Annotated in this window: 55 protein-coding genes, 1 tRNA gene and 2 pseudogenes (2 of these 58 running past the window's edge); 37 read left to right on the plus strand and 21 right to left on the minus strand. The window is 68.6% G+C overall.

The annotated features are described in order from the left end of the window. The 5 genes in view from AC37TH_RS09285 to AC37TH_RS09305 are tightly spaced (at most 48 nt apart) and all read left to right on the plus strand, a layout consistent with a single transcriptional unit that may run on beyond the window. A protein-coding gene (locus AC37TH_RS09285; RefSeq protein ID WP_490764074.1) for an aldose 1-epimerase family protein crosses the window boundary here: on the plus strand, window positions 1-825 show its 3' portion. It extends 90 nt beyond the left edge of the window; the window shows 825 of its 915 coding nt (coding positions 91-915); its start codon lies off the left edge, out of view; it ends in the stop codon at window positions 823-825. A gap of 48 nt (window positions 826-873) precedes the next feature. Continuing rightward, entirely contained in the window at window positions 874-3,867 is a 2,994-nt protein-coding gene (locus AC37TH_RS09290) for an FtsX-like permease family protein (protein ID WP_490764075.1), read from the plus strand. Next, the gene (locus AC37TH_RS09295) at window positions 3,864-6,662 is read left to right on the plus strand and encodes an ABC transporter permease (RefSeq protein ID WP_490764076.1); all 2,799 of its coding nucleotides are present in this window, start codon (window positions 3,864-3,866) and stop codon (window positions 6,660-6,662) included. The genes AC37TH_RS09290 and AC37TH_RS09295 overlap by 4 nt, the downstream gene beginning before the upstream one ends. Then, window positions 6,659-7,600 (plus strand): ABC transporter ATP-binding protein, encoded by a 942-nt coding sequence (locus tag AC37TH_RS09300; RefSeq protein ID WP_490764077.1) that lies wholly within the window; start codon window positions 6,659-6,661, stop codon window positions 7,598-7,600. The genes AC37TH_RS09295 and AC37TH_RS09300 overlap by 4 nt, the downstream gene beginning before the upstream one ends. Continuing rightward, the gene (locus tag AC37TH_RS09305) at window positions 7,587-8,390 is read left to right on the plus strand and encodes an ABC transporter ATP-binding protein (RefSeq protein ID WP_490764078.1); all 804 of its coding nucleotides are present in this window, start codon (window positions 7,587-7,589) and stop codon (window positions 8,388-8,390) included. The genes AC37TH_RS09300 and AC37TH_RS09305 overlap by 14 nt, the downstream gene beginning before the upstream one ends. 1 nt (window position 8,391) lies before the next feature. Here the strand turns inward: AC37TH_RS09305 and AC37TH_RS09310 are convergent, their stop codons facing one another. From AC37TH_RS09310 to AC37TH_RS09320, 3 genes are all read right to left on the minus strand, one after another. Next, on the minus strand, window positions 8,392-8,598 hold the full coding sequence (locus AC37TH_RS09310; protein ID WP_490764079.1) for a hypothetical protein: 207 nt from the start codon (window positions 8,596-8,598) through the stop codon (window positions 8,392-8,394). A gap of 95 nt (window positions 8,599-8,693) precedes the next feature. Beyond that, the gene (locus tag AC37TH_RS09315; protein WP_490764080.1) at window positions 8,694-9,788 is read right to left on the minus strand and encodes a calcium:cation antiporter; all 1,095 of its coding nucleotides are present in this window, start codon (window positions 9,786-9,788) and stop codon (window positions 8,694-8,696) included. A 101-nt stretch (window positions 9,789-9,889) separates the two neighbouring features. Beyond that, window positions 9,890-10,552, minus strand: coding sequence for a fasciclin domain-containing protein (locus AC37TH_RS09320; protein ID WP_490764081.1), 663 nt, complete (start codon window positions 10,550-10,552; stop codon window positions 9,890-9,892). 137 nt (window positions 10,553-10,689) lie between these two features. On the opposite strand from AC37TH_RS09320, the gene AC37TH_RS09325 reads away from it, so the two are divergent. From AC37TH_RS09325 to AC37TH_RS09380, 12 genes are all read left to right on the plus strand, one after another. Next, window positions 10,690-12,468, plus strand: a complete 1,779-nt coding sequence (locus AC37TH_RS09325; RefSeq protein ID WP_490764082.1) for a cytochrome c biogenesis protein DipZ — start codon at window positions 10,690-10,692, stop codon at window positions 12,466-12,468. 15 nt (window positions 12,469-12,483) lie between these two features. Further along, a complete protein-coding gene (locus tag AC37TH_RS09330; RefSeq protein WP_490764083.1) occupies window positions 12,484-13,086 on the plus strand; it encodes a DUF4232 domain-containing protein in 603 nt (200 codons plus the stop codon). 72 nt (window positions 13,087-13,158) lie between these two features. Beyond that, the gene (locus AC37TH_RS09335) at window positions 13,159-13,344 is read left to right on the plus strand and encodes a hypothetical protein (protein ID WP_490764084.1); all 186 of its coding nucleotides are present in this window, start codon (window positions 13,159-13,161) and stop codon (window positions 13,342-13,344) included. 93 nt (window positions 13,345-13,437) lie between these two features. Continuing rightward, on the plus strand, window positions 13,438-14,016 hold the full coding sequence (locus AC37TH_RS09340) for a Dps family protein (protein ID WP_490764085.1): 579 nt from the start codon (window positions 13,438-13,440) through the stop codon (window positions 14,014-14,016). Further along, window positions 14,013-15,017, plus strand: coding sequence for a hypothetical protein (locus AC37TH_RS09345; protein WP_490764086.1), 1,005 nt, complete (start codon window positions 14,013-14,015; stop codon window positions 15,015-15,017). The genes AC37TH_RS09340 and AC37TH_RS09345 overlap by 4 nt, the downstream gene beginning before the upstream one ends. Beyond that, on the plus strand, window positions 15,011-16,294 hold the full coding sequence (locus AC37TH_RS09350) for a PIG-L family deacetylase (protein ID WP_490764087.1): 1,284 nt from the start codon (window positions 15,011-15,013) through the stop codon (window positions 16,292-16,294). Before AC37TH_RS09345 ends, AC37TH_RS09350 begins: the two co-directional genes overlap by 7 nt. Beyond that, window positions 16,291-16,995, plus strand: coding sequence for a glycosyltransferase family 2 protein (locus AC37TH_RS09355; RefSeq protein ID WP_490764088.1), 705 nt, complete (start codon window positions 16,291-16,293; stop codon window positions 16,993-16,995). The genes AC37TH_RS09350 and AC37TH_RS09355 overlap by 4 nt, the downstream gene beginning before the upstream one ends. A gap of 17 nt (window positions 16,996-17,012) precedes the next feature. Next, window positions 17,013-18,278 (plus strand): chloride channel protein, encoded by a 1,266-nt coding sequence (locus AC37TH_RS09360; RefSeq protein ID WP_490764089.1) that lies wholly within the window; start codon window positions 17,013-17,015, stop codon window positions 18,276-18,278. A 51-nt stretch (window positions 18,279-18,329) separates the two neighbouring features. Further along, window positions 18,330-18,941, plus strand: coding sequence for an RNA polymerase sigma factor (locus AC37TH_RS09365; protein ID WP_490764090.1), 612 nt, complete (start codon window positions 18,330-18,332; stop codon window positions 18,939-18,941). After that, window positions 18,938-20,587 carry a hypothetical protein gene (locus AC37TH_RS09370; RefSeq protein WP_490764091.1) on the plus strand — a complete coding sequence of 550 codons (1,650 nt, stop codon included), beginning with the start codon at window positions 18,938-18,940 and terminating at the stop codon, window positions 20,585-20,587. The genes AC37TH_RS09365 and AC37TH_RS09370 overlap by 4 nt, the downstream gene beginning before the upstream one ends. Window positions 20,588-20,632: 45 nt before the next feature. Then, window positions 20,633-21,655 (plus strand): SDR family oxidoreductase, encoded by a 1,023-nt coding sequence (locus AC37TH_RS09375; protein WP_490764092.1) that lies wholly within the window; start codon window positions 20,633-20,635, stop codon window positions 21,653-21,655. A gap of 1 nt (window position 21,656) precedes the next feature. Next, complete coding sequence (locus AC37TH_RS09380) at window positions 21,657-22,013, plus strand: antibiotic biosynthesis monooxygenase family protein (protein WP_490764093.1); 357 nt, start codon at window positions 21,657-21,659, stop codon at window positions 22,011-22,013. Window positions 22,014-22,037: 24 nt separating this feature from the next. On the opposite strand, the gene AC37TH_RS09385 is transcribed toward AC37TH_RS09380, so the two are convergent. Then, window positions 22,038-22,223 (minus strand): hypothetical protein, encoded by a 186-nt coding sequence (locus tag AC37TH_RS09385; protein WP_490764094.1) that lies wholly within the window; start codon window positions 22,221-22,223, stop codon window positions 22,038-22,040. Between the two features lie 99 nt (window positions 22,224-22,322). Here AC37TH_RS09385 and AC37TH_RS09390 point away from each other — a divergent pair, with 99 nt between their 5' ends. Together AC37TH_RS09390 and AC37TH_RS09395 are read left to right on the plus strand one after the other, a co-directional pair. Beyond that, window positions 22,323-23,414, plus strand: a complete 1,092-nt coding sequence (locus AC37TH_RS09390) for a DUF5937 family protein (RefSeq protein ID WP_490764095.1) — start codon at window positions 22,323-22,325, stop codon at window positions 23,412-23,414. A 236-nt stretch (window positions 23,415-23,650) separates the two neighbouring features. Continuing rightward, a complete protein-coding gene (locus tag AC37TH_RS09395) occupies window positions 23,651-24,055 on the plus strand; it encodes a hypothetical protein (protein WP_490764096.1) in 405 nt (134 codons plus the stop codon). 28 nt (window positions 24,056-24,083) lie between these two features. On the opposite strand, the gene AC37TH_RS09400 is transcribed toward AC37TH_RS09395, so the two are convergent. Together AC37TH_RS09400 and AC37TH_RS09405 are read right to left on the minus strand one after the other, a co-directional pair. Beyond that, window positions 24,084-24,350 (minus strand): Txe/YoeB family addiction module toxin, encoded by a 267-nt coding sequence (locus tag AC37TH_RS09400; protein WP_490764097.1) that lies wholly within the window; start codon window positions 24,348-24,350, stop codon window positions 24,084-24,086. Continuing rightward, window positions 24,343-24,591 carry a type II toxin-antitoxin system Phd/YefM family antitoxin gene (locus AC37TH_RS09405; RefSeq protein ID WP_382459092.1) on the minus strand — a complete coding sequence of 83 codons (249 nt, stop codon included), beginning with the start codon at window positions 24,589-24,591 and terminating at the stop codon, window positions 24,343-24,345. The genes AC37TH_RS09400 and AC37TH_RS09405 overlap by 8 nt, the downstream gene beginning before the upstream one ends. Before the next feature lie 112 nt (window positions 24,592-24,703). On the opposite strand from AC37TH_RS09405, the gene AC37TH_RS09410 reads away from it, so the two are divergent. From AC37TH_RS09410 to AC37TH_RS09425, 4 genes and pseudogenes are all read left to right on the plus strand, one after another. Then, window positions 24,704-25,021, plus strand: coding sequence for a hypothetical protein (locus AC37TH_RS09410; RefSeq protein ID WP_490764098.1), 318 nt, complete (start codon window positions 24,704-24,706; stop codon window positions 25,019-25,021). Between the two features lie 870 nt (window positions 25,022-25,891). After that, window positions 25,892-26,164, plus strand: coding sequence for a hypothetical protein (locus AC37TH_RS09415; protein WP_490764099.1), 273 nt, complete (start codon window positions 25,892-25,894; stop codon window positions 26,162-26,164). 534 nt (window positions 26,165-26,698) lie between these two features. Then, a pseudogene (locus AC37TH_RS09420) lies at window positions 26,699-27,034 on the plus strand (tyrosine-type recombinase/integrase); the annotation flags it as partial. 204 nt (window positions 27,035-27,238) lie between these two features. Then, window positions 27,239-27,502, plus strand: a pseudogene (locus AC37TH_RS09425) (tyrosine-type recombinase/integrase); the annotation flags it as partial. A 9-nt stretch (window positions 27,503-27,511) separates the two neighbouring features. Here the strand turns inward: AC37TH_RS09425 and AC37TH_RS09430 are convergent. Continuing rightward, a tRNA-Lys gene (locus tag AC37TH_RS09430) sits at window positions 27,512-27,584 on the minus strand. Window positions 27,585-27,642: 58 nt separating this feature from the next. On the opposite strand from AC37TH_RS09430, the gene AC37TH_RS09435 reads away from it, so the two are divergent. The 3 genes from AC37TH_RS09435 to AC37TH_RS09445 all read left to right on the plus strand — a co-directional run bounded on the left by AC37TH_RS09435 (window position 27,643) and on the right by AC37TH_RS09445 (window position 29,864). Then, window positions 27,643-28,272, plus strand: a complete 630-nt coding sequence (locus AC37TH_RS09435) for a DNA-directed RNA polymerase subunit beta (protein WP_490764100.1) — start codon at window positions 27,643-27,645, stop codon at window positions 28,270-28,272. A 228-nt stretch (window positions 28,273-28,500) separates the two neighbouring features. Beyond that, the gene (gene sigK, locus AC37TH_RS09440) at window positions 28,501-29,091 is read left to right on the plus strand and encodes an ECF RNA polymerase sigma factor SigK (protein ID WP_490764101.1); all 591 of its coding nucleotides are present in this window, start codon (window positions 28,501-28,503) and stop codon (window positions 29,089-29,091) included. Beyond that, window positions 29,091-29,864 (plus strand): anti-sigma factor, encoded by a 774-nt coding sequence (locus AC37TH_RS09445; protein WP_490764102.1) that lies wholly within the window; start codon window positions 29,091-29,093, stop codon window positions 29,862-29,864. The genes sigK and AC37TH_RS09445 overlap by 1 nt, the downstream gene beginning before the upstream one ends. A 107-nt stretch (window positions 29,865-29,971) precedes the next feature. Here the strand turns inward: AC37TH_RS09445 and pstB are convergent, their stop codons facing one another. From pstB to AC37TH_RS09475, 6 genes are all read right to left on the minus strand, one after another. After that, the gene (gene pstB / locus AC37TH_RS09450; protein WP_490764103.1) at window positions 29,972-30,751 is read right to left on the minus strand and encodes a phosphate ABC transporter ATP-binding protein PstB; all 780 of its coding nucleotides are present in this window, start codon (window positions 30,749-30,751) and stop codon (window positions 29,972-29,974) included. 29 nt (window positions 30,752-30,780) lie between these two features. After that, window positions 30,781-31,875 (minus strand): phosphate ABC transporter permease PstA, encoded by a 1,095-nt coding sequence (gene pstA / locus AC37TH_RS09455; RefSeq protein WP_490764104.1) that lies wholly within the window; start codon window positions 31,873-31,875, stop codon window positions 30,781-30,783. Then, complete coding sequence (pstC, locus tag AC37TH_RS09460) at window positions 31,875-32,822, minus strand: phosphate ABC transporter permease subunit PstC (protein WP_490764105.1); 948 nt, start codon at window positions 32,820-32,822, stop codon at window positions 31,875-31,877. The genes pstA and pstC overlap by 1 nt, the downstream gene beginning before the upstream one ends. 109 nt (window positions 32,823-32,931) lie before the next feature. After that, window positions 32,932-34,026, minus strand: a complete 1,095-nt coding sequence (gene pstS, locus AC37TH_RS09465; RefSeq protein ID WP_490764106.1) for a phosphate ABC transporter substrate-binding protein PstS — start codon at window positions 34,024-34,026, stop codon at window positions 32,932-32,934. Window positions 34,027-34,198: 172 nt separating this feature from the next. Further along, window positions 34,199-35,065 carry a L,D-transpeptidase gene (locus AC37TH_RS09470; protein WP_490764107.1) on the minus strand — a complete coding sequence of 289 codons (867 nt, stop codon included), beginning with the start codon at window positions 35,063-35,065 and terminating at the stop codon, window positions 34,199-34,201. Between the two features lie 146 nt (window positions 35,066-35,211). Then, window positions 35,212-35,994, minus strand: a complete 783-nt coding sequence (locus tag AC37TH_RS09475; protein WP_490764108.1) for a hypothetical protein — start codon at window positions 35,992-35,994, stop codon at window positions 35,212-35,214. A 220-nt stretch (window positions 35,995-36,214) separates the two neighbouring features. Here AC37TH_RS09475 and AC37TH_RS09480 point away from each other — a divergent pair, with 220 nt between their 5' ends. Continuing rightward, window positions 36,215-37,300: a polysaccharide pyruvyl transferase family protein gene (locus tag AC37TH_RS09480; protein ID WP_490764109.1), complete on the plus strand. Its 1,086-nt coding sequence runs from the start codon at window positions 36,215-36,217 to the stop codon at window positions 37,298-37,300. On the opposite strand, the gene galE is transcribed toward AC37TH_RS09480, so the two are convergent. Genes galE through AC37TH_RS09495 form a run of 3 tightly spaced genes read right to left on the minus strand, consistent with a single transcriptional unit; the run spans window position 37,278 to window position 41,032 of the window. Continuing rightward, window positions 37,278-38,273: a UDP-glucose 4-epimerase GalE gene (gene galE, locus AC37TH_RS09485; RefSeq protein ID WP_490764110.1), complete on the minus strand. Its 996-nt coding sequence runs from the start codon at window positions 38,271-38,273 to the stop codon at window positions 37,278-37,280. The two genes, AC37TH_RS09480 and galE, sit on opposite strands and share 23 nt — an antisense overlap. Then, complete coding sequence (locus tag AC37TH_RS09490; protein ID WP_490765093.1) at window positions 38,270-39,724, minus strand: tyrosine-protein kinase domain-containing protein; 1,455 nt, start codon at window positions 39,722-39,724, stop codon at window positions 38,270-38,272. Before AC37TH_RS09490 ends, galE begins: the two co-directional genes overlap by 4 nt. 54 nt (window positions 39,725-39,778) lie before the next feature. After that, window positions 39,779-41,032: an MATE family efflux transporter gene (locus AC37TH_RS09495; protein ID WP_490764111.1), complete on the minus strand. Its 1,254-nt coding sequence runs from the start codon at window positions 41,030-41,032 to the stop codon at window positions 39,779-39,781. A gap of 99 nt (window positions 41,033-41,131) precedes the next feature. On the opposite strand from AC37TH_RS09495, the gene AC37TH_RS09500 reads away from it, so the two are divergent. The 6 genes from AC37TH_RS09500 (at window position 41,132) to AC37TH_RS09525 (ending at window position 47,374) form a co-directional block, all read left to right on the plus strand. After that, window positions 41,132-41,905, plus strand: a complete 774-nt coding sequence (locus AC37TH_RS09500; RefSeq protein ID WP_490764112.1) for a WecB/TagA/CpsF family glycosyltransferase — start codon at window positions 41,132-41,134, stop codon at window positions 41,903-41,905. Continuing rightward, on the plus strand, window positions 41,898-43,049 hold the full coding sequence (locus AC37TH_RS09505) for a glycosyltransferase family 4 protein (protein ID WP_490764113.1): 1,152 nt from the start codon (window positions 41,898-41,900) through the stop codon (window positions 43,047-43,049). Before AC37TH_RS09500 ends, AC37TH_RS09505 begins: the two co-directional genes overlap by 8 nt. Before the next feature lie 89 nt (window positions 43,050-43,138). Further along, on the plus strand, window positions 43,139-44,302 hold the full coding sequence (locus tag AC37TH_RS09510) for an O-antigen ligase family protein (protein WP_490764114.1): 1,164 nt from the start codon (window positions 43,139-43,141) through the stop codon (window positions 44,300-44,302). Window positions 44,303-44,373: 71 nt separating this feature from the next. Then, window positions 44,374-45,462 (plus strand): NAD-dependent epimerase/dehydratase family protein, encoded by a 1,089-nt coding sequence (locus AC37TH_RS09515; protein ID WP_490764115.1) that lies wholly within the window; start codon window positions 44,374-44,376, stop codon window positions 45,460-45,462. Further along, on the plus strand, window positions 45,459-46,328 hold the full coding sequence (locus tag AC37TH_RS09520; RefSeq protein WP_490764116.1) for a glycosyltransferase: 870 nt from the start codon (window positions 45,459-45,461) through the stop codon (window positions 46,326-46,328). Before AC37TH_RS09515 ends, AC37TH_RS09520 begins: the two co-directional genes overlap by 4 nt. A gap of 32 nt (window positions 46,329-46,360) precedes the next feature. After that, entirely contained in the window at window positions 46,361-47,374 is a 1,014-nt protein-coding gene (locus AC37TH_RS09525; RefSeq protein WP_490764117.1) for an LCP family protein, read from the plus strand. Between the two features lie 12 nt (window positions 47,375-47,386). Here AC37TH_RS09525 and AC37TH_RS09530 read toward each other — a convergent pair whose 3' ends face one another. The 4 genes from AC37TH_RS09530 to AC37TH_RS09545 all read right to left on the minus strand — a co-directional run bounded on the left by AC37TH_RS09530 (window position 47,387) and on the right by AC37TH_RS09545 (window position 52,163). Beyond that, window positions 47,387-48,322 carry an NUDIX hydrolase gene (locus AC37TH_RS09530; RefSeq protein ID WP_490764118.1) on the minus strand — a complete coding sequence of 312 codons (936 nt, stop codon included), beginning with the start codon at window positions 48,320-48,322 and terminating at the stop codon, window positions 47,387-47,389. Continuing rightward, window positions 48,319-50,517, minus strand: a complete 2,199-nt coding sequence (locus AC37TH_RS09535; RefSeq protein WP_490764119.1) for an RNA degradosome polyphosphate kinase — start codon at window positions 50,515-50,517, stop codon at window positions 48,319-48,321. Before AC37TH_RS09535 ends, AC37TH_RS09530 begins: the two co-directional genes overlap by 4 nt. Before the next feature lie 76 nt (window positions 50,518-50,593). After that, window positions 50,594-51,502 (minus strand): mycothiol synthase, encoded by a 909-nt coding sequence (gene mshD, locus AC37TH_RS09540; RefSeq protein ID WP_490764120.1) that lies wholly within the window; start codon window positions 51,500-51,502, stop codon window positions 50,594-50,596. Then, window positions 51,471-52,163: a response regulator transcription factor gene (locus AC37TH_RS09545; RefSeq protein WP_490764121.1), complete on the minus strand. Its 693-nt coding sequence runs from the start codon at window positions 52,161-52,163 to the stop codon at window positions 51,471-51,473. Before AC37TH_RS09545 ends, mshD begins: the two co-directional genes overlap by 32 nt. Before the next feature lie 84 nt (window positions 52,164-52,247). On the opposite strand from AC37TH_RS09545, the gene AC37TH_RS09550 reads away from it, so the two are divergent. From AC37TH_RS09550 to ygfZ, 3 genes are all read left to right on the plus strand, one after another. After that, a complete protein-coding gene (locus AC37TH_RS09550) occupies window positions 52,248-52,571 on the plus strand; it encodes a hypothetical protein (RefSeq protein WP_490764122.1) in 324 nt (107 codons plus the stop codon). 174 nt (window positions 52,572-52,745) lie between these two features. After that, window positions 52,746-53,342 carry a nitrobindin family protein gene (locus tag AC37TH_RS09555; RefSeq protein ID WP_490764123.1) on the plus strand — a complete coding sequence of 199 codons (597 nt, stop codon included), beginning with the start codon at window positions 52,746-52,748 and terminating at the stop codon, window positions 53,340-53,342. After that, entirely contained in the window at window positions 53,342-54,454 is a 1,113-nt protein-coding gene (ygfZ, locus tag AC37TH_RS09560; protein WP_490764124.1) for a CAF17-like 4Fe-4S cluster assembly/insertion protein YgfZ, read from the plus strand. The genes AC37TH_RS09555 and ygfZ overlap by 1 nt, the downstream gene beginning before the upstream one ends. Before the next feature lie 80 nt (window positions 54,455-54,534). Here the strand turns inward: ygfZ and AC37TH_RS09565 are convergent, their stop codons facing one another. Next, a complete protein-coding gene (locus tag AC37TH_RS09565; RefSeq protein ID WP_490764125.1) occupies window positions 54,535-55,365 on the minus strand; it encodes a class I SAM-dependent methyltransferase in 831 nt (276 codons plus the stop codon). A gap of 40 nt (window positions 55,366-55,405) precedes the next feature. On the opposite strand from AC37TH_RS09565, the gene AC37TH_RS09570 reads away from it, so the two are divergent. Next, window positions 55,406-55,656, plus strand: partial view of a phosphoglyceromutase gene (locus AC37TH_RS09570; RefSeq protein WP_490764126.1) — the 5' end (the start) only. It continues 499 nt past the right edge of the window; the window shows 251 of its 750 coding nt (coding positions 1-251); its start codon is at window positions 55,406-55,408; the stop codon falls past the right edge of the window.

The raw sequence follows: 55,656 nt of genomic DNA on the forward strand, positions 1-55,656 counted from the left end.
ACCGTCAGCGGGGCCGATCTGACGGAGCCGTACCCGGTGGACGCGACACCGCCCTCGGGGTGTGGCATCGTGCTGGTCCCGTGGCCCAACAGGGTCAAGGACGCCGCGTGGGAGCTCGACGGCGTCACCCAGCTGCTCGCGGTGACGGAGCCTGCGCGCGGCAACGCCATCCACGGCCTGCTGCGTTACCGGCCGTATGAGTTGGTCGAGCGCACGGCGTCGTCGGTCACCCAGTCCGCCGCGATCGTCCCGGAACTCGGCTACCCGTTCCAGCTGGCCACCACCGTGCGTCACGAGGTCGGCGAGGGCGGTCTCACGGTCACGCACACCATCGAGAACACGGGCAGCCGCCCGGCGCCGGTGGCGATCGGCGCGCATCCGTACCTGCGCATCGGCGACCTGCCGACCGCCGGGCTGACGCTCACGGTGGGGGCACGCACGCACCTCGATGTCGACGACAGGCTCAACGTGGTGGGCGAGTCCGCCGTCGCGGGAACCGGTTTCGACCTCGGCGGAGGCCGCCTGGTCGGCGAGCTCGAGCTCGACGACGGATTCGCCGACCTGCCTGAGACAGACGGGGAGGTCGCCCACACGCTCAGCGCGCCGGACGGCCGGAGCGTCGTGCTGTGGGCGGACGCGGCGTTCGGTTACGTGCAGCTCTACACCTCGCGCACGCTCGCGACGAAAGCGCACGGCGACGTCGCGTTGGCAGTCGAGCCGATGACGGCTCCGGCGAACGCGCTGAACACCGGGCGCGGGCTGCGCTGGCTGGAGCCGGGTGCATCCTGGACGCCTGTCTGGGGAATCCGACACGAGGGGTTCTGAGGTCGCAGCACGCTGAAAATGTGCGTGCGGGCGCGGTAGCTTTGTCGAGTGCGTGCATCCGGGGGGAATGAGGGACGCATTCGTGCGTTCTGGCCGCAACGGTCGCGCGCCCAGGCCGGAGTGCTGGCTGCCACCGCGCTGACCGTGCTGGTGGTCACGCTGCTGGCGAGCGCGATGGTCGGTCTCGCGGTCCGCTCCCCGACGGTCGCCGTGCGCCAGAGCATCGACGCCGGTCCTGCGACGTCGATCGCGCAGGCCGAGCAGGGAGCGCTCGGCTCCGACGCGACCGCCCAGGATGCGACGGTGCGGGCGATCATCGCCAAACACTTCTCCGGAACGACAGTGACGGTGGACCGGACGGCGTCCGTGCCGTCCTTGCCGCTCACCGGCGGCCGGTCGATGCTCGCGGTCGCCGCCGACGACGCGCTCCTCGGGCGCGCGCGGCTGGACGCGGGCGCCTGGCCGACGAGTGCGATGCAGGTCGCCGTCGACGTCGAGCTGGCGAAGACGCTCGGCGTCCACGCCGGTTCGACGCTCAGCACCACCAGCGGCGACGACAAGCCGCTCCGCTTCACGGTGACCGGGGTCTGGCGACCTGTCACCCCCGCAGCGCCGGCGTGGCTCGGCCTCACGCCCGGCGTGGGAGGCACGGACGGACGGGCAGTGCTCACCGCCGACGGGATCGACGCGCTGAAGGCGTCGGAGTCCGTGCAGTGGGTGGTGGCACCGGATGCGCGGAGCACGACCGCCGCCGACCTTCCGCGCCTGGAGTCCGGCTTCCGCACGGTCACCGACGCGCTCACCGAGAGCTCGACAGCGTCGTCGTCGCCGTTCTCCACGGAGGGCGGCGCGCTGGCCACGGTGACGGCGATGCGGCAGTCGGTGGGGGCGCTGGCCGCCGTGGTGCCCGTGCCACTGTCGGTGCTCGCCGTGTGCTCCGTCGTGGCCCTCGTGCTCTTGGCGCAGCTCCTCGCCCGGTCTCGCCTGACCGAGTCGCGCGTGCTGCGGGCGCGCGGGGCGACGGTGGGTGAGCTCGTGGGGGTCGGGGCGGTCGAGTCGACGATCGTCGGGCTTCTCGGCGCCGCGGTCGGGTTCGTGGCCGCCCAGGCCGTGCTGCTCTGGCTGGTCGGTCCTCCGGGCGGCGGAATCGTGGGCGTTCTCGACCTGGTGGTGCCTCCGCTGCTGGTGGTCGCCGTCGCCGTCGCGTGCTCGGCCGTAGTGACCGCCGCATCCGCGCGGTCGGCGAGTGGGGCGCCGGGAGCGGTGGAGGCGGGGAGGGCGCGCGCCACCGCATCCATCGGGGTCGGCGTCGTCGCGTTCGCCGCGGCCGGGCTGACCCTGTGGCGGTTCGTCGCCTTCGGGTCTCCCGTGTCCGCGGACGGCCACGTGGACCCGATCGGCGTCATCGCACCGGCCGCCGTGCTGTGCGCCATCGCCGTGCTCGGGCTGTTGCTGTTCGGCCCGTCGGCCGCCGCAGTGGAGGGCGTCGCGGCGCGCGGGCGCGGCCTGGCCGGGGTGCTTCCTGCGCGGCAGGTCGGCCGGGGGCTCGCACTGTTCGCCGCGCCGGTCGCCCTCATCGTGCTGACGGTCGGCGCCGCCACCTTCTCCGCCGGATACGTCGGCACCTGGTCGAGCTTCCTGCGCGACTCGTCGCGGATCGTCACCGGGGCCGACGTGCGCGTGGAGTCCGGCCTCGCCGGGGTGGTCCGCGGCCCGCAGGACCGGCCGGACGCGCAGGCGCTGGCCGGAATCCCGTCCGTCACCGCTGCGTCGCCCGGGCTGATCACAACCGCAGGGCTCGGCCAGCGGACCGTCACGCTGGTCGCGCTCGACGCGGGCAGTCTGCCACGCCTCACCAGGGTCGGAGACTACATGCTCGACACGGCATACGTGGCGAAGCAGCTGACCGCCGCGTCGCGTCTCGGCGGCCCGGCGCTGCCCGCAGGAGCGACGACGCTCACCGCGCAGACCGCGACGACGGCGGCCGTCACCTTCTGGGTGGCGGACGCGCAGGGCGCGCTCGCGCCGCTCGTCGCCAAGCCCGTCTCCGGCTCGACCGGACGGTTCGCCGCCGCCCTTCCGACCGGAGACGGCTGGACGCTCGCAGCAGTGGATGCGCGCCCGGCGACCGCGAAGGCGACCCCGCGCATCCAGTCGGTCGCGGCAGCAGGCTCCTCCGGCACGACCGTATCCGCGGTCGACATCGCCTCGTGGTCGGGCATCTCCGGGGTGACGGACGCCGACGGCCTGGTCAGGCTGATGCCGGCCGGGACAGGGAAGCTCCCGGTCGCCGTCACCCTCAGCGCCGCCCAGCAGGACTCCCTCGCGGTCGGTGACGCCGTCGACCTCGACGCCGACTGGGTGACCGTGCGCGGCACGATCGCCGCGCTCGTCGCCGCCGTGCCTGGGACGAGCGATTCCACGGCCGTGCTCGTCGATCAGCGCGCGCTCAGCGACGCCGCCCTGCGCGCCCAGCCTGCCCCGCCGAGGCTCGGCGCCGTGTGGCTTGCGACCGACCAGCCCGATACGGTGGCGCGCGCCGCGCAGACGATCGCCGGGTCCGATGCCGTGGTGACCGATGCCTCCGGAGACTTCGTCTCCCGCTTCATGTCGAGCGCCGTCCTGAGCCTCTGGCTCGGAACCGCGGGGTGCGCGCTCCTGGCCTTGGTGGCGCTCGGCGCGACCGTCGCCGCGCTGCTCCGCGGACGCCGCTCGGAGGTCGTCGTGTTGCGTGCCGTCGGCATGGGATCCCGGCAGCAGGCACGCAGCAGACGGACGGAACTCGCGGGCATCGTCATCGCCGCGGCGGTGTTCGGGATCGTAGGCGGTGTCGTTGTTTTCCTGTTGGCCGGGAACGCGCTCGCCAGGCTCTCGGTCGTGACCGCGCCTCCGACGCTCTCCGTGCGCGGCGCCGTCGACCTCCCATCGCTGCTCGCTGCGCTGGCGATCCTCGGACTCGCCGTGGCCGGCCTGCTGTGGCTGTACGGTCGCGCGGTTCGCAGACAGGTGCTGGACACGACGCACAGGGAGGAGACGCGATGACGGCTCGCGCGCGATCCTCCGCGCTCGGCGATGTCGGCCTCGCCGCCCGCGCCGCGTCCGCCTTCCGCGGCGGGCTCATCATGCTGGGCGTCGTCGTGCTCGTCGCGACGACGGCGCTCGCCGCGTGGCCGCGATTCGCCAACACATTGCTCACCAGCGATCTCCGGTACGGCCTCGTCCAGGCGCAACCGGTCAACCGCGACCTCGTCACGGTCCTGAAGTCCGGCACCGGCCAGCCGGGCAGCGTCATCGTCGACGACCCCGGCGCTCCGTGGAAGGCGATGCCCGGCGCGCTCGCGAAGGTGCGCGCGTCGATGACCGCGCCGCTGCGCAGCGTGGTGGGGACAGGCGGATACTCCTCGGCGTCCGAGGAGCTGCCGACCACCCCTCCGGCCGGCGCGACGCCGGACGGACACTACTACGCGACCGTCGAGGCGTTCCGAAAACTGCGCAGCATCACCACCCTGGATGCGGGTACCTGGCCTACAGGAGCAACGGCCGAGCCGGTCCTCGCTGCGCCACCCGGCAGCCAGGACGGCGGTGCAGCGGGCCCACCGCTAGGCACTGCCTTCTCTCCGCTCCCTCCCGTCTCCGCCCAGGTGGTCATGACGACGGAGGCGGCGAAAGTCATCGGCTGGAAGATCGGCGAGACGCGCACTGCGGGCGACGGCATCCGCCTCACCCTGGTCGGCACCGTGCATCCGCGCGACACCGGCGACGACTTCTGGAGCCTCGACACGGTCAGGGCCACGGGCAGTTTCGCCGACCTCGGAGACGCAGGCAAGCGGTACAGCGGGGTCGTCTGGGTCGACCCGAACGCGTGGGAGACCGTCGCGGCCTCGCTTCCCGGCACGGTCACCGACGGCTGGTTCCCCGTCGCCCCGTCCGCGTTCTCCGTCGACACCCTGGATGCGGTCAGCGGCTCCCTCGGCCGCTTCCTCGCCGCGTCGCCCAGCGCAGCGATCGGCGCCCAGGAGGTCCCGCTCCGGTTCAGCACACAGCTCGACCGCTCGATCTCGGAGTTCGTCGCCAGGGCGCAACCGGCCGCCACCCTGTTCGCCATCCTCGCCGCCGGTCCCATCGGCGTCGCGCTCGCCGTGCTCGTGCTCGGCGTGCGGCTCGTGCTCGGCCGGCGCAGGGACGCACTCGCGCTGATGGCGGCGAGGGGCGCATCCCCTGGTCGGTTGCGCTGGGGGCTGGCGCTGGAGGGCGCCCTCGTCTCCGTTCCCGCTGCCCTGCTCGGGCTGGCGGCCGCGCTGCTGCTGACGCCGCGCGGCGGACCTGCCGGTCTCTCCGTCGTCGTCGCCGTCGGTTGCGCCGTCGTGCCGCCGCTGATCCTCGCGGCCTCAGCCGGGGCGCTCGGGCCGCGCGACGACCTCCGCGGCGAGAGCAGGGCGCGACGACGGTGGGGCTGGGTGCTCGAAGTGCTCGCCATCGGCCTCGCCGTCGCCGGGGTGGTGACGCTGTTCCAGCGGGGGACTGCTCCGCCGACCCCGGATGCGGGGCTCGGCATCGACCCGCTGCTCGCAGTGACGCCCATCCTGGTGGCGCTCGCCGCCTGCGTGCTCGTGCTGCGGCTGTACCCGCTTCCGCTCGGCTGGCTGGCGTCCGCGCTGCGCCGTCGTCGTGGCGCCGTCGCAGCCATCGGAGCGACGACCGCCGTCCGCTCGCGAGCCGGGGGCCTCTGGCCGGTGTTCGCGCTCGTGACCGGGGTGAGCATCACCGTGTTCTCCGCCGCGATCCTCAGCACGGAACGCGCGGGCATCGACGGCGGAGCGCACGCGGCGGTCGGCGCCGACCTCAGCGTCTCGACCCCCGTGCGGTTCAGCGCCGACCAGCTGAAGCAGCTGCGCTCGGTGCCCGGCGTCGCCCACTCGGCCATCGTCTACTCGGCGGCCGGCCTGATGGTGCGGGCGGCTTCGCAGGGAGGCGACCTGAGCGGCTACCTCGTCGACCCGGACGAGCTCGCGAAGGTCGAGGGCAACGTGCCAGAGAACGCACGCGTGTCCGTCGCGCTGCGGTCGAGCATCCCGGGACGGACGGCGGCGGTGGTCGGTGGCTGGAACTCGGAGATCCCGGTCACCAGCGCCGTCCTCTACGCGGACACGACGGTGCACCTGGGCGTCACCGAGTTCTCCTTCGCTCCCGGCGTGTACATCCGTGACGCCGAATGGACGATCATCGACAAGACCGCTCTGCCGCCCGGTCTGACTCTGACGCAACGGCCGTCGACCGTGCTGGTCTCTCTGCAACCGGATGCGGACGCCGCGAAGGTGCACGCCGAGCTGGCGCGCATCGCCGGCGATCGCGCCATCGTCGGCGATGCGGTCGAAGAGCGGACTCTGCTCAGGAAGGCGCCGCTCGTCTCCGGCCTCGAAACGGTGGCACTCGTCTCGATCGCGCTCTCCGCGCTGATGTGCATCGGCGCGCTGCTGCTGACCCTGGTGATGAACACCGCGGCCAGGACCAGGCTCGTCGCCACCCTGCGCACCATCGGGTTCACCGGCAGGCAGACCGCTGGCCTGCTCGGCTGGGAGCTGGGACCGGTGCTCGTCGTCGGGCTGATCGCGGGCATCCTGGTCGGCGTCGCCCTGCCGGCCGTCGTGCTTGCGCCGATCGACCTCACCGGGTTCACCGGAGGTCCTGTGCGGCCGTCCGTCGTTGTCGACCCCGTGCTCATCGCCGCGGCGGCGGTCGGCTTCGCCGTCGTCACCACCGCTGCAACACTCATCGCGCTCGCCGGAGCCAGACGCCGCTCGCCGGCGACGGTGCTCAGAGCAGGAGGAGAAGAATGACCGACATGACAGCCGTGCGCAGTACCTCCGGGCGCCAGGATGCGAGCATCGCCTGCTCCGACCTCGTCCGCATCTTCACGGCCGACGGCGTGGAAGTGCAGGCGCTGCAGGGCCTCAACCTGCGCGTCGGCAGTGGAGAGCTGGTGGCGATCGTCGGGGCGTCCGGATCGGGCAAGTCGACACTGCTCGGCATCCTCTCCGGGCTCGACAAGCCGACAGCGGGGAGCGCCTCTGTCGCCGGGCGTGACCTGCTTGCCCTGACCTCCGCCCAGCGGGTCGACTATCGCAGGCGTACGGTCGGTTTCGTCTGGCAGCAGACGTCCCGCAACCTCCTGCCATACCTCACCGCCCGAGAGAACATCGCGCTCACGATGTCGCTGGCGAAGACCCCCGGACGCCGGGAGCGCTCGCAGGAGCTGCTCGACCTGCTGGAGGTGTCGCACTGCGCCGACCGGCGCCCGACCGAGATGTCGGGCGGCGAGCAGCAGCGGGTCGCCATCGCCGTCGGCCTCGCCAACGACCCTGGCGTCCTCCTCGCCGACGAGCCGACCGGCGAGCTCGACGAGGCGACCTCCGCCGAGGTGCTGGAGGCGATGCGCGGCGTCAACAGGGAGCTCGGGGTGACCACGCTCATCGTCACCCACGACCCGGCGGTGTCCGAGCATGTCGCCCGCACGGTGCAGATCCGGGACGGGCGCACCTCCACCGAGGTGCTGCGCCGCACCGGGGTCAACGCGAGCGGCGACGAGCACATCGTCGCCGAGGAGTTCGCGGTGCTCGATAAGGTCGGCAGGCTGCAGCTCCCGCCCGAATACCTCACCAGTCTCCGGATGCGCGACCGCGTGCGCCTCGCGCTGGAAGACGACCATGTCGGCGTCTGGCCGCACGACGACGCCGCGGTGGAGCGGACGAAGGAGGAGCACGATGACGCTCGCTGACGAGGAGACGGCGGGGGCACTGCGCCGCGAATCCGCCGAATCCGCCGACTCCGCCAACCTCTCCGGCCCGCAGCCGATCCTGCGCGCCGACGGCGTGAGCCGGGTCTTCGAGACGGAGGCCGGGGCGGTGACGGCGCTCGGCGAGGTGTCGCTCGTCGTGCATCCGGGGGAGCTGCTCGTCGTCCGCGGACGCTCAGGGTCGGGGAAGACCACACTTCTCAACGTGCTCGGCGGACTGGACGCGCCCACGTCCGGTCAGGTCTGGCTGGACGACACCGAGCTGACCAGCGCCTCGGAGAGCGAACTGGTCGAGCTGCGTCGCTCCCGCATCGGGTTCGTGTTCCAGGCGTTCGGGCTCGTGCCGGTGCTCTCAGCGGCAGAGAACGTGGAGGTGCCGCTGCGCCTGCTCGGCACGCCGCCGGAGGAGCGGGACGCCCGCGTCGCAGAACTGCTCGACCTGGTCGGGCTCTCCGGTCACGCCAAGCAACGCCCCACCGAGCTGTCCGGCGGGCAGCAGCAGCGCGTTGGGATCGCGCGTGCCCTCGCCGCCCGGCCGCGCATCCTGTTCGCGGACGAACCGACCGGTCAGCTCGACAGCGTGACGGGCGCGGCGATGATGGACCTGCTGGTCGAACTCGTGCACAGCAGCGGCGTCGCTGCGGTCGTGACCACGCACGACCCCTTGCTCATGGCTCGCGCCGACCGCGTCCTCGAACTCCACGACGGCCGCACCCTCGCGCCGCCCCGCACCCGCCGGGGCCGCCACGCAGCACCCGACCCGGAAGCTTGAACTAGACGTCGGGGCCGTCGGCGGGCTCGGCGTCCTCCTCGTCGCTGTCGGCGAAGGCGGCGACGGCGTCGAGGGATGGAGCCGCGTCGTCCGTGGACGCCGCATCCTGGGCCGTGTCGTGCGCGGCGGTGCCCTCGTCGAGGAAGCCGGTGCCGTCCGGATATCCTGCCTCGTCGGGGTACTCGATCGGTTCGCGTTCCGTGGTCATCGCATCCACCTCGTCTCGGTGCGGCCGCGCGGTCGCGGGGCCTCGCGTCCCAGCTTGCCCCCACGCCGTGACGGCGCGCCAGCCCCCGGCGCAGGTCAGGGCGCGATGGACAGGAACACGAACGCGGCGAACAGCACCAGGTGGATGCCGCCCTGCAGCCGGACAGCGCGGCCCGGCATGAGCGTCAGGACGCTCACGCCGACAGTGAGCGCGAGCAGCACGATCTGGCTCGCGCCGAGACCGAGGTGCAGCGGACCGGTGAGCCAGATGGAGGCGATGGCGATCGACGGGATCGTCAGGCCGATGCTCGCGATGGCCGAGCCGAGCGCCAGGTTGAGGCTGGTCTGCATCCGGTTGCGCACCGCGGCCTTCGCGGCGGCGATGCCTTCGGGGAGCAGCACCAGCAGCGCGATGACAACGCCGACGAACGACTGGGGGAACCCGATCGCCGCCACCCCGGCCTCGATCGACGGCGACTCCAGCTTGGCGAGTCCGACCACGGCGACGAGGGCGACGAGCAGCAGTCCGAGGCTGATGAACGCGGTGCGCGACGACGGCTTGTCGGCGTGGCTGTCCTCGCCGAGCGGTTTGCCCTTCGACGTCACCGGCAGGAAGTAGTCGCGATGGGCGATGGTCTGCGTGAACACGAACATCGCATACAGCACGACGGAGGCCAGCGCGGCGAACACCAGCTGGCTCGGCGAGAACTGCGGGCCGGGTGTCTCGGTGAAGGTCGGCAGCACCATCGTCAGCGTCGCCATCGCGGCCACGGTCGCGAGGGCGGCACCGCTTCCCTGCGAGTTGAAGTTGCTAGTGGTGCTCCTGGTGGAACTGAGCAGCAGCGACAGACCCACGATGCCGTTCATGGTGATCATCACGGCGGAGAACACGGTGTCCCTCGCCAACGTTGATGCGTCTTTGCCGCTGGTCATCAGCGTCACGATCAGCGCCACCTCGATCACCGTCACCGCGACGGCGAGCACGAGGGAACCGAACGGCTCGCCCACTTTGTGGGCGACCACCTCGGCGTGCTGCACGGCGGCGAGCACGGTCCCGGCGAGCACGACGGCGACGATGGCGATCAGCACAGGGCCGAGTTCGGCGTTCCAGCAGGCGATGAGAAGGATCACCCCGATGATCGGTACGACGACCGGCCAGAACCGGATGAGCCAGGTGGTGATGCCCTTCATGCCTCCCATCATGACAGGGCGACCCCGCCGGCACGACGAAAAGCGGCCCGCCGGACGAACCGGAGGGCCGCTCTTTTCGATGCAGCCGGTGACGGAGGGGATCAGTTGGCCGGCGGCATCAGCACGGAGTCGATGAGGTACACCGTCGCGTTGGCGGTGTGGACGCCTCCGCAGATGACCTTGGCGTCGTTCACCATGATGTTGTCGCCGCTTCCGGTGACGGTGACGTTTCCGCCTTCGACGGTCTTGTGGGTGCCGGCGATCGCATCCGGTGCGATCTGGCCCGCGACCACGTGGTAGGTCAGGATCTTCTTGAGCGTGTCTGCTCCTGCCGGGGTCTTCAGCGTGTCGATGGTCGCCGCGTCGATCTTCTTGAACGCGTCGTCGACCGGTGCGAAGACGGTGAACTCACTGCCGTTGAGGGTGCTGACCAGGTTCACATCGGGGTTGAGCTTGCCGGAGACCGCGGCGACCAGGGTGGTGAGCAGCGGGTTGTTGCTCGCTGCGACGGCCACCGGGTCCTGGGCCATGCCGGTGACCGAACCGGCACCGGTCGGGACGGCCTTGGCGTATGCCGCGCATCCACTGCCGACGAGGTCCGCTGCCGGATCCATCGTCGACGCGCTGGGGGAACTCGTCGTCATCGATGACGACGAACTGGAAGAACCGGAGCCTGAGCTTCCGGAGGAACACGCCGAGAGACCGAGGGCGGCCACTGCGGCGAGTCCGATGGCGGCGATGACGTGGCGCTTCTGAACTCGCATGGAACTACTCCTTCGTATGGGCTGTGCCGCAGGAGCGGCTTCACAGGAGGATTCGGGACCGGGTGGGAATCGGATTGGGATTCGGTGAAGAAGTTTCCGGATCAATCCGGCAGCCCCTGTCGTTCCGAACCGTTGCCATGTACCTGACCCTCGCCATCATCGGCTTCCTCGGCGGCCTCATCACCGGCATCTCGCCGTGCATCCTGCCGGTGCTGCCCGTCATCTTCTTCTCCGGCGGGGCGCAGAGCGCTCGCGCGAAACCGGACAGACCAGCCGGCAGGGAACCAGGCCGGAGCGAGGAGGGGACCGTCCTCACGAAGGAGGCCCCCGTCCAGACGGTCTCCCGCTGGCGGCCGTACCAGGTCATCCTCGGCCTGGTCGTGAGCTTCAGCGTCTTCACGCTGGCCGGGTCGCTCATCCTGGCGTTGCTTCACCTGCCACAGGATGTACTGCGCTACGCCGGCATCATCGTCCTGGTGCTCATCGGTGTCGGCCTGATCGTGCCGAAGTTCGAGCAGTACCTGGAGAAGCCGTTCTCCTGGATCCCGCAGCGCAACGTCGGGACGGAGCGGGGAGGCTTCGTGCTCGGCATCGCGCTCGGCGCCGTCTACGTGCCCTGCGCAGGGCCGGTGCTCGCCGCGATCACGGTGGCGGGGTCGACAGGCAGGATCGGCCCGGAGACGATCGTGCTCACCGTCACGTTCGCGATCGGCGCCGCCATCCCGCTCCTGATCTTCGCGCTCGCCGGGCGTCGCGTCGCCGAGCGAGTGAAGACGTTCCGCAAGCACCAGAAGGGCATCCGCCTGACCGGCGGCATCCTGATGCTGGCGCTCGCCGTCGGGCTGCTGTTCAACCTGCCGCAGGCGCTTCAGCGGCTCATCCCCGACTACACCAGCGCGCTGCAGGACCAATTCTCGAACTCCGACCAGGTGTCGCAGGCCCTCAACCTCGGCGGCATCGTCAACGACCAGAACAAGAACCTGTCCAAGTGCACGAACAACTCCGACCAGTTGCAGAGTTGTGGCACCGCGCCGGACATCACCGGCATCCAGCAGTGGTTCAACACTCCGGGCAACCAGCCCATCGCGCTCTCTCAGCTCAAGGGCAAAGTGGTGCTGATCGACTTCTGGGCGTACTCCTGCATCAATTGCCAGCGCAGCATCCCGCACGTCGTCGCCTGGGACAAGGCGTACAAGGACGCGGGCCTCGACGTGATCGGCATCCACGCCCCGGAGTACGCGTTCGAGAAGGTGCCGGCCAACGTCGAAGCGGGAGCGAAAGGCTTCGGCATCACGTATCCGGTGGCGATCGACAACGACTTGAGCACCTGGACCAACTACCGCAACCGTTACTGGCCTGCGCACTACCTGATCGACGCCACGGGCGTCGTGCGCAACGTGCAGTTCGGCGAAGGGAACTACGCCTCCACCGAGAAGCTCATCCGCCAGCTGCTGCAGGATGCGAAGGCCGGCGTCGCCCTGCCGTCCGCCACCGAGGTGAAAGACACCACCCCGAAGGCGGGAAGCACGACGCGGGAGACCTACCTCGGCACCACCAAGGTCGTGAACTTCGGCGGAGCAGAGATGTACTCGGCCAGGACGCCGACGTTCGCCCTCCCCGCGAAGCAGGCGTCGAGCACCTTCGCGCTCGACGGAGCGTGGACGCTCGGCACCCAGTCCATCCAGCCGACAGCTCAGGATGCGCGGGTCAAGCTAGACTTCACGGCCTCCGAGGTGCGCATGGTCCTCTCCGGCAGCGGAACGGTCACGTACACGGTCGACGGCGTCACCAAGACGATCGACGTGAAGGGAACGCCGGACTCGTACGAACTGCTGAAATCAGCTGCGGCGAAGACAGGAAATCTGATCGTGACCATCCCGAAAGGTGTTTCGGCATACTCGTTCACGTTCGGATGATGGTCAGATAGGGGCATGACTTCTTCCAGGATCGTCACAGCCTCCCTGATCACCGCCGGGCTCGCGCTCGCCCTGACAGCCTGCGCGGCGTCGACACCGAGCGGTTCGCCCAGCACGACGCCGGTGTCGTCGGCGACGACAGCGTCGTCGTCGCCCCGGCCGAGCGGGTCCAGCACCGCCGTCCCCATCGACGGGCAGTGCGACACCGCGAAGCTGACCGGCACCATCGGCGCCGGCGGCGGGGGAGCGGCCGGCAGCGTCGAGGTGACCCTGGTGCTGACGAACAACGGGACGACCGCCTGCGCGCTGCAGGGCTGGCCCGGGGTGTCGTTCGTCGGCGACGGCAACGGAACGCAGCTCGGCAAGGCGGCAGAACTCGACAGGTCGACGCCGCACCCGACCGTGAGCCTGGCGCCGGGAGGAACGGCGACCGCGCCGCTGAAGATCGCCCAGGCCCTCAACTACTCGAGCTCGGACTGCCAGCCCAAGCCGGCGGACGGCTTCCGCGTCTACCCGCCAGGATCGACGGAGTCGCTGTTCGTGAAGGACGCCGACTACACGGCGTGCACGACCGACACGGTCTCGCTGCTGACGGTCGGAGCGCTCGTCCAGGGCTGAGCGGTTCCGGGGAGGCGCGGCCGGCGGGCGGTGGCGGCGTGCGGTGTCGGTGGTCCCGGCGAGACTGGGGCCATGCCGACGCCGCGCAAGAGACTCCTCATCCTGTTCGAAGTAGAGCACCCGGAGACCGCCGTGCGCTCTGAGGCGGACCGCGTCGCCAAAGACGACGCGATCCGCCGCACGTTCGGCCTGGAGCCCGCGCGGTTCCGCGTGCTCGTCGCCGAGTTGCTGAGTTCCGGTCACCGCAACGCCGCCTGAGCAGAGCATCCACGTTCCGTCAAGCCGGTTCTCGGGTGCGGGGGAAGCGTCTACCGTTCGTGTCCCAGTCACCGATACGAGACGGAGATGCTCATGGCACAGGCAACAACGAAGGCGAGCACGACCAAGACCACCGCGCGTTCTGGCGCGAAGACCGCGAGCGGGGCACGGGCCGGGGCGCACACCACCCGGCGCGAGCACGCGGAGCACGGCTTCGTCGCGTCCCCGCAGCTGGTCGCCGACCTGCAGCGGGTCCACGTCGACCTGATCGAGCTGCACCTGCAGGGCAAGCAGGCGCACTGGAACGTGGTCGGCAAGAACTTCCGCGACCTGCACCTGCAGCTGGACGAGATCATCGAGGCGGCCAGAGAGTTCAGCGATGAGGTCGCCGAGCGACTGCGCGCACTGCACGCCACCCCGGACGGAAGAAGCTCGGTCGTCGCGAAGAGCACGAGCCTGCCCGAGTTCCCGAACGGCGAGGTGGACACGGCGGAGACGGTCGACCTGATCACCGACCGCCTCGAAGCGACCGTCGCGACGATCCGCGACGTGCACGACGAGGTCGACGACGAAGACCCGACGACGGCCGACCTCCTGCACGCGATCATCGCCTCCCTGGAGCAGTACGCCTGGATGGTCAGCGCCGAGAACCGCACCCCCGCTGCGCGGTGACGCTGGCGGAACGGACCTATCTCGCTGCGGCGGCGTCCTGCGCCGGCCGTGTCGGGCCGTTGCTGGAGGCTTTGGCGCAGGCGGGCGCCGACGAGGTGGCTCCCTTCCCCGGCGAAGGGCGCACAGCGGAGCGGTTCGGCGTCCTGCAGAGGGCGGCAGCCGCCGACGTGACCGCGGCGCGGGTGCTGGAGCCGCACCTCGACGCCCTCGCCATCCTGCACGAGGCGGGGGCTGAGCCGCCGCCCGACGGCGCCACGCTCGGCGTGTTCGCGGCAGAAGCGCCGGGAGCGGTCCTGCGCGCCCAGCCGGACGTCGATGGCGGGTGGATCGTCGACGGGGTCAAGCCGTGGTGCTCTCTCGGGGCACGCCTCACGGATGCGCTCGTGACCGCGACGACCGACGGCGGAGAACGCCGGATGTTCCTGGTGTCGCTCCGCCGACCCGGCGTGGTCGCGGAGGACGTTGCCTGGGTGGCGCGCGGCCTGGCGGACGTGGAGAGCGGACCGGTGCGGTTCGACCGTGTTCCCGCTCAGCCGATCGGCGGCGCTGGCTGGTATCTCGAACGCCCGGGGTTCCGCTGGGGCGCCATCGGCGTCGCAGCGGCCTGGTGGGGCGGCTGCCTTCCGCTCGCCGACGCGGTGATCGCGAAGGCTGGTCGTCCGGGCGCTGGGACGCTCGCCGCCTCTCGAGCGGGGCGCCTGTACCGGATGCTCGACGCCGCCCGCGCCCAGCTCGATGCGGCCGCCGCGTCGATCGACGCTTCCACCACGGCGGCTGACGCTGCCGCCGTCCTCGCTCACACCGTTCGCGGTACGGTCGCCGATGCCGTGGTCGAGACGCTGGCCGCCGTGCGCGACGTGCTCGGCCCTGCTGCGCTCGCCTTCGACGAGTCCCTTGCTCGACGTTACGCGGACCTCGATCTGTATCTGTCGCAGTACCATCGCGGGCCGGACGACGCATCGCTCGCCGGTCATCTGCCGGACGGCGGACCGCGATGGTAGCGTTCGACCCCCTTCGCACGGTGACGAGCGCGGCCGCCTGGGAGGCCAGGGACGAGTGGCAGACCGTCGACACTCTGGCGGACGACGACCTCGACGGCATCGGCGAGATCGTGGTGTTCTCTGCGCACCCGGACGACGAGACCATCGCGCTCGGCGGCTTCCTCTCCGCCGCGGCCGAGCGCGGGCTGACCGTGCGCGTGATCGTCGCGACCGGCGACGACGAGCGCAGAGCGGACGAGCTCCGCCGTGCGCTCGCCGAGCTGGGGGTGGGGACGCCTCCGCGCTTTCTCGGGCTGACCGATGGCGCGCTCAAACACGAGGCAGAACAGTTGCGCGAGGAGATCGACCGCGTGCTCGACCCCGCCGGTGACGCATCCGGTGTCGGCCGGCTGGTGCTCGCTCCGTGGCCAGGGGACCGGCACGGTGACCACCGCACGCTCGGCAGGGAACTGGCGGAGGCGACGCGGGCGACGGGGGACACCGTGCTGTTCTTTCCGGTGTGGCTCTGGCAGTGGGGCGAGCCTGCGGACATGCCCTGGGACCGGCTCCTCGACGTGCCGAGCGTCGATTCTCGGCGGGAGCGCAAGGCGGCGGCACTCGCGGCGTTCGCGTCGCAGCACTGGTCGGAGGACAACAAGGATGGTGTGCTCACCAACGAGTTCGTCGCGCGCGCTCGCGAGGGACGAGAAGTGCTGATCCGACCACAGTGCAGCGCCGCGGGCGACCTCGCCGAACACTTCGAGTCGCTGCACCGCCGGAGCGACGACCCGTGGTCCGTGCGCTCCCGCTGGTACGAGCGCAGGAAGCGCGCCGTCACCGTCGCGTGCCTCCCCGAAGAGCGGTACGAACGCATCCTGGAGCTCGGCGCCTCGATCGGGGAGCTGACGGCCGAGCTGGCCGACCGCGCAGACGCCGTGCTCGCCGTCGACGGATCGGTGGCGGCGGTCGAGGCAGCGCGCACCCGTCTGGCCGACCGGCGGCAGGTGACCGTCTCCAGGATGCGCGTGCCCGGCCACTGGCCGCCTGGTCGCTTCGACCTCATCGTCGTCTCCGAACTCGCGTACTACCTCGCCGACGATGAGTGGCGATTGCTGATCGCGCGCTGCGTCGGCTCGCTCGTGGAGGGCGGCGCCGTCCTGCTCTGCCACTGGCTGGGCAGCGCAGACGACTTCGCGCAGAGCGGTGAGCAGGCGCACACGACCTTCCGGAGCGCATCCGGGCTCGCACCCGTCGTCACGCACCGCGACGCGGAGTTCCTGCTGGAGGTGTTCGCGTGACGGGCGGCATTGCGCGCATGGTGGTGGTCGTCCCTGCCAGGGACGAAGCAGAGACCCTCGCCGCCTGCCTCGCGTCGATCGTCCGGTCGGCGCGACTGGTCGAGAGGCACGGGATGCCCGCCCCCGTCATCGTGCTCGTGCTCGACTCGTGCACGGACGCGTCCGCCGGGGTGGCGTCCACGTTCCCGTCCGTGACCGTGGTGGAGACGGACCGGGGGAACGTCGGCGGCAGCAGGGCGCTCGGCGCCGCCATCGGTCTCGCGACAGCAGGAGAGGACCCTGCTGCCGTCTGGATCGCGACCACGGACGCAGACGGCACCGTGCCGGAGGAGTGGCTGGCTCAGCAGCTCGCGTCGGCGAGCGACGGCGCGGAAGCGTTCATCGGCGCTGTCGTCCCGCCGCTCGACGACCTCGACCCGCTCCGCAGGGAGGTCTGGCTGTCCACGCACAGCCCGGGGGCGACCCTCGGCCACGTGCACGGTGCCAACCTCGGCGTGCGTGCCGACGTCTACCTGGCCGTCGGCGGGTTCGCGCCGGTCGAACTCGACGAGGACGTCGCGCTGGTCGAGCGTCTCCGGGCACGGGACGCGCGGATCGCGCAGACCGAGAACGCCCCGGTGACGACGTCGGCCAGGCTGGTAGGACGGGTCGACGGCGGGTACGCAGGATACCTGCGTGCGCTGATCGACGAGACGGCGTGACCCAGTAGCGTTGGAGCGTGCCCATCGCCCTTCCCAGCACCCCGAAGTGGATTCTCCGACTGGTGGTCGTGACCGCGCTCGTCGGCATCGGCGCCGGGATCGGCGGCGGACTCGTCTACCTGGCTTTGCACTCGATCCAGCACCTCGCGTTCGGGTACTCGGAGGGCACGTTCATCGACGGCCTGCTGAAGGCGCCGCCGGTCAACCGGGTGGTGGCGCTCGCCGTCGCCGGCGTCCTCGGCGGTGTCGGCTGGTGGGCGTTGCGCCGCTGGGGCAGGCTGAAGCCGAAGCACGCGATCGTCTCGGTCGAGTCGGCGGTCGGCGGACGCCGGATGCCGTGGTTCGTCACCATCGCGAACGCGGGCCTGCAGATCGTGATCGTCGGGCTCGGCGCATCCATCGGCCGTGAGGTCGCCCCGCGGGAGCTGGGGGCGCTGGCGGCCGACTGGCTGAGCGAGAAAGCGGGGGTGAACGCGCGCGAGCGGCGCATCCTGGTCGCCTGCGGTGCAGGGGCCGGACTGGCCGCCGTCTACAACGTGCCGTTCGGCGGCGCGGTGTTCGCCGTCGAGATCCTGCTGGCGGAGATCAGCTTCGCCACCGTGCTGCCCGCGCTGGCGTCGTCCGCCATCGCGACCCTGGTGGCGAGGCTGGTCGTGCCCGCCAACCCGCTGTATCCGATCGAGCAGTTCCCGCTGTCCCCGTCCGTCGTCGTGTGGGCGGTGCTCGCCGGCCCGGTGATCGGGTTCGCAGCGATCGGCTTCGTGCGCCTGATCCAGTTCGCGCAGGGCATCAGACCGAAGTCGTGGGGCATCCTGATCGTGATGCCGCTCGTATTCACCGCGGTGGGCGTCGTCTCGCTGTGGCTCCCCGCCATCCTCGGCAACGGCCGCTCGCTCGGTCAGCTGGCGCTGACCGCGTCGATGCCGGTGCTGCTGATCCTCGTCATGACCGTCGTGAAGGTGTTCGCGACGGCCGGAACCATCGGCTCCGGCGCGGCGGGAGGCACCCTGACGCCGTCGCTCGCCATCGGAGCGGGACTCGGCCTGACCGTCGGCGCGGCCTGGAACCTCGTCTGGCCGGGCGCACCCGTCGCTGTCTTCGCCCTGATCGGCGCCGCCGCGTTCCTCGCCGTGACGATGCGCGCGCCCTTGACCGCCCTGCTTCTGGTGATGGAATTCACGAACCAGGGTCCGGAGATGTTCGCCCCCGTGATGCTGTGCGTCGCCGGGGCGGTAGCGGTCGGCTACCTCTTCGAGCGTCGGCGTATCACCGGGGTCGCGTGACCGGCGTCGGGCCCGATGGAACCATCGGGAGCCGACCGGACAGTAGAGGGTATGAGCACGGATGAATTCGACGAGGCAGAGGCCTGGTCGGCGGCGCGTGGAGGGGACGGTCCAGCGTTCGCATCGCTGTTCGACCGGCATCGCGACCGCGTCTTCGGCCACGCGCTGAGACTCCTCGGCCAGCGTCACGACGCTGAAGATGTCACCGCTGTGGTCTTCCTGGAGGCGTGGCGCAAACGCGACTCCGTGCGGATCGTCGACGGGTCGATCATCGGCTGGCTGCTGGTCACGACCACGTACGCCGTGCGCAACCACAGCCGCAGCACCCGCCGCTATCGGTCGGTGCTGAACAAGGTCCCCCTCCCGTCGCCGCAGCGAGACCACGCGGTCGACGTGGACGACGCGATCGACGGGTCGGTGCGCGACAGGCAGGTGCGGGCGGTGTTCGCGCAGCTCAGCAAACGCGACCAGGACGTGATCACTCTCTGCCTCCTCGAGGAGCTGACGACGGCGCAGGCCGCTGAGGCCCTCGGCGTCCCGGAAGGCACGGTCAAATCGCGCCTCTCCCGCGCCCGTGCCCGCCTCACGGAACTGGCGTCCCCGCTCGCCGACGTCCGACCAGACGATTTCGACCAGACCATCCTCGAAGGAGGTGCACGATGAGCGCCACCGAGTTCACCCCGGAGCGCAGCGACGCCATCCGGTCTCTGCTGCTCGACACGGTCGCCGACGAGCCGCGCCGCCGCCGCCGGTTCCAGATCGCGCTGACCTCGATCCTCGCCGCGATTGCGATCGTCCTCGCTGGTGGCACAGCGGCGCTCGCGATGTCCGGCATCATCCGCTTCGACGCCCCGCCGCCCGCGCCCGTGGTCACGGACACGCCGAGCATGACGCCGACCCCGACCCCGACGCCCACCGCGGCTCCGACTGCACCGGCGGCGGCCATTCAGGTGCAGTCCACCCCGATCACGCCGACCGATGTGCGGTCGCTCCCCGCGCATCCATCGTGGAGCCTGGACCTGCCGGCCGCGACCAGCGACTGCCAGCAGCGATTCGGGTACAACATCGCCACGGGCCTCGCCCTGTTCACCCTCTCGTCGAACGCCACGGATGTCGGACACGGCTGCGTGGCAGGCCACGGGACGGCGTCCGTCACGATGGTCGACACCGTCCACGGCACCGTGCTGTGGTCACGCGAGTGGAACTGGGACGGCGACACGGGGAGAGGGACGCTCCTCGCCGTGCTCGGAACCTCCAATCGTGCCCTGTTCGCCGACACCAGCGGAGGCGGTGGACCCCGCGACATCCTGGACCTGGCGACGGGTCAGACGGTCGCGACGCTGCCGGCCGACTTCGGGCCGGATCCGCTCGAGCGGCTGTCGCCGGTCTGGGACGACAGCGGCGACGTGATCTGGACGAAGCCGACCACTCTGGATGCGTCCGGCCAGCCGACAGGCTACGCCGTCGAGCGCGTCGACCCGCGCGACCTCGCGCATCCGAGTTGGCAGACACCGCTGCAGGCGTCGGACGCGGGAATGATGTTACGGAACTTCTCCGGTTCCGGTCTCGCACAGCTCGCGTACGTCCCTGACGGCGGCGGTGGGTGGATGACCGGCTTGATCGATCTCGGCACCGGCGCGATCAGCCACGTGTCTCCCAACGGGACCCAGGTGGCGCTGGGTTCGGTGATCATCGAGTACCGGGATCTGGTCGACGGCTACCCGCACACGATCGCCGCGATCGACCGCTCCACGGGCCAGACGCTGTGGACCAAGCCGTTCAGCCACGACGACAACATCGCCGAGGCGACGACGACGAACGGCCAGCCGGGCGATGTCGCCGGTGGCGCGATCGGGAGCACCGGCTTCGGCTTCGGAACCCCGTCCGGCGACCTGGTCATGACGAACACGACCACGCTCACCCGGATCGACAGCACGACAGGCGCCGTGCTCATGACGGCCGACATCACGCGGTGCGGGCTCACGCCCGGCGGCCTCGTCAGTCGCGACATCCTCGCCGACACTGAGCGGAACTCGCTGGTCGTCGTCGACAAGGCGACCTGCTCCGTCGACCGCGACACGGGTGCAGCCACTCCGATCGTCGACCCCCCAGGAGCTTCACGGTATTTCGGTCCGGGCGTCACCTATCAGAACGGCGCCACCATCAACGCCCCCGGAACGGGCGCGGCGTACGACCGCGCGACCGGAGCCCAGTTGTGGACGACGCCGACGGCGACGGACGAGCAGTGGTACTTCGCCGGTGGCGTCCTCGTCCGTCAGGACGGCAACCACCTCTCGTCACTCGGGTGACGCAGGGGGCTAGCGCGGTGCGGCGAGCGGTGTGACGATCAGGATATGACTCAACGCGTTCTCGTGACGGGCGGCTCCGGTTTCATCGCAGGCCACTGCATCCATCAGTTGCTGCAGCAGGGATACGAGGTGCGCACTACCGTGCGGAGCCTGTCCCGTGAAGCCGTGGTGCGCTCGATGCTCAGCGGCACCGGTGTCGACCTCGGCGGTCTCGAAGTCGTCGCAGCGGAGCTGGGCGATGACACGGGATGGGCGGAAGCGGTTGCCGGATGCGAGCACGTGCTGCACGTCGCATCGCCGCTCAATCACGGCAAGATCACGGACGAGAACGAGCTCATCGCACCGGCGCGCGACGGAGCGCTGCGCGTCCTGCGCGCCGCGCGTGACGCCGGCGTGAAGCGCGTCGTCCTCACCTCGGCCTTCGCCACGCAGGGCTTCGGCTGGGGACGTACCGACCACGTGTTCACGGACGACGACCACAGCATCATCGGCGGCCCGGGAGTCGGAACGTATTACAAGAGCAAGATCCTCGCCGAGAAGGCAGCCTTCGACTTCATCGCGGCCGAGGGCGGCACCCTGGAGCTCACGACCATCAACCCCGTCGCGGTGTTCGGCCCCGTTCTCGGCACGCGCCCGTCGGGCGTCGTCCACCTCGTCCAGCAGGTGATCGAGGGGAAACTGCCCGGCTACCCGGACTTCTGGATGCCCATCGTCGACGTGCGGGACGTGGCAAGCGCGCACCTCCTCGCCATGACCGCGCCGGACGCTGCCGGGCAGCGATTCATCGTCTACAGCGGGATGGGCATGACGATGAAGCAGATCGGCCTGCTCCTCAAAGACCACCTCGGAGAGCGTGGCGCACGTATCCCGACCCGGTCCATCCCGAACCTCGTCGTGCGGATCGGCGCGCGGTTCAACTCGGACCTGCGCGAGATCGCACCCGACCTCGGCATCAGCAAGAAGATCGACGGGAGCAAGGCTGTGCGGGTGCTCGGCTGGAGACCGCGCAGCGCGGCGACCACGGTGACGGACACCGGCGACAGTCTGTTCGCGGCCGGACTCGTGTGAGATGAGTGCCGACGACCGGATGTTCACCTCCACCTTCATCTTCGAGCTCAAAGATCTCGACATCGAGTTCCACGCGCTCAACGACGAGATCGCCGAACGCGCGCGGCGCATTCCCGGCTTCCTCGGAGAGGAGGAGTGGCACAACGAGGCCACCGGGCTGCACGCGGAGGTGTACTACTGGGACAGCCTCGACGCCTTGCAACAACTCATGGCGATGGATACGCACCGGGTGGCGAAGGGGCTGTCCGACGCCTGGATCGGCCGGTACCGGGTCGTCATCGCTGAGGTGCAGGCCACCTACGGCGACACGGTCCCGGGCTTGGAGCACCGGCCCGGCGGGACGAAAGAGACCGCTTGAGCGGCGCGTGCCGCGAATGCCTGGTCACCCTCTGAGCCGCTGCCGTTCGGCGGCCGTGCGCGCCGCATCCATGTAGTCGAGGCGCTCGTGGAGTGCCGTTCTGCGGGCAGTGCGCGCAGCGCGGGAGGCCGCGGTCGGCGTCGTTCCAGCACGCAGCCTCTGCACGAAGGACGCCAATCGTGTCTGGATGCGGATCTCTTTGATGGTCATGCCGCCACCCTGTCCGAGGGGCGGCTCGGCGCGCGCTCCGATTGACGATCATCGTCAATCGGCATTCCCACGCCGCCGAAAGGTTGCGAGGATGACGGCATGAGCGTTTCCATCGACGTCAGCCGGGTGACCACCGAGCGCTACCGGTTCGCCCCCTCTCCGTTGGCGGAGTTGGGTTCGGCCGTTCACCTCCTGGTGGAGCCCGCGCACCATCCCGCGCAGGGCGGCTGGGTGTCGTCGGTGGCCGCCTCGATCGAGCCGGGGCTGCTGGAGCGCCTGATCGACGCCGACTTCCTCTGGCGCACCTCGCGGGCCGACATGCTGCTGCCGTCCGAGCCTGGGGCGTCGCTCACCGACGAACTGGATGCGGTGGACGCGCTCGACGACGAGACTTGGGTCTCCGCCGCCCTCCTCACCAGCAGTTGCGGCACCGTGCCTCTCTTCCGGGAGCTCGGCTCTCCGCTGGTCGACACCGCGGCGAGAGAGCTGGCCAGGGAGCGCGCGCTCGCCCGAGGCCCCCGCCAGATCGGTTTCGTCGACTACGTTCTCGGCGATCCTCCCCGGGCTCGCACGACGATCCGGCGCCTCTTGGAGGACTGCGACACCGCGTTCTTCGCCGACGCCTGGCGCCAGCTCCAGCCGCGCCTGGCCGCCGACGCCCGCCTCAAGCACGACGTGCTCGCCGTTTCCGGACTGAAGCGGATGGTCGACACGGTGTCGACGGCCGTGACCGTGGACGACGATGGCTCCCACATCGTGGTCGACAAGCTGCAGGACAACGCGACCACCGCGGACGAGCGCGGCGTCACCTTCCTGCCGAGTGTGCTCGGCCACCCGCACCTGCTGGTCGTCCACGCTCCTGGATGGCGTCCGGTGATCCAGTATCCGGTCGCCGGCGGCACTCCGACAGCGTCCTCGACCCCCGTCGACGTGATCGAGCAGCGACTCCACGCGCTCGACAACCCCGTCCGGCTCCGGCTCGCCCGGAGCCTGATCCGGGGCCCGCACACGACGGCCGACCTGGCGGAGGCGTGGGGGCTGACCGCCCCGGAGGTTTCCCGGCACCTCGCGATCCTGAAACAAGCCGGCTTCGTCACGACCACCCGCCGCGGTCGCTATGTGGTGTACGTCTTCGACGTCGTCGCCGCGGCCCGGTTGGGCAGCGACATGGTGCACGCGCTGCTGCGGTGACGAACGTCGATCACCGTCGCCTTCGCGCGAAGGGACCCCGTCTGAGGGTGCGGTGGTTCAACCGCGATTGAAAGGGTGGGCCCGGTGGGGCTCGAACCCACGACCCGCGGATTAAAAGTTCGCTCGGGTTGCCCACCAGGGGACGATCGGTCGCGAAATTCCGCGGAATTCCGCGGGTTTTGAATCACAGAAAAGAACTGTCATCACAGGAGATCTCACTCAAGTGTGGGCAAAGTGTGGGCACAAGAACCCGAATTCTCGACCTCGGTGCCGTTGGCTGGGCGCGCTTTTACGCTGCAGATTGGAGCTCGGCGCAGGTACTGCTGCAAACTAATCGGGTGAGCGCGCCCGGGTCTCCTCCTGCCAAAGTCTCTGGCCGCCGAATCGCGGTTTATGTTGCTTGGGCATTCTTGTTTCTTCCTGCCCAAGGCTTGTGGCTGATCTACGCGATCGATCACGGTGGAGCGTGGTGGGCTCTATGGGGGTGCGTGCTGGCTGCGCTGATTGCCTCAGCCGTCGACGTCTCGATTCGTGAGCGTCGTCATGGCCAAGATGCGAGTTGGCCACTATTTCTCAACTCACTGCTGATCGTGGAAGTAGCCTCGATCCTCGGCTACGCCCTCTACAAGCTCATCGTCTGAACAACCCGCAAAATGGGCCGGCGTTGGTTCAGTAGTGGTATCGCGCCTGCAGAACGATTACGTAGGCATCGTCCACCAAGTACACGAGCCGATTCGCTTCGTCTATGCGCCGCGACCACGCGCCGGCCAGCGCGTGCTTCAATGGCTCCGGCTTGCCGACGCCTTCGAACGGGTCGTCGCGCAGGATGTCTTCGATCAGGAGGTTGATCCGCTTGAGTGTTCGCCGGTCCTGGCCCTGCCAGTAGAGGTAGTCCTCCCAGCCGCCGGCGGTCCAGGCGAGCTTGCGGTCACTCACTGGTCAGATCGTGCTCGGTGATGTTTCCCGACCGGGCGCTCTCGATGGCGTCGATGAGGCGTCGTGCGTTCTTGGGCGAGCGCAGGAGGTAGGTGGTCTCCAACAACGAGTCGTACTCGTCCTTCGACATCAGCACGGCCGAACCGCGCTTGGACGTGATCTCGACTTCGGTCTGGTCGAGGTTGACGCGTTCGATGAGGCCGAACAGGTCGCTGCGAGCCTCGCTTGCTGTGATGGCCATGATTTCCTCCAAGTGGTACAAGATATCGTACCACTGATAGTCATTGACTGCTTTTGGATCCAATTGACGGTTTCCGATGGGTGCGGGGCAGAGCAGTAGTAGCGTTCACATCGTGAGCGACCCGCATAAGTGGGACCGGTGGGACCGGACTGTGGCGCGTCCGCTGACGAGGCGTCGCATCGCCACCCTGATCGCGATACGGGCCTTTGCGATCGCCCTCTTGACAGCGGCGTTCGCCGGCCTCCTGATCGCAGCGATCTCCGCGGGGAGCCAAAGCGCCTGGACGCTCTTCGGCGTGTTCGGTGTGTTCTGGGTGTTCGTAGTGGCGACATATACGTGGGTGGCGTTGCTGATCATCCGAGCGCGGCGACGGCGGCGCCAGGAGGCATTCAATCAAAAGAGTGCCGAACCTCGGAATCGAACTCAGTAGCCCTGAGCTCCCGGAGTTGGCGGTTCGTCCGATCAACTAGCGTGAGACCCGTTTGGTTAGGGCTTGTCGGCTACGTCCAGTCCGGGCTGCAAGCGAGTTCCAGCTCTCGCCAACTTCGCGGAGCGATGCGATCAACTGGTCGCGTTCGAGACGTGCTGCGTCTTGCTCGCTTCGGAGCCGGACGAGCGTCCGCGAGACTTCGTGCAATCGCTTGAGCGCGTCGACGCGCGTGCCCCCGCTAGCCTGCTGCTCCAACATCGCGTCGGCGGCGTACCGCTGTGCGGCCTCCCGATCGAGATCTTCAGCGTGCCGAGCAGCGGCGGCATCGTGCGCTTGGCGCGGCCGTGCGTAAGACGCTTCGCGCCGGCTCGCCTTGCTCGAATTGCCCCGATTTGCCATGCAACCTGGTTTACACGCGACCCCTGTCATTCACTGGGCTGCCGAAGAAATCCACTTCGAGTGCCTGCGTGCATTGCCTCTCCCTTTCCTTCTGCCTACCTCTCGTTCGATCGCTTGGTCTCTCTTGTCTGGTTCCTTGACCTGGTCGTCTGCTCTCGTCTCCCCTTATCGTCTCCGTACTTCGATCGTGATTCGCTCGTCTGTCTCGACCCGAGGTTGCATCGCCGGCCTAGCGCCTCGACGATGAACATCGCCGATCGTGAGTGATCGATGCAGTTGGAATCGATCCGTTCTCGCAAACAAGCACACCGACGTGAGTCGGTGCGAGCTCGCGACATTGGACTGGCGGAGCACTGCCACAGGTTGCCGACGCGTCCAGCCCAACCGCGCACGCTACTGCAGCTAAGCTCACGCCCAGGCACGTTCGAACGAGTCGGCGATAGTTCGCAGCAGAGAGATGTGAGGCACAACATGGATGCGATACCGCCGTCAACGATCGTTCCAAATCTGGTGGTCGGTCCGATTCTGATTGTCGCGGGCATCTTGATAACGGTGTTTCGGGTCAAAGTGCGCAACTGGAGTGTCCGCGGTCAGAGCGCGATCATCGGACAGAAGCGCTCCGAGGCGGCCGCCAAGCTGCAAACGCCATTCTGGATCGGTGTGGTCGGGGTGATGGCTGTTTTTATGGGAGTGGTGGCGTTGATCGGGGCGATCGTCGGCCTGATGCAGGTTCTTTCGAGTTGACCGCCTTCTGGCTAGTCGCGCTTGTGATCGGCTTCGTATGGATGGTCGCAGGTGTCGCAGCGATCGCTTTCAGACGAAGGATTGGTCGGCTGGCTGCGCACCGTGCGGGAGAGTCGAACGACACGACGTGGGTACTGCTCGTCTCCATAGGGAGTTGGGTGCTGCTAGGGCTCGGGACAACTGCCGTCATATTGGCGTTGGGTCACGCGTAACTCGTCCGAGCAGGTCGGCTGAACGTCGATGTCGCTCCGCCCCGCTCGAGGCATTCTCGCGCGCTGAGCGACCGCGTCAAGGGTTGCAGCTCCGCTGCATCGCGGAGCGACGCGCAGCGCCCTTGACCCGGTCTCTCAACGCGCCATTCTCAGCCGTCGGGGCGGACGAAAAACTGTGGGACTCCTGGCAAGGATGCGGTTTGCGCGCCAAATCGAGGAGGAGACCACAACGTGCAAGTGAGGGGCTGTTTTCGAGGGGCCCTCTTCCGCTGCCCAGCCAGTGTCGGCGCGCGGTTGGATACTCAGGAATGGGGTGAGGTCGATGGGGAGCATAAGCGCGTACGACACGGCCGCAGGGCGGCGCTACCGGGTCCGATACCGGACTCCGGGCCACCAGCAGACCGACAAGCGGGGATTCAGAACGAAGTACGAGGCCCAGCTCTACCTGGCCTCGCTTGAGCTGGCGAAGGCTCGCGGCGACTATGTGCCCGCTGCTCGTGCCGGCATCGATTTCGAGGCGTGGAGCGAGAAGTGGATCGACTCGCTCGTGCAGGTCAAGCCGAGCACGCTTCAGGGGTACGTCTCCATCACCCGAGGGCGTCTTCTGCCGCGCTGGGGTTCGACGCCGTTGAACGCGATCACGCACTCAGACCTTCAGTCCTGGATCTCGGACGAGAACAGCAGAGTTGGCGCCCGGACCGTTCGCTCATATCACCGGGTGTTCTCGATGATCCTGAAGTACGCGGTCCGAGATGGACGGCTGGGCCGCAATCCGGCCGACGGTATCCGACTGCCACGAATCCGGCCGAAGAAGCATCCCTACCTGACTCACGAGCTGACCGAGAGGCACCCGGATCTCCTTAGGCCGACGGTCCACGATCTGCGGCACACAGCGGCGAGCCTGGCGATCTCCGCCGGCGCGAACGTCAAAGCGGTACAGCGCATGCTCGGTCACGCCTCCGCGGCGATGACTCTCGATGTCTACGCCGACCTCTTCGACGATGACCTGGATGCCGTTGGGGACGCATTGAGCCGCGTTGGAGCACCAGAAGTTGTGGGCAAACCGTGGGCAAACCCCGACATCACAGCGTCTGATTCACCCGGTGATCGCCTGAGATCTCAATGAACATAAGGGTGGGCCCGGTGGGGCTCGAACCCACGACCCGCGGATTAAAAGTCCGATGCTCTGCCAACTGAGCTACAGGCCCTACGTGTCTAATCTATCGTGGTTTCACGAGTGCTCGTGCCGGGCGCAGAATGGTGTGCATGAACGACCGTTTCCACAAGCCGACCACGTTTCCCAGTGGGATGTTCGAAGCGTTCATGGGCGGTGAGGATCCTGCGCAGATCACCAGGGTCGCGCACGAGACGGCGAACGCCCTGCTCGCGCGGGTGCGTTCCGACCCCGATCCTGAGGTGGTCGACCGGCTGGTCGCGTTCACCGACGCCCACGGGATCGACGCCGTCGCCGAGTTGTGGTCGCGGTCGAGTGCCAAGAGCCTGCCGGGTGCGCTGTGGCGGATCTACCTGCTCCGGTTGCTGATCCGTCAGGATGCTGCGGGCACCGCACTGCTGTATCAGCGCGGCACAGAGGTCGTCCCGACCATCGACCCTGTCGTCGCCGGTGCGCCATCGCCGACCGGGCCGGCCGAGGTCACCGAGCTGGCCGACCAGATCCTCCGTGGCGTGTTCGAGGGGGACTTCGCCGTCGCGCTGGATCGCGCCGCCGCGTTCTGCCGGGTGACGGCGGCCGGGTGCGTGTCCGTCGCCGACGACCAGGAGACGACGGCGCCGGAGCGGGCGAGTGAACTGACCACGCGCGCACTCCGCTTCTCCCGCACGGCGGAGGAACTGACGTCGTGCGCGCGGCTCTGGCGGAGCGACTCGCTCGAATAGTCGCGGTGCGCGAGCGTGTCAACCGGCCGCGCGCATCCCGCGTTCTCGGCCCGCGAACGCCACGCCGCGCGGTCGGCCCTCCGGCTCAGGTAAACTTTTTCAGCCGGGCCGCAGTAACCCCGGGCTCCAAAATTAGCCGCTCCGAGCGGCCTCGCGCCGAGAGGCGTTCTGCGGCCCGGTTTTTTGCTCCCCGCGGAGCGTTCGGGCCCGATCGGCCGTCGACCTGCGATGCTTGCATGGCACGGAGAGACAGGAGACGACGTGGACGACGAGGCGCCCGTCTCCTTCGACGACCTCCTCACCCGCACCGCCGCCGGTGACCAGGGCGCTTTCTCCGTCCTCTACGACCACGTCGCATCCCGTGTTCTCGGCCTGGTGCGGCGAGTGCTCGTCGATCCTTCCCAGTCGGAGGAGGTCACCCAGGAAGTCTTCCTGGAGGTGTGGCAATCCGCTGCGCGTTTCGATCCGAATAAGGGTCGAGCGTTGACGTGGATCATGACCATGGCCCACCGACGCGCCATCGACCGGGTTCGCGCAGCTCAGGCGTCGCGGGACAGGGATTTGGCCGTCGGGATACGCGACATGCCGACCGCCTTCGACGAGGTGTCGGAGACCGTGGAGGTGCGTGTGGAGCACGAGAGGGTGGAGGTGGCGATGGCCGCGCTGTCCGACGCTCAGCGTGAAGCGGTCACGTTGGCCTACTACGGCGGCCTCAGCCAGAGCGAGGTCGCTGCGGAGCTCGGGATCCCGCTCGGCACAGCGAAAACACGGCTCCGCGATGCGATGATACGGCTACGAAACGAACTGGGGGTGACCTGATGATCGACGAACCACGTCGCTCGTCGTCGCGCCTCGGCTACGAGTTGGGCGCAGAGACGCCGGACGAGGCCCGTCAGTTCGAGGACGTCGCCGCCGAGCTCGGCCTCGCCGCTCCCGCCGTCACGCCGCCGCCGACCCTGAAGGCCGATCTGTTCGCCAAGCTCGCGTCGACCCCTCAGCTGCCCCCGCTGGCTGCCGTGGATGCCCCGGCCGGCCCCGCAGCACCGGATGCGCCTCCCGCGCTCGACCCCGCACTCAACCCCGCCGTCGCACCGCGCCTCACACCGGGGGAGACCAAGGCCAAGACCCGCTGGTTCACCCGCCCGATGACCATCGCGGCAGCCGCAGTCGCCGCCATCGTCTTGTTCGTCGGCGGAACATTCCTCGGCAGCTCGCTCGCCGGCAACAACTCGTTCCAGCAGCAGCAGGCGTCCGCGCTTGCCCAGATCAACGCCGCACCGGATGCGCAGCGCGCCAGCGCGAACGTCACCGGCGGAGGGACCGCCACGCTCGTCTGGTCAGGCGACCTCGGCAAGTCGGCCATCGTCGCGAACGATCTTCCGGCGCTCCCGAGCGACAAGACCTACGAGCTCTGGTACATCAGGGGCGGCCAGGCCACTCCCGCCGGCACCATGACCGCGGCCGACTCCGGGTCCACCTGGCGCGTCCTCACCGGGACCATGAAGGCGGGGGACACCGTCGGCGTCACCGTCGAGCCGCGCGGCGGCTCCGACCAGCCGACCACCACCCCGATCGTCGCCATCAGCTCCTGAGCCCGATCGGCCACAACGCAATCGACTCCGAACTCATTCACGCGACGCGCCGCGAGGCACCGTGAATGAGGTCGGAGTCGATTGCGTACAGTGACCCGCCGGGGGGATCAGCCGAAGCGGCCGGAGACGTAGTCTTCCGTGGCCTGAACGCTCGGGTTCGAGAAGATCATGTTCGTGTCGTTGTACTCGATGAGCTTGCCCGGCTTGCCGGTGCCCGCGATGTTGAAGAACGCGGTGCGGTCGGAGACGCGCGACGCCTGCTGCATGTTGTGCGTGACGATCACGATCGTGTAGTCGTTCTTCAGCTCTTCGATCAGGTCCTCGATGGCGAGGGTGGAGATCGGGTCGAGCGCCGAACACGGCTCGTCCATCAGAAGCACGTCGGGGGAGACGGCGATCGCGCGCGCGATGCAGAGACGCTGCTGCTGGCCGCCTGACAGGCCGGAGCCGGGGAGGTTGAGGCGGTCCTTGACCTCGTTCCAGAGGTTGGCGCCGCGCAGCGAGCTCTCGACGAGCTCGTCGGCCTCCGGCTTCGCCATGCGGCGGTTGTTGAGCTTCACTCCGGCGAGCACGTTCTCCCGGATGGACATCGTCGGAAACGGGTTCGGCCGCTGGAACACCATGCCGACCTGACGGCGCACGAGCACCGGGTCGACGCCTGGGCCGTAGAGGTTGTTGCCGTCGATGGACACTTCACCCTTGACGTACGCGCCGGGGATCACCTCGTGCATCCGGTTGAGGGTGCGGAGGAAGGTCGACTTGCCGCAGCCGGACGGGCCGATGAACGCGGTGACGGTGCGGGGCTCGATGGTGAGGGAGACGCCCTCGACGGCCTGGAAGCTGCCGTAGTAGACGTTGAGGTCGTTGACTTCGATGCGCTTGGACACGTGGTTTCCTTGGGTTCGGGTGGACGCGTTCAGCGGCCGTACTTGGGGGCGAAGGCTTTGGCGATGATGCGCCCGACGAGGTTCAGGAGCATCACGATGATGATGAGGGCGAGCGCGCCCGTCCAAGCCCTGTCGATGGAGGCCTGCGCGTGCAGCCCGGCCGCCTGGGTGTACTGCGTGTACACGAACACCGGGAGGGTCATCATCCTGTCGGAGAAGGGGTCGTAGTTCATGCTCGTGGTGAAGCCGGCCACGATGAGCAGCGGCGCCGTCTCGCCGATCACGCGGGCGATGGCGAGCATGATTCCGGTGGAGAGCCCGGCGAGCGAGGTCGGGAGGACGATCTTGAGCACGGTCAGCCACTTCGGGACTCCGAGCGCATAGGACGCCTCGCGCAGCTCGTTCGGGACGAGCCGCAGGATCTCCTCGCTCGACCGCACGACGACCGGGATCATCAGCACCGACAGCGCGACGGAGCCCATGAAGCCGTTGCGGATGCCCGGCCCGAAGAACAGGGCGAAGAGCGCGTACGCGAACAGGCCGGCGACGATCGACGGGATGCCCGTCATCACGTCGACGAAGAAGGTGATGCCGCGTGCGAGCATCCCGCGACCGTATTCGACCAGGTAGACGGAGGTCAGCAAGCCGATCGGCACCGAGATGACCGCCGCGATCAGCGTCACGATCAGGGTGCCGACGATCGCGTGCAGCGCGCCGCCGCCCGCGCCGATGACGTTGCGCATCGACTCGGAGAAGAACTGGATGTCGAAGCGGGCCAGGCCGGAGCTGATCACGGTCCACATCAGCGAGACGAGGGGAAGCAACGCGATGATGAACGCCGTCGCGACGAGCGAGGTGATCAGGCGGTCCGTCGCTTTGCGTGCCCCCTCGACGAGCAGCGAGGTCGTATAGATCACGACATCGAACAGGATCGTGCCGAAGAAGATCGCGCCGACGGCGTTGAAGTCTTTGGTGGCGCCACTCGCGGCGAGGATCGCGAAGACCGCGATGAAGACGATCCAGGAGCCGCCGAGCATCATCCACGCTGAACCGCGCGGCAGCTTGCCGGCGGTCAGCGAGTTGGTCATCGGCCTGGTCGGCGCGGCCGTGGTGGTGGCGGTCATCAGTTCGCTCCCGAGAAGGCCTTGCGGCGGCTGACGATGTAGCGGGCGAGCATGTTGATCAGGAGCGTGACGACGAACAGCACCAGACCGGATGCGATCAGCGCGTTGGTCGAGAGTCCCGTCGCCTCAGGGAACTGCAGGGCGATGTTGGCCGCGATCGTGTTCGGGCTCTGCGCCTGCAGCACCGCGAACTTCACGATCAGGGCCGGCGAGAGCACCATCGCAATGGCAAGAGTCTCACCGAGCGCACGGCCGAGGCCGAGCATGATCGCCGAGATGATGCCGGAGCGGGCGAATGGCAGCACGGCCATCTTCACCATCTCCCAGCGGGTCGCGCCGAGCGCGAGCGCCGCCTCCTCGTGGAGGCGCGGGGTCTGGAGGAAGATCTCGCGGCAGATGGCGGTCATGATCGGGATGACCATGACGGCGAGGACGATCGCGGCGGTGAGGATCGTGCGGCCTGTGCCGGAGATGGGCGGTGCGAAGAGCGGGAACCAGCCGAGGTACTCGCCGAGCCAGGCGTAGAACGGCTGGACGAACGGTGCGAGGGTCGCGATGCCCCAGAGTCCGAAGACGACGGAGGGGACCGCTGCGAGCAGGTCGATGATGTAGCCGAGCGTCTGTGCGACCCGGCGGGGCGCGTAGTGCGAGATGAAGAGCGCGATGCCGATGGAGAGCGGTGTCGCGATGAGGAGCGCGATGACCGCTGCCCAGATCGTTCCGAAGACGAGCGGCCACACCCACGACCAGAAGTTGGTGGCGTTGTTCGGCAGGTCACCGGCGCCCGCGAACAGGGCGGGGATGCTCTGGATGACCAGGAAGAGGGCGACGGCGGCGAGCACCGCGAGGATGAGCGAGCCTGCGACGATCGTGCTCGTGGAGAACACGCGATCGCCGAGGCGGATCTTCGCCTTCGGTTTGATCGCGCCTACGGTTCCGGCGGTCATTCCTGCCATTCTTTCGTCACGGCCCAGCTTCTCATCTGGCTCTCACTTTCGGGTGGTGAGGATGCGCCACTCGGCCCGGGCGCGAAGCCCAGGCCGAGTGGCATTGTCATTACTTGATGCTTGCGACAGCCTTGCTCACCTTGGAGGAGAGGTCGGTCGACAGCGGGGCGGAGCCGGCCTGCTCTGCAGCGGCCTTCTGCGCGTCGCCGCTGATGATGTAGTCGACGTAGCCCTTGACGAGGTCGGCCTTGGCCGAGTCCTTGTACTCCTGGCAGGCGATCACGTAGGAGACGAGAACCAGCGGCCATGCGCCCTTGGTGGTGTCCTTGCGGTTGATCTGGATGGCCAGGTCGTTGGTCTCGCGGCCCGAGGCGATCGGGGAGGCGGCGACCACGGCGGCTGCACCGTCTGCGCTGATCTTCTCGAAGTTGTCGCCAACCTTGAGCTGCGCGATGCTGAGGCCGGCCGAACCGGACTCGTCGATGTACGTGATCGAGTTCTTCGCGTTCTTGGTGGCGTCAGCAACACCGGAGGTGCCCTTCGCTGCGTCGCCGACCTGGAACGGGAAGGTCTGCGCTGCCGGCTTGGTCCACACGTCGGGAGCGTTCGCCGCGAGGTAGTCGGTGAAGTTCTGCGTGGTGCCAGAGTCGTCCGAGCGGTGCACGACGGTGATCGGTGCGGACGGGAGGGTGGCGCCCGAGTTCAGCGCCTTGATCTTGGCGTCGTCCCAGGTGGTGATCGCGCCGGAGAAGATGCCCGCGATGGTCGCGGCGTCGAGCTTCAGGTCCTTGAGGCCGTCGACGTTGTATGCGATGGCGATCGGGGAGATGTAGACGGGGAGGTCGATGCCCTTGGAGCCCGCTGCACAGCCGGCGAAGGTGCTGGCGAGCTCGGTGTCCTTGAGGGCGGCGTCCGAGCCTGCGAAGTCGGCTGCGCCGGAGATGAAGCTGGTGCGGCCGGCGCCGGAACCCTGCGGGTCGTAGTTGACGGTGACCTTGGGGTTGGCGGTCTGGAAGCCTGCGGCCCAGACGGTCTGGGCTGCGCCCTGAGCGGACGAGCCGATGCCGTTGAGGGTGCCGGAGAGGTTCGACGGCTTTGCCGTCGTCGTCGCCGGGGTGCTGCCCTCGTTCGACGCGCAGGCGGTCAGTGAGATGGCGACGGCGGCCAGGATGGCCAGAGGAGCGCCAACACGCTTGAGTTTCACAGTTGTCCCTTCCGGGGAATCAGTAACAACAGGACGGGGCCGGTGCGACCCGCCTGCGACGCTAATGCCGGTGTCTGTCCAGAGTCCCCCGCGACGGTAAACGGGAGGTTAACGAGCGGTGTGCTCTTGGGGACGCCGGCCGGAGCGGCGCTGTGCAGAAGGCGTGTGCTCGTCAGTCGTCGATCTGGATGGGCGTGCCGAGGGGGAGCGCGTCAACCGCTTCGACGGCTGCGGTGCTGAGGCGGATGCAGCCGTGCGAGATCGCCCCGGCCGCCGCGTCCTGATAGTGCATCCCGATCAAGCCGCCGTCCGAACCATCGAAGGGCTCATCGGCGCCGGTCGCGTGCAGCGATGTCAACTGGATGCGGTGGGTGTCCTGCCCTTGGGCAGGGTCGAGGTAGCGCGCTTGCAGGAATCCGGTGACGCCGGTGGGCGTCGGGGTGTCTTCCGTGCCCACGCCGACAGGGAACGTGTCGATGACCGTCCCGTCCGCTTTCGTGACCGTCAGGGTCTGCGCCGACACGGACACGACGATCCGCTTCGAAAGTGCAGAGCGGGCATGGAGCAGGTGGGAGGGCATCCATGCCGCGGTCTGCGCAGGCGCCTGGATGCCGTTCGCCGCTTCCGAGGGGAGAAGCTGACGGCTCGGCGTCAGGACAAGACTCCAGTCGCCGCGCGTAGCGACGGGCACGATGACACTCGGTGTGCCGAGGAAGTTCTTCGCGGGGATGCGCGCCACCGGTGTCGCGAGGTCGTCGCCGTAGAGGGGGGCGTCGAACCCGATCGTGTGCGCGGCATCGACCTGTGGCTGCTCCGGCGCTGCGATGAGGCCGGGGATGACGGCGTCGTAGACGGCTGCGGGGAGCGCCGCGATCTCTCTGCTCGTCAGGGCGGGAGGGAGCGCTGGTCCCGCGGCCGCGGACGCGCTCTGCGTCGGCGTCGGAGTGCGCGCTGCCTCCGGGGTGGAGGCGCAGCCGGAGAGCCCGGTGACGACGACGGCGAGCAGGAGCGCGGTGGTGATGGACGGTGAGCGGTTCACGACGGATTCCTTGTGCGATCAGGATGGCGAATGGATGCGGGGGGAGGCGGCGCGACAGGCGGGACGGGGGGTGTGAACGAAAACGGGCGAGGGTGAGCTCGGATTCCGAGCTCACCCTCGCCCTTCTTCGGACGGAGTCCGGCTGCTTAGCCGCTGACGACCGGCAGCTTGCCCGGGTTCAACGCCGGAGCGTCGGTCGGAGGAACGGAGATCTCGACGACGGGCGGGGTTTCGATACCGCCACCAGTGGTGTCGCCCGTCACGGTCACGCTCGCGGTCTCGACGTGCCCGCCTGCGCCCGTGAGTGTGATGACCATCGTGCCGGCTTTGACGCCGGTCATGCGGATCGTGCCGGACACCGTGCCGCTGCGGTCAGCCGTGCCGCTTTCGGTGAACGGGACGTCCTCGCCGCCGATGTTTGCGCTGACCGCGACGGCCTCGCCGGGGACGTATCCACTGGCGACGATCCCGAGGCCGACCGTGCGGTCGGCGAGGTCGGCGGTGGAGATGGTGCTGGCAGCGAGCTGGATTCCCGCCGTGCGGAGCACGGTGAGGACGACGGAGTCCGCGATGAGGTCTTCGCTCTCGCCGGCGCTGACGATGAGGTCTTCGCCGTCTTCTGGAAGCACGAGCGCGACGTCTGGCGTGATGGTCCGCGTGAACGTCCCGTCGGCGGAAGCCGTGAAGGTGTCCGTCGCGACGGTCTCGCCGCTGGTGTATGCGACCACGATCGCAGCCGGCGCGTCAGGCGTGAAGCCTGCGCCGGTGATTTCGAGCCCGGTTCCCCAGTCGCCTTCGGTGAAGACACTGTTGGCGACAGTGATCTCCGGTCCGGCTGCGTTGGCCGGAGCCGCGGCAAGGAGGCCCGCCGCAATGACGGTGGCGGCCATGGCGACGGCGCCGAGGCGGCCGCGTGTAGTTGAAAGCATGTTTCCCCATTCTGTCGTGCTGGTCGATGTCGACCGCGACAAACATACCTGGTTCAGATTCTAGATATCAAATAGAACGCTATTGAATGTTCGTTTTGGACACAGGAGATGGACGCTAGAATAGAGATTTAAAATCTGAAAGGTTGCGTATGACCCTGTTGCGCTTCAAACTCTCGACCCTGGCCCGGATGCGCTCCTCGACGTCGGTGACGGTGTCATGGTGAGCGAAAACGTCGACCGGTCAGCACGCCGTGCACTGATCTATCTCGGCTGGCAGGGCTTCGACAACTTCGGCGACGACCTCCTCTACGAGACCTGGCGTTCGGCGCTCGGGGACCGTTTCGCCGCGTGCGCCCCGCTCGGCAGGGACTATCTGCGCCGTGCACCGCAGGTCGTCGGCACCCGGATCCGCACGGCACGAGCGGAGCGGCTGGTCTTGCTCGGCGGTGGAACGACCGTCGGCTTCGCCAACTGGGGGAGGCACGCGAGCCGCGCGCTCACGGCGTTCGGTGCTGAGTCCTTGATCGTCGCGGGGGCGGGCATCGCCGCAGCGACGGATGAACGGGCTCTCTCTACCCAGGATCAGGACTGGAGCGTGTGGTCATCACTGAGAAGCGTCGCGTATTTCGGCGTGCGCGGTCCGATCAGCTCGGCGGAGACCGCCGCCCGTTGGCGTGAGGCGCCCATGATCGGCGACCCGGCTCTGCTTTATCCGAGGGTGCGACCGGTTGCGCCGGACACGGGGCCATCCGCCGTCGGTGTCTCGATCGGCGCCGGCGGAAGGAGTTCGTTCGATCTGGTCGCCGTCGCTGTGGCCGTCGACGCGAGCAGAGCGCGCCTGGGCGTGGATCGGGTGCTGATCTTCCAGCTCGCCGAGGAAGACGAACCCGTCTGCGCACAACTGCGATCGCTTCTCGTCTCGCCGTGCGACGTGGTGGTGTACCGCGGCGACGTTCACGCAACGATGCGCGCGATGGCGGCTACCCGGTTGTTCTTCTCCGAGCGATTGCACGGTGTCGTTGCTGCCGTCGCGCTCGGAGTGCCGACGGTGCCGCTCGCATACGCGTCGAAGTCGGTCGACTTCTGGCGCAGCGTCACCGACCGGCCGCTCGTCGCCCCGTCGGCCGACGCCGCCGCGCTGGAAGCCGCCGCCGACGCGGCGCTCGACCCTACTGAACAGTCGGCTGTCGCCGCCAGAGTGTCCGCCCTGTGCGCGGAGCTCGGACGTGTCGCCGAGCTGATCAGTGGCTGGCAGGACGGCACCGTCGGCACCGCCGAGCTGATCACCGCGGCGAACGCGCGCTGACCGGACGTTCGCCGCCTGCTGGCGGTTCCGGCCAGGCAGAGCGGACGATGTCGTCCAGACCGAACCGTGCCGCCCAGCCGAGCTGATCGCCCGCCAGGGAGGCATCGGCGACGATGGCGGCAGGGTCGCCTGCCCGGGCAGCGGCGAACTCTGGGACCACGGGCAGGTCGGCCACACGTCGCACCGCGTCGATCACGTCGAGCACCGAGGCGCCGGCTCCCGTGCCGATGTTGATCGTGGCGACGCCCAAGCGGCCGCTGCCGAGCGCATCCAGTGCACGAAGATGAGCTTCGGCCAGATCGAGCACGTGCACATAGTCGCGGACGCAGGTGCCATCGGCCGTGGCGTGGCTCGCCCCGAACACCACGGGATGCTCGCCGTTGCGAACCCGGTCGATGACGATCGGGATGAGGTTCTTCGCAACGGTGTCGCGCAGATCCGGCCAGCCAGCGCCCGCGACGTTGAAGTAGCGCAGGCTGACGGGGCGAAGGCCCCATGCTCGCTGCGCCGCCGCGAGCATCCACTCGCCGATGAGCTTCGTCTCTCCGTACGGATTCGCCGGTGCGCATGGTGTGTGCTCGTCGACCACCTCCTCCGGGGCGTCGCCGTAGACGGCCGCCGAGGAGGAGAAGACGACGTCGCGAACGTCCGTCGCCCGCAGGGCACCGAGCAGGTTGCCGAGGCCGGCGAGGTTGACGCGGTAGTACCGCTCCGGGTCGTGCATCGACTCGCCGACGTCTTTGAGCGCAGCGAGGTGGATGGCGCGGGTGACGCCGGTGCGTCGCACGATGCCGATCACGCGCTCCGTTGCGTCCGGCGCGGCGAGGTCGAGGACTTCGAGGTCCGCGTGGGTTCGGGAGGGGACGCCGGACGACAGGTCGTCCACGACGACGACCCGGTCGCCGCGTTCCTGGAGGAGGCGGCACACGTGCGAGCCGATGTATCCGGCTCCTCCCGTGACGAGGACGGTCATCGGCTGGTCCGATCTCGTCTGCTCCGCGAGCGGCGTGGGCCGTCGGGTGGCGGGCTCGTCTCGACGCGGTCGTCGTCGCCGGCCGCGGCGTCGCCGACATAGAGGTATTCGCCGTACGCCGCGGAGTCGGGACCGGTTATGGGCAGCATGGTGCCGATGACGCCGAGGACGTTGGCCTTCACACCATCGAGCATGCGGAGCGCCGAGACGACGTTGGCCTTCGTCGTCTGTCCGACTCCGATGACCAGGAGGACGCCGGATGCGATCGAGCTGAGCACAGCCGCGTCGGCGACGGGCAAGAGGGGAGGGGCGTCGATGATGACGTAGTCGTTGTCGCTGCTGAGCTGGTCGAGCGTTGCGCGCATCGCGTCGGACCCGAGTAGCTCGCTCGGATTCGGTGGAATTCGTCCGGCGGCCAGGACGAAGAGCTGCGACTCCCCCCATGGCTGAATCACGTCGTCGAGTTCTGCGCGTCCGATCAGGAGGTCGGTCAAGCCGGCGCCTCCCTCGATGCCCAGGTACTCGGCGATGCGCGGTCGCCGCAGGTCCCCGTCGACGAGAGCGACCCGTGCCCCGGTGTCTGCGATGGCGATCGCGAGATTGGTGGCGACGTTGCTCTTGCCCTCGCCGGGTCCGGCGCTGGTGATGACGAAGGTGCGTTTGCCCGCCCCGACTTTGACGAACTGGAAGCTCGTGCGGAGCCGGCGGTAGCCTTCCGCTCGCACGCTGTGCGGTGCGGCGTGCATGATGACGGGCTGTTTCTTGGCGTCTGCGTCGAAGGCGATCCCCCCGAGGAACGGCTTGCGGGTGATCGTCTCGAGATCCTGGATCGTCCGCACTCTGGTGTCGAGAAGAGTGCGAGCGACCCCGATGGCGACTCCGAGGCTGAGACCGACGAGCATTCCGACTCCGAGCAGCACCGGGATGTTCGGGGAGCTTGGGCGACCGGGCGGCGACGCGGGCTGGATCGTCCTGACGTTCACGAGGGACGTTCCGGAGTCGCTCGGTTTCTCCAGCTGCTCCGTGACGACCGTGGCGAAGCTAGCTCCGACGGCGTTTGCGATGGACGCGGCCTGTGCAGGAGACGTGTCTGTGACGGCGATGTCGAGGAGCACCGTCCCGGCCGGCGACGACGCGCTCACCTGGGATGCGAGCTCGCCGATCGATTTCGAGAGGCCGAGTTCTGAGATGACGGGTTCGAGGACGATGGCGCTTCCGACCACATCGGCGTAGGTGGTGACGACCTGTCTGGCGAAGGTCGTCCCCTGATTGAGATCGATGCTCGCAGCTCCCTCGCCCGCCCGGACGGAGATGAAGAGGCGCGTCGAAGCTGTGAACTTCGGTGTGGCTGTAGCGGCCAGAATTCCGCCGCCGATGATGCCAAGCAGTGTGGCGGCGACGATGATCGGCCAGTTCTTGCGGAGGAGTCGGATGTAGTCGGCGAGTTGCATCACATGATTTCGGGTAGAGAGATCAAAAGAAAATTGACCATATCACATTGATATTCATATTACGGGAGCAGCGAAAGTCCGGGCGACGGGAGCCCAGCGAAGCAGGGTGTGTGTGGCGGGGATTGCCAGCAGCGGTATGGAGCTGACCAGGAGAGCCGTGGACAGCTCTGCGCCGAGCGCAATCGTCCACACGCATAAGAGCGAGAGCGAGGCCGCGAGCGTTGCGAACCGGATCGCGGTGAGTTCTGAGTTCGGGCGTCGATAGCGCATGAACGAGGAGAAGATCGACGACGCCCACAGAGACGACACGAGGACGCTGCCGCCGAACGCGTACGGGGCGGCTGCCTCGATGATCGGCAGGTCGATCGCGAGAAGCAGCGCGAGCGCCGTGACGGACACCAGGAGTCCATAGAGCGCGCCTGAGGTCAGCCCTGCTGCGACGAACGTGAGGGGTTGCCTGAGTGTTGCCCGCCTGGTGTCGACCCCGTCCGGTGCCCTGCTCGATTTCGCCGACTGGCGGAGCTGGCGGATCGCCAGGGGGGAAATGCTGTTCTGGATGGCTTGCAATGGGCCGACGAGGAGCGTGAGGCAGGTGCGGAACGCCCCGGCCTCTGAAAGAGAGGATGTGGCCCCTGTGGTGATCACGAACGCTCCGAGGATGGAAGCCAGGAGGGCGCCGTCCAGCGCGAGAAACGGCATGTCCTTCCTGTACTCGGACGTGAAGGTGCGAACCGTCCAGCTGTCGGAGGGGCGACGGCCGATCGACAGGATCGCGGCTCCACCGGCGTACGCTCCGATCATTGCGACGGGGAGTACCACGCCAGGGTCCGCGCCCGGGAGGAAGCTCGCGGCCGATCCGAGGGTGAGCAGCAGCATCAGGGTCGCGTCGGCCGTCACGATCCGGGGGAATGCACCAGAGGCCAGCTCGACGGACCGGGCCGTGTCGTAGAGGGAGTACGACACGATCGATGCGCCGAGAAGGGCCCCGGCCTCCGGGGCGCCCACGAGTATCCCCGCGATGACGAGGCCGCCGAACGCCGGGACTGCGGCGAGCGATCCGAGGATGGATCCAGCGCGCTTGGCACTTCTCGCCTGCGATTCGTCTCCGGAGAGAAACACGAGGATCGGCAGCGAGCTGAAACCGCGCACGAACGCCATCGCAATGAAGAACACCGAGAGCAGCTGCGCGAACCTCCCCCAGTCATCCGGGCTCAGGGTGGCGCTGCCCGCGATCGTCACGCTCACCTGCGCGAGCGTGAACAGGATCTGAGCCACCAGGGGAAGGGCGGCCGCGCGCAATCGGATCACGAGGCAGATCTTAGCGTATCGATGCTTTGTGGTTGAGTAATTATATTTATGCGCATATTATGGCAGCTTGTCTTGAGACTTTGAACCCGAGGAACTCCGATGCCCTTTGAAACACTGCCGCGCACGACGATCGCCGGCCTGCCCATCTGCGTCGCGACCAGGCGACAGGCGGGTGATTTCATCGCGCGCGCCGCTCAGGCCGGGGACGCGGGTGACGTCCACCTCGTCAACTCGTACGTGGTGGCTCTCGCCCATCAGGATCCGGAGTACCACCGGTTGCTGTCGTCGGGTGCCGCGATCTTCCCCGACGGCAAGCCGCTGACCTGGCTGTCGAAGATCCTGCCGGGCAAGAACCTGTCGCAGGTGCGCGGGCCGTCCCTGTTCCCCGAGATGATGGACACTGGGCGTGCGACCGGCGTTCGCCACTATCTGCTCGGCAACACCGAAGAGGTGCTGGCCACGCTCACCGCGGAACTCGAACGCCGCTACCCCGGTGTGCAGATCGTGGGCAGCCACAAGTCGTACTTCCGCCCGCTCACCCCCGACGAGTTGGCGGCCCAGGACGCCGACATCGTCGCCACGGCACCGGACATCGTCTGGATCGGTCTCGGCACGCCCCTGCAGAACGCCGAGATGCGCAGGATCACGCGGGATCTCGGCAAAATGACGATCGGCGTCGGCATCGCCTTCGACTTCATCGCTGGCACGAAGCCCGTCGCGCCGCACATCATGAGCGTGCTGGGCCTCGAATGGCTATTCCGGCTCGCCTCCGAGCCGCGCAGGCTGTGGAAGCGGTACCTGATCGGCAACGCCGTGTTCTGCTGGGCAGCGCTCGGGTCGCGTCGCTACCGCGGAACCCAGACGAGTGCGTGACCCGTCCGGGGACGACGCACGACGCGGCGGCCTGCGGATCGCCGTCATCAGTCAGAAGTCGCCTCCCGTGCACGGCGCCACCTTGATGACCGAGCGACTGCTGATCTCGCTCGCCGACGCGGGATACCCGGTTCGGCTCATCGACAGGCGGTTCAGCCGTTCCGTCGACGAGATCGGGGCGCCGTCTGCCCGAAAGTTCTTCGCCGTTCTCGGGCTCATCGCCCGCACCCTCCGCACCGCGCTGGGCTGGCGGCCCAGCGCAACGATCTTCTTCGCGACGACCAGGCCGGGATCGTTCGTCGTGGACTGGGCGCTCTCCGAAGTGCTCCGTCTCTCGCGCGGTCGAGTGATCCTCTACCTGCACTCGGTCGGATTCTCGGGTTTCGAAGCGCGCGGCGGAGTGTGGCGCTGGATGGTGAAGCGCGTGTTCTCGTCGCGGCGGGTGGAGGTGGTCTGTCTCGGAGCCTCCCTCACGGAGGACATCCCTGCGCGCATTCCTCGCGACCGAATCGTCATCATTCCGAACACCCCCGCCGATCTTCCCGCCGACCTCGCTGCCGACCCCGTTGCCGTTTCGTCGTCGCCCGTGGATCCCCGCGTGCTCTACCTGTCCAACTTCATCGAGGGGAAAGGCGCCGACGTCTTCGCGCGCGTCGTGGGGCTGCTGCGCCGCGTGCATCCATCGGCGACGTTCGCCATGGCGGGGAACCCCGGCGATCCCGCGATGGCAGCGCGCGTGTCGGCGGAGCTTGAGGCGGCGGACGCGGAGTCGGTGGTGGACCTTCTCGGTCCGGTCTCCGGCGCGGGAAAGTGGCACGCGGTCGGGTCGGCGACCTGTCTCGCATTCACCTCGCAGTTGTGGGAGGCGCAGCCGTTGACGATCATCGAGGCGTTCGCTTGCGGCGTCCCCGTCGTGGCTTTCCGCGCCGGTGGGATACCCGACCTGATCGTCGACGGAGTGAACGGCTTCCTGGTCGACGCCGGGGACATCGCCGGTTTCGCCGAGCGGGTGGGCCTGCTGTGCTCGGATCCTGTCGTGAGGCGGCGGATGGCGGAGGCCGCACGGCTGTCGTTCCGTGAGCGGTACTCCGCTCGGGCGTTCGCGGGGGCGTGGGATGCTCTGCTCATTCAGGGGGCACCCTGAGCACTCGCGAGAATGACAAGGACGATCACGGGGCCACCTGGTCTCCCGCGATCGCCGAGCGACGACAGTTCCGGCGCGATCCACGGCGCGTGGGGGAGTCCGTCCCAGCGATCGTCGTCGTCGCCGCCGGCTTCCTGCTCCTGATGGACACCGCGAGCACGATCCGCTTCGGTTCGTTCAGCCTGGGCGCCGTCGTCACGATCGTCGTGGCCGGGTCTCTCCTCGCGCTGTCGCCGCTCGTGCTTCGCGCGGACGCGTCCCAGCGCCTCCCCCTGGGACTGACGGTCTTCTTCGGGTACACGGTGCTCCGCGTTGCGATGGCGCCGTCGATCGACGGCGTTCAGAACCTCGCCGTCCTCCTCATGTTCGGGCTCGGCGTCGCCTTCGCCGCGCGGAACGCGACCGTGGAGCGGGCGGGCATCGGGGTGAAGGTGCTCGCGAGCTCGGGTATAGCGATCAGCCTGATCGCGCTCTTCCAGGCGACGACGGGGGTCGTCGTCTTCGGCATGCGCTCCTTCGCACTCGCGGCGCTCATCGCGCTCGCCGCCGCCATCGCCGTGCCGTCCGGGCGGTTCGTGTCCCGTTTCGCACCGCTGGTGATCGTTGTCGCCGTCGTGGCGAGTCTCTCCCGCACGGCGTCGATCATCGCGGTCCTCCTCCTCGCCGGGCTGGTGGTGCGACGGCCGCGGGGGCGCAGGATCGTTCTCGCGCTCGGCGCCATCGCGGTCGCCACCATCGGCGTCTGGACACTGATCACGTCATACGCCCCGTTGCGCGATCGCTTCCTCGGCGGCGACAACGCGGCGGAGATCGGCGGCCTGTCGATCAACACTTCCGGCAGGTCGGCGCTCTGGGACGCCCTGTTCAACAGTGCCGTGACAAGTCCGGTCTTCGGCCAGGGTCCCGGGAGTGCCGCCGCCCTCGTCCAGGCGCGGTTCTTCCCGATCCTGCTGCCGCACAACGAGTACCTCCGGCTGTTTCACGATCTCGGGATCGTCGGTATCGCGCTGTTCGCAGCGGGATGCATCGCACTGATCGTGCGGATCGCCGTCCGCGCAGCCCGAACGGACCATCCGATCCACTGGGCGGCACTCTTCGGAGTGATCGCCGTCCTGGCCGCTGCATCGACCGACAACGTTTTCCTCTATCCCTTCGTCATGGTTCCACTGGCGGCACTGGTCGGGCTCTCCCTCGGCCTCCCCGCAACGGAGCATGAGCGATTCGCAATGAAGAGTAAGGAATTTCACACCTAAGGCGTTTATGGTGTGTGTTGAGATGTGACGTTTCGTCCATCGAAACCTGCTCCCATCCCGAAGGAATCACTATGAACGCGCCTCGTACCGTGCTCGTCACCGGCGGCGCCGGCTTCATCGGCATCGCCATCGCCCGTCGTTTCGCCAGCACCGCCGATCGCTGGGTGGTGCTCGACTCGCTCCACCCGCAGGTTCATGCCGGTGGCGAGCGGCCGGCCGAGCTCGTCGCCGAGGCAGAGCTCGTCGTCGGCGATGTCACCGACGCGGGCGTGTGGGACGACCTTCTCGCCGGAGGCACGCCGGACGTCGTCATCCACCTCGCTGCTGAGACGGGCACGGCACAGTCTCTCGACGAGGCGACCAGGCACGCGGAGGCGAACGTGGTCGGCACAACCAGGATGCTCGATGCGTTCACGCGCCACGGGATCATCCCGTCGCACATCGTGTTGAGCAGCAGCAGGGCCGTCTACGGCGAGGGAAGCTGGCGCAGCACCGACGGCGGAGACGACACCTATCCCGGCCAGCGCACGCACGCGCAGCTCGCGGCGGGGGAGTGGGACTTCGCCGGCGCGCGGGCTGTCCCGTCCTCGGCGGCGGCGACCGTCCCGCATCCCACCAGCGTCTACGGTGCGACGAAGCTCGCGCAGGAGAACGTCCTCGCCGCCTGGTGCGGGTCGCGCGACACGAGACTCACCGTGCTCCGGCTGCAGAACGTCTACGGACCAGGGCAGTCGCTCATCAACTCGTACACCGGCATCGTGTCGCTGTTCTCGCAGCTGGCGAGAGGCGGCCGGAGCATCCCCGTTTACGAGGACGGCCTGATCACGCGCGACTTCGTCTTCATCGACGATGTCGCGGCGGCGTTCGAGGCCGCGGTCCAGGCCGAGCGTCAGCCCGGCGTCCGCACCCTCGACATCGGCACGGGTCGTTGCACGACCATCCTGCAGCTCGCCACGGCGATCGCTGCCTACCACCGGGCACCGGACCCGCACATCTGCGGTGCGTACCGCGACGGCGACGTGCGCTTCGCCGGATGCAGGGTCGACGAGACCAGGCGCACCATCGGATGGTCACCGTCGTACTCGCTGACGGAGGGCATCGCCGAACTGCAGACCTGGATCGACGGAGAGCTCGGTGCGCCGATTGCGGTTACGGCATGACGCGGCCACGATTCTCCATCATCACCGCCGCATACAACGCGGAGGCGACGATTCTGGCCTCCGTCTCCTCGAACCTCGGTCAACGGTTCGACGACGGGTTCGAGGTGATCGTCGTCGACGACGGCTCGACCGACCGCACGGCGGAGCTGCTGGCCGGAATCGTGGATGCGCGGCTGACGGTCGTGACTCTCGACGCCAACCGGGGGCGAGCCGCCGCGCGCAACGCGGCGATCGCGCTGGCGCGCGGTGAGTACCTCGTCCCGTGCGACGCTGACGACCGGTCGCGGCCTGGCAGGCTGATCGCTCACGCCGGCTCCATCCGTGCCGACCCGGATGCGGCGGCGCACTTCGGGAACATCTGGGCGGTCGCGCCCTCCGGAGACGCACGGCACTGGCCGGTCATGCCGGCAACGCCGAACGACGTCGACCACGCGTTCGGCCGTGGCCGGATGGGTGTCGCCCACGGAGCGAGCGCCTTCCGCGCCGAGTGGTTCGCGGGCGTCGGCGGGTACGACGAGACGATCGCTATCGCGGAGGATTTCGACCTCTTCGCCCGCGGATGGACGACCGGTGCGTTCCGGCCGCACCCCGAGTTCGTCCTGGACTGCGCCGTCCGGAGCCGCTTCCCTCGCTGGACGTACTGGTGGGACAACGAACGTCATCGCCGCGCCATCGTCGCCCGCGCCGTCGTCGCCCGCGCCAGCCGTGGGCAGGTGTCCGCATCGCTCGGCGGGCCGCTGGCCGCCAGGCCCCTTGCTGCCGACCCCATCGCCCCCTACCTCGCGACGACCTCCACCGGTCTGCGCAAAACGCTCGAGCTGGGCCGCTACGGCGCCCATCTCGCCAACGATCTGGTCCGCGGCTGAGTCGCGGCCCCACTCTCGGAAGGAAAATCCTCATGGGCAGACGCTCTGCCACCCGTCGGAGGCGCCGGCTCTCGCGCGGCGCCCGCATCGCGCTCTGGATCGGCGGTGGTTTCGCCGGACTGCTTGGCGCGCTCGCCGTCGCCGTACTCATCTTCGTGATGAGTCTGTCCAGCGCCATCAGCTCGAACATCACCACGCTCTCCGCGAAGGAGTCCTTCCCGCAGGAATCCACGCGTCCGGCCGCGTCGGAGGACGGCAGCCGCACCATCCTGTTGCTCGGTTCCGACTCGCGAGGCGCGGTTGGTCAGGTCGCCGCGGAGGACGTCGACAATCAGCGTTCCGACGTGATGATGGTCGTGCGCATCGACGCGGACCGCAAAAACGTCGAGGTCATGTCGATTCTCCGGGACAGCTGGATCGAGATCCCTGGCCACGGCCGGGCGAAGGCCAACGCGGCGTTCTCCTGGGGTGGGGCGCCGCTCGCGGTTGCGACGGTCGAGAACCTGCTCGGCGTCCGCATCGACCACGTCGCATTGATCGGCTTCGACGGCTTCGCCGACATGACGGACGCCCTCGGCGGGATCACCGTGAACAACGCCGTGCCGTTCACCAGAAACGGCTTCGATTACGTCGCGGGCGAGAACCGTCTCACCGGCAAGCAGGCACTGGAGTTCGTCCGCGAACGGTATTCGTTCACAGACGGGGACTATCAGCGCGCGCGCAACCAGCAAGAGTTCCTGCGGGCGCTCTCTGCCCAGGCGATCAGCAGCAACACGCTCTCGAACCCGGAGCGCATCTTCTCATTCACGACCGCGGTCACCAAGCACCTCGCGGTGGACGAGTCCTTTACGCCGCAGGCGATGTTCGAGCTCGGCGTCAGCCTCCGCAACGTCCGGGCTTCGAATATCCACTTCTTCACGCTGCCGACCGTCGGCACGGGCATGGAAGGCGATCAGTCGGTCGTCTATCTCGATGAGGCCGCTTTACCAGGGGTCAGGGACGCGTTTCGCACCGATACGCTCCACGCGTGGGTCGCCAGCCACTGATCGTCGTGGCTGTCACGCGACGGGCGCGTACGTCTCGATCGAGATGATGCCGGAGGCGGGGTTGCTGGCCGAGAGGTGCACGATCGAGAAGCCGCCGGTGTCGAGGTCGGCGGCGTCGGAGAGATACGCGCCGGGCATCGTGCCGGTGGCGAGCGCGATCTCCCGCATGATCTCGGGGAGGACCGGGCCGTGGCTGCACAGCACGGAGGTCTTCCTGGACCGCACCCGCTTGCCGATGATGCCTCGTACCTCGCTGCTGCCGTCTTCGTAGGCGTCCTGGCTGATTCCGGGCTCGCGGCGCGGTTTCACCCCGGTGGCGGCGGCCAGCGGTGCGACTGTCGCGATGCAACGCACGGCGTCGCTCGTCACGATGCGCTTGGGCCGCCAGGCCGTGATCGTCGCCACGTCGGAGCAGGCCTGCTTGACTCCGCGGTCGGTCAGCGGACGGGACGCGTCCGAGCCGTCCCAGTCGCCGCGCGCAGCGGCCTTTCCGTGGCGGAGCGCGATGAGCGCGAACGTCGACGTCACCCCTTGACGCACCAGCTTCTCGAACGCGTCGAGGATCTCGACGTCGCGCTCGTAGGTGAGGTATCCACGCGCCTTCTTGAGCGTGACCCACTCGATGGCTGCGATCTCGGTGTTGGGGACGAACGTGGACTGTGCGATGGCCTTGTCGCCGACCTCGGCTGCCCAGAAGTGCACGATCTTCTCCCGGCCGCTAGAGATGGGGTATGTGGAGACGCCGAGCGGGACACCCAGTGCGACCTGCAGGCCGGTCTCCTCGTGGATCTCGCGCACCGCGGTCTGAGGAAGCGTCTCGCCGGGGTCGACTTTGCCTTTGGGGATCGTGACGTCGCCGTACTTGGTGCGGTGCACGACCAGCACCACGATCTTCTCGTCCACGACGCGCCAGCAGAGGGCGCCCGCGGCGTAGATCGCCCCGTTCACCGCCTCGATCCCGTGCGGGTGGAGCGCGGACGGTGGCTGATCTGCTGCATGAGCCTATTCTGAAGGTCGTCGAGGGGCTGGCCGTCGTCGTCGAGGTGGTGACGGGTCCAGGTGCCGTTCTCGTCCAGCGCCCACGCGGAGGTGCGCTCGTCGAACGCGCGGTCGAAGAGTGCATCCAGTTCGGCGAGATGGGCGGGATCGGTGAGACGCACCAGCGCTTCGACGCGGCGGTCGAGGTTGCGGTGCATCATGTCGGCGCTGCCGATGTAGACCTGGGGGTCGCCGTCATTGACGAAGGAGAAGACGCGCGAGTGCTCCAGGTAGCGGCCGAGGATGGACCGCACACGGATATTGGAGGACAGCCCGCTCTGCCCCGGCCGTAGTCCGCAGATGCCGCGCACCCAGAGGTCGACAGGCACGCCGGCCTCGCTCGCTCGGTAGAGCGCGTCGATGATCGCCTCGTCGACGATGGAGTTCAGCTTGATCCTGATGCCGGACGGCTTGCCGGCCGCGGCGTTCGCCGTCTCGATCTGGATGCGCTTCAGCAGTCCCTTGCGCAGGTGCAGCGGTGCGACGAGCAGCCGCTTGAACTTCTTTTCGATGGCGTAGCCGGACAGCTCGTTGAAAAGCCGGGTGAGGTCTTTGCCCACCTGGTCGTCGGCGGTCAGCAGCCCGAGGTCTTCGTAGATGCGGGACGTCTTGGGGTTGTAGTTGCCCGTGCCGATGTGGCTGTAGTGCTTGAGGACACCCTTCTCCTCGCGGATGACCAGGGCGAGCTTGCAGTGGGTCTTCAACCCGACCAGGCCGTAGACGACGTGCACGCCGGCCTTCTCGAGCTTGCGCGCCCAGGAGATGTTGTTCTGCTCGTCGAAGCGCGCCTTGATCTCGACCAGGGCGAGCACCTGCTTGCCGGACTCGGCGGCGTCGATCAGCGCCTCGACGATGGGGCTGTCGCCCGACGTGCGGTAGAGGGTCTGCTTGATCGCGAGCACATGCGGGTCCGCCGCCGCCTGCTCGAGGAACGCCTGGACGCTCGTCGCGAACGATTCGTACGGGTGGTGCAGCAGGATGTCCTGCCTGCCGACGGCCGCGAAGATGTCTGGCTTGGCATTCGGCTCGCTCGGCATGAGCTGTGCGGCGGTGGTCGGGACGTGGTTGGGGTAGTGCAGATCCGGACGGTCGATCTTCGCGAGCACGAACAGGCCGCCGAGGTCGAGCGGCGACGGGAGGCGGTAGACCTCCTGCTCCGTGACGTCGAGTTCGCGCACCAGCAGTCCGAGCGTGACCGGATCCATGTCCTCGGTCACCTCGAGCCTGATCGGCGGTCCGAACCGGCGGCGCAGCAGTTCGCGCTCGAGCGCCTGGATGAGGTTCTCCGTCTCGTCCTCGTCGACCTCGACGTCTTCGTTGCGCGTGACCCGGAACACGTGGTGGTCGAGGATCTCCATGCCGGGGAACAGGTCGCCGAGGTGGTTGGCGATGAGGTCTTCGAGGGCGATGAAGCGCATCTGGTCGACCGTCTCGCGCTGATCGATGCGCACGAACCGCGGGAGCATCTGCGGCACCTTGAGGCGCGCGAACTGCTCCTTGCCCGTGCGGGAGTTGCGGACCCGGATGGACAGGTTGAGCGAGAGCCCGGAGATGTAAGGGAACGGGTGGGCGGGGTCGACCGCGAGGGGCATCAGGACGGGGAAGATCTGCTGGGAGAAGATCTCCCGCATCTGCGCCTTGTCCGCGTCGTCGAGCTCGCCCCACTTGGCGACCGTGATCCCGGCAGCTTCGAGCGCCGGGAGCACCTCGTCGCGATAGACGGCGGCGTGCCTGCTCTGTAGTTCGTGCGCCTTCTCGGAGATGTCGGCGAGGACGTCGACGGGCGCTCGCCCGACGTTGGTCGGGACGGCGAGGCCGGTCGCGATGCGGCGCTTGAGACCGGCGACGCGCACCATGAAGAACTCGTCGAGGTTGGTGGCGAAGATGGCGAGGAAGTTCGCGCGCTCAAGCACCGGAAGGGTCGGGTCTTCGGAGAGTTCGAGGACGCGCTGGTTGAACGCGAGCCAGCTGAGTTCTCTGTCGAGGTATCTGTTATCTGGCAGATCGGGGTCAGGTTCGTAGACGAACGGCGTGAAGTCGTCGTCGAAGTCGCTGCCGAAGCTTCCGCTCAGCCCGTTGTCCAGAAGGATGTTCTCGCCGTCCATCACAACATCATTGCACCGTGCGACCGGCCGCGGCACCGCGCCAGGTTAACTGTGGATAAATGGTCCCTGTGGACGGTCAGAGCGATCGGCGGTACTGGACGTCGACGGCGCGCTCGGCGAAGCCGGCGGAGCGGAAGAGCTGAACTGCCGCGATGTCGTCCGCCTCGACGGACACAATGGCCTCCGTGCAGCCGCGCTCGGACAGCCGTGCCATCCCGGAGTGCAGTAGCGAGCGGCCGATCCCGCGTCCGGCGAGCCCAGGATCGACCCCGAGAACGTACAGTTCACCGGCGTCCCTGACGCCGTCTCCCGCTCCGACGCGCACCCAGACGTATCCGACCAGGCGACCGGACGCATCCCGCAGCAGTTGCGCGTCGCCGGCGTCGAACCACGGCTCGGCCACCCGTGCGGCCAGGTCGCCGACGGTCAGTCGCCCCTGTTCGGGATGCGTGTCGAAGATCCGGGCGTTCAGCTCCACCCACTCCTCGTCGTCGACTCCGGCCAGCATCGGGGTGAGGCGGAGTCCGGGCGGCAGCTCGACGGGCGACGGCGTATCCGCCAGGGCGGCGCCGAGGTGCAGGACCGTGCGCTCCGCGAAGAAGCAGTGCTGCTCGGCCAGCCGTCGCGCGGCGGGATGGTCGCCGCGCGACCACGCGGTGAGGGTGCCGCGCACCGTCGCCAGCAGCCCGCGCAGGGCGACCCCGCCGTACCCCATCCCCCGGAACAGCGGGTCGATGACGAAGTCGAGCTCTCCGCGTCCCAGGATGGCGGCGCCCACTTCCCGCGACACCGGCTCGCCGTCCACTGGCCGGGTGGTCGTCACCAGGACGGGCGACCGCCTGCCCGACTCCAGGTCGAGCCTGGCCTGCTCGGCGAAGGGATCGAATCCGTCGACGTCGACGGCCGCGGCGGCCACCCCGTAGAACGCGTCGCGCTGTGCAGGATCCCCGAGGTCAGGAACGGACAGACGAAGGGAGTCGGTCATTGTCGTCTTCGTACACGTTGAACCGGTATCCGACGTTGCGCACGGTCCCGATCAGCGATTCGAGGTCGCCGAGCTTGGCGCGCAGTCTCCTGACGTGCACGTCGACCGTCCTGGTTCCCCCGAAGTAGTCGTATCCCCAGACCTCGCTCAGCAGCTGCTCGCGGGTGAACACCCGCGACGGGTGCGTCGCGAAGAACCGCAGCAGCTCGAACTCCTTGAACGTGAGGTCGAGCTGGCGGCCATGCGCCTTGGCGGAGTAGCTGGCCTCGTCGATGGTCACACCGGACGCCTGGATCTTGGTTTGCGCGTGTTCCTGCGTCTGGCGCCCGATGGCCAGCCGGATGCGCGCATCCACCTCGGCGGGCCCGGCGGACTCGAGCACGACATCGTTGACGCCCCAGTCGGCGCTGACGGCGGTGAGGCCGCCCTCGGTGAGGACCAGCAGCATCGGCACGGTGATGCCGGTGGTGGTGAGGATCTTGCACAGCGATTTGGCGCTCGCGAGGTCGCGGCGCGCATCCACGAAGATCAGGTCGCAACTCGGAGCGTTGACCAGCGACGCGGGCTCGGCCGGGATCTGTCTGGTGCGATGGCTCAGGAGCGCGAGGGAGGGGAGGACCTCCGCGTCTGGCGCAGAGGTGAGTATCAACAACTGCGCCACTCAAGCCTCCTGAACGTGCTGTGCCGTAATGCTACCGGAAATGCTGGTGAATCCTTTTCCTGCGGTTCGGTGCAGAATGGTGGGGTGAGCGACAGCAGCATGGGTCCAGCCGCAGCGGCCGACGACGTGATCGGTCTCTCCAAGGGCGCCAGATACGGGAGTGTCGGGGCTGTCTGGGCGCTCGCCCTGATCTTTGCCGTGCTGATCGGTGTCATCTCGCCGGCGGACAAGTATGCGTCGTGGCTGTCCCTCGCGCTCGCCGGGTGCGTCCTGCTCGGGCTCGTCGCCCAGCTCGCGACCCAGCAGAAAGACGGGTTCGTGAACAGGCTCGCCGCCACGGTGACGGGGTCGTTCGTGATCCTGGGCGTCGTCGGCGCGATCCTCGGGATCGTCGCAGCGTCGCAGTAGCCGCGCAGGTCGCCACAGACCGGCCGCGCACTGGTTAGACTGCTCTTATGCTGGTTGCCCTCGAACTCTTCTTCGTCGGACTCCTCGGTCTGGCGACGCTCGCCATCGCCGGAGTCTCCGTGGTCGTCGTCTACAACCTTTTCCGGGGCCAGCGCTAAGCGCTTCACGACTCCCATGATCGAGATCCCCACCGATCTGCCCGCCGAACTGGTTCCGCTCTCCTGGTTGCTCGGAGTGTGGGAGGGCACAGGTGTGCTCGACTACGCGGCCGGAGACGACCACACCGAACTCGAATTCGGCCAGCGCATCAGCTTCAGCCACGACGGCCAGCCATACCTCAACTACTCGTCCACCACCTGGGTGCTCGACGAAGCCAGCACGCCGCTCGCTGCTGAGACCGGATACTGGCGGCTCAGCCGCACGCTCATCGAGGGCGACGCCGGTCCGGCGATGCTGCCAGGTCAGGGCGCCCAGCCGTTCTCGACGGCACAGTCGGTCGAGACCTTGCGCAACTCCCACGGCGGCTTCGACATCGACGTGTCGATCATCCACCCGGACGGCGTGAGCGAGCTCTACCTCGGCCAGGTGAACGGCCCCCGCATCGACCTGGCGACGGATGCGGTGGTCCGCACCAAGGGCGCCAAGGAGTACACGGCGGCCACCCGCCTCTACGGCCTGGTCGAGAACCACCTGCTCTGGGCGTGGGACATCGCCGCGCTCGGCCAGGAACTGCGCACGCACGCCTCCGCCCGTCTCGCGAAGGCGGAGTGATGACCGACTCCCCGTTCCTGTCGCTTCCCGGCGCCGTCGACCTCGCGGACGCCGGGGTGCCAGCGCACTACGGCAGTCCGCTCACTGAACAGCGCGCCCTCGTGGACGGCACGGCCATCGTCGACCTCTCCGACCGCGCTGTGCTCACCATCACCGGCCCCGACCGGCTCAGCTGGCTCAACTCGCTGACCAGTCAGAGCCTCACAGGCCTCGCGCCGGGAGAGTCGACAGAGACCCTGCTGCTCGATGTGACCGGCCGCCTCGAACACGCCGTCCGCCTCGTCGACGACGGTGAGACGCTCTGGATGCTCATCGACCGGGCAGAGGCCGAAGGCCTCCTCGCCTGGCTCGACAGGATGCGCTTCATGTTGCGCGTCGAGCTCGCCGACCGCACAGCCGACCTCGCCACCATCGGCACCCTCGGCGACCCGGCTCTGCCCATCGCGGCGCCGAACGGGGTTCCGCTGATCTGGCACGACCCGTGGCGGGCGGTGACCCGCGGCGGCCACCAGTACGCGCGGGGCGAGCATCCTGGTGCGTCGTGGACGTGGAGCGAGCGACTGGTGCCCCGGGATGCGCTTGCGTCCATCGCCACGCGGGTGACCGCCGGTGAGTTCCCCGCCGCAGGGACGCTCGCGGTCGACGCGCTGCGTATCGCCGCCTGGCGTCCGCGGTTCGCGACCGAGGTCGACGAGAAGACCATTCCGCACGAGCTGGACTGGCTGCGCACGGCCGTCCATCTGAGCAAGGGCTGCTATCGCGGGCAGGAGACGGTCGCCAAGGTGCACAACCTGGGCCACCCGCCCCGGCGCCTGGTGATGCTGCACCTGGACGGTTCGGAGGGCGTGCATCCGGTGCGTGGCGCCGTGGTGTCGTTCGACGGCAAAGAGGTGGGCACCGTGACGTCGTCTGCCCTGCACTACGAGCTCGGGCCGATCGCACTCGCCGTGGTGAAGCGTTCCACCCCCGCAGAGGCGACCCTCGTCGTCGACGCGGAGGGCACCGCCGTCTCCGCAGCGCAGGAGACCATCGTGCCACCGGAGGCCGGGGCAGAGGCGAACGTTCCGCGCCTGCCGCGCCTCGGCGCCGTCACGCGCCAGCCGCGCCCGTAGCGCGCCGCCGAATTATCGAGTGGTCCCGAATCGCCGTGCGCACCCGTGCGCCCACGGCAATTCGGGACCACTCGATGTGGTTACCAGGCGAAGTCGCGCGGGGCGACGGCCGACCAGTCGACGGTGAGTTCGCCGAGCCGCCAGCGGGTGCGGCCGCCGCGCACCGGCCAGCCGGCGTCGCGGATACCCTGGGCGACGGCGATCCAGCGCTGGGTCGGCCCGTACGCCGCCAACGGCGAGTGGATGCGCCACAGCCGGTCGAGGTCGAGCATCAGCCGGTGCACCGGCTCGCCGGGCACGTTGCGGTGGATGAGGATCTTCGGCAGCCGCTCGGCGACGATCGAGGGCGCCTCCAGCTCGGCGAGCCGGAGCGAGACGCTGAGATGCTGGGGGCCGTCCGCCGTGACGTCGACCCAGGCGGAGATGCGTCCGATCTCGTCGCAGGTGCCGTCGACCAGCACACCGGCAGGCTGCAGCCGCGAGACCAGCCTGCGCCACGCGGGCACGACCTCGGCCTCGTCGTACTGCCGCAGCACATTGGAGGCGCGGATCACCGCGGCCAGGCGTCCGTCGGGCACCGGAACCTCGAAGCCGCCAAGCGCGAACCCGATCCGCGCATCCTGGGCGAAGCCTGTCGTCCCCGCACGAACGGCGGCCAGCTGCTCGCGTGCCGTCGCGACGCGGCCAGGCTCGATCTCGAGGCCGAGCACCTCCACCTCCGGTCGCGTCTTCGCCAGACGCTGGTGCAGTTCGAGAGCCGTCACGCCACTCGCGCCGTAGCCCAGGTCGACCACAAGGGGGTCCGCCGTGCGGCGCAGCACAGGGAGCGTCGCGATCCAGCGGTCGACGCGACGCAGCCTGTTCGTGTTGGTCGTGCCACGGGTGACCGTGCCGATCGCGCCGGATGCCATGCGTCCAGTCTGCCAAACCTGAGGCGATAGATTAGAGGGCATGTCCGCGCCTCACACTTTGATCCTCCTCCGCCACGGCAACAGCGAGTGGAACCAGAAGAACCTGTTCACCGGCTGGGTGGACGTCCGCCTCAGCGAGCAGGGCGTCGCAGAAGCCAAGCGTGCCGGCGAGCTGCTGTCCGAATCCGGCCTGCACCCCGACGTGCTGTACACCTCCGTGCTCACCCGCGCGATCCAGACCGCCAACCTCGCCCTCGAGGTGGCCGACAGGCTCTGGATCGACGTCAAGCG

This window comes from Leifsonia sp. McL0627, from assembly GCF_058244615.1.

What these genes read in the sequence shown, in the direction of transcription:
- AC37TH_RS09365 (WP_490764090.1), top strand. Translation starts at nt 18,330, where the DNA reads ATGAGCACGGATGAATTCGACGAGGCAGAGGCCTGGTCGGCGGCGCGT.
- AC37TH_RS09325 (WP_490764082.1), top strand. Translation starts at nt 10,690, where the DNA reads ATGTACCTGACCCTCGCCATCATCGGCTTCCTCGGCGGCCTCATCACC.
- AC37TH_RS09535 (WP_490764119.1), bottom strand. Translation starts at nt 50,517, where the DNA reads ATGGACGGCGAGAACATCCTTCTGGACAACGGGCTGAGCGGAAGCTTC.
- AC37TH_RS09335 (WP_490764084.1), top strand. Translation starts at nt 13,159, where the DNA reads ATGCCGACGCCGCGCAAGAGACTCCTCATCCTGTTCGAAGTAGAGCAC.
- AC37TH_RS09405 (WP_382459092.1), bottom strand. Translation starts at nt 24,591, where the DNA reads ATGGCCATCACAGCAAGCGAGGCTCGCAGCGACCTGTTCGGCCTCATC.
- AC37TH_RS09515 (WP_490764115.1), top strand. Translation starts at nt 44,374, where the DNA reads ATGAACGCGCCTCGTACCGTGCTCGTCACCGGCGGCGCCGGCTTCATC.
- sigK (WP_490764101.1), top strand. Translation starts at nt 28,501, where the DNA reads ATGCTTGCATGGCACGGAGAGACAGGAGACGACGTGGACGACGAGGCG.
- pstA (WP_490764104.1), bottom strand. Translation starts at nt 31,875, where the DNA reads ATGACCGCCACCACCACGGCCGCGCCGACCAGGCCGATGACCAACTCG.
- ygfZ (WP_490764124.1), top strand. Translation starts at nt 53,342, where the DNA reads ATGACCGACTCCCCGTTCCTGTCGCTTCCCGGCGCCGTCGACCTCGCG.
- AC37TH_RS09380 (WP_490764093.1), top strand. Translation starts at nt 21,657, where the DNA reads ATGAGTGCCGACGACCGGATGTTCACCTCCACCTTCATCTTCGAGCTC.
- AC37TH_RS09565 (WP_490764125.1), bottom strand. Translation starts at nt 55,365, where the DNA reads ATGGCATCCGGCGCGATCGGCACGGTCACCCGTGGCACGACCAACACG.
- AC37TH_RS09490 (WP_490765093.1), bottom strand. Translation starts at nt 39,724, where the DNA reads ATGCAACTCGCCGACTACATCCGACTCCTCCGCAAGAACTGGCCGATC.
- pstC (WP_490764105.1), bottom strand. Translation starts at nt 32,822, where the DNA reads ATGACCGCCGGAACCGTAGGCGCGATCAAACCGAAGGCGAAGATCCGC.
- AC37TH_RS09300 (WP_490764077.1), top strand. Translation starts at nt 6,659, where the DNA reads ATGACCGACATGACAGCCGTGCGCAGTACCTCCGGGCGCCAGGATGCG.
- AC37TH_RS09340 (WP_490764085.1), top strand. Translation starts at nt 13,438, where the DNA reads ATGGCACAGGCAACAACGAAGGCGAGCACGACCAAGACCACCGCGCGT.
- AC37TH_RS09350 (WP_490764087.1), top strand. Translation starts at nt 15,011, where the DNA reads ATGGTAGCGTTCGACCCCCTTCGCACGGTGACGAGCGCGGCCGCCTGG.
- AC37TH_RS09445 (WP_490764102.1), top strand. Translation starts at nt 29,091, where the DNA reads ATGATCGACGAACCACGTCGCTCGTCGTCGCGCCTCGGCTACGAGTTG.
- AC37TH_RS09525 (WP_490764117.1), top strand. Translation starts at nt 46,361, where the DNA reads ATGGGCAGACGCTCTGCCACCCGTCGGAGGCGCCGGCTCTCGCGCGGC.
- AC37TH_RS09330 (WP_490764083.1), top strand. Translation starts at nt 12,484, where the DNA reads ATGACTTCTTCCAGGATCGTCACAGCCTCCCTGATCACCGCCGGGCTC.
- AC37TH_RS09555 (WP_490764123.1), top strand. Translation starts at nt 52,746, where the DNA reads ATGATCGAGATCCCCACCGATCTGCCCGCCGAACTGGTTCCGCTCTCC.
- AC37TH_RS09370 (WP_490764091.1), top strand. Translation starts at nt 18,938, where the DNA reads ATGAGCGCCACCGAGTTCACCCCGGAGCGCAGCGACGCCATCCGGTCT.
- AC37TH_RS09375 (WP_490764092.1), top strand. Translation starts at nt 20,633, where the DNA reads ATGACTCAACGCGTTCTCGTGACGGGCGGCTCCGGTTTCATCGCAGGC.
- AC37TH_RS09385 (WP_490764094.1), bottom strand. Translation starts at nt 22,223, where the DNA reads ATGACCATCAAAGAGATCCGCATCCAGACACGATTGGCGTCCTTCGTG.
- galE (WP_490764110.1), bottom strand. Translation starts at nt 38,273, where the DNA reads ATGACCGTCCTCGTCACGGGAGGAGCCGGATACATCGGCTCGCACGTG.
- AC37TH_RS09520 (WP_490764116.1), top strand. Translation starts at nt 45,459, where the DNA reads ATGACGCGGCCACGATTCTCCATCATCACCGCCGCATACAACGCGGAG.
- AC37TH_RS09310 (WP_490764079.1), bottom strand. Translation starts at nt 8,598, where the DNA reads ATGACCACGGAACGCGAACCGATCGAGTACCCCGACGAGGCAGGATAT.
- AC37TH_RS09390 (WP_490764095.1), top strand. Translation starts at nt 22,323, where the DNA reads ATGAGCGTTTCCATCGACGTCAGCCGGGTGACCACCGAGCGCTACCGG.
- AC37TH_RS09435 (WP_490764100.1), top strand. Translation starts at nt 27,643, where the DNA reads ATGAACGACCGTTTCCACAAGCCGACCACGTTTCCCAGTGGGATGTTC.
- mshD (WP_490764120.1), bottom strand. Translation starts at nt 51,502, where the DNA reads ATGACCGACTCCCTTCGTCTGTCCGTTCCTGACCTCGGGGATCCTGCA.
- AC37TH_RS09500 (WP_490764112.1), top strand. Translation starts at nt 41,132, where the DNA reads ATGCCCTTTGAAACACTGCCGCGCACGACGATCGCCGGCCTGCCCATC.
- AC37TH_RS09305 (WP_490764078.1), top strand. Translation starts at nt 7,587, where the DNA reads ATGACGCTCGCTGACGAGGAGACGGCGGGGGCACTGCGCCGCGAATCC.
- AC37TH_RS09475 (WP_490764108.1), bottom strand. Translation starts at nt 35,994, where the DNA reads ATGCTTTCAACTACACGCGGCCGCCTCGGCGCCGTCGCCATGGCCGCC.
- AC37TH_RS09415 (WP_490764099.1), top strand. Translation starts at nt 25,892, where the DNA reads ATGGATGCGATACCGCCGTCAACGATCGTTCCAAATCTGGTGGTCGGT.
- AC37TH_RS09320 (WP_490764081.1), bottom strand. Translation starts at nt 10,552, where the DNA reads ATGCGAGTTCAGAAGCGCCACGTCATCGCCGCCATCGGACTCGCCGCA.
- AC37TH_RS09295 (WP_490764076.1), top strand. Translation starts at nt 3,864, where the DNA reads ATGACGGCTCGCGCGCGATCCTCCGCGCTCGGCGATGTCGGCCTCGCC.
- AC37TH_RS09315 (WP_490764080.1), bottom strand. Translation starts at nt 9,788, where the DNA reads ATGAAGGGCATCACCACCTGGCTCATCCGGTTCTGGCCGGTCGTCGTA.